The 55,087-nt window shown below is 64.0% G+C and carries 56 protein-coding genes and 1 tRNA gene (2 of these 57 cut by a window edge); 31 read left to right on the top strand and 26 right to left on the bottom strand.

Annotated features, from left to right (window positions below):
- The 5 genes from BB934_RS07190 to rarD all read left to right on the top strand — a co-directional run.
- Window positions 1-546, top strand: partial view of a tripartite tricarboxylate transporter TctB family protein gene (locus BB934_RS07190; RefSeq protein WP_099509026.1) — the 3' portion only. It extends 126 nt beyond the left edge of the window; 546 of the gene's 672 nt are visible here — the last part of the coding sequence; its start codon lies off the left edge, out of view; the stop codon is at window positions 544-546.
- Window positions 546-2,048 (top strand): tripartite tricarboxylate transporter permease, encoded by a 1,503-nt coding sequence (locus BB934_RS07185; protein ID WP_099509025.1) that lies wholly within the window; start codon window positions 546-548, stop codon window positions 2,046-2,048. Before BB934_RS07190 ends, BB934_RS07185 begins: the two co-directional genes overlap by 1 nt.
- 61 nt (window positions 2,049-2,109) lie before the next feature.
- Window positions 2,110-3,084, top strand: coding sequence for a tripartite tricarboxylate transporter substrate-binding protein (locus BB934_RS07180; protein WP_099509024.1), 975 nt, complete (start codon window positions 2,110-2,112; stop codon window positions 3,082-3,084).
- Between the two features lie 121 nt (window positions 3,085-3,205).
- A tRNA-His gene (locus BB934_RS07175) sits at window positions 3,206-3,282 on the top strand.
- A gap of 252 nt (window positions 3,283-3,534) precedes the next feature.
- Window positions 3,535-4,446, top strand: coding sequence for an EamA family transporter RarD (rarD, locus tag BB934_RS07170; RefSeq protein ID WP_418294732.1), 912 nt, complete (start codon window positions 3,535-3,537; stop codon window positions 4,444-4,446).
- Between the two features lie 84 nt (window positions 4,447-4,530).
- Here the strand turns inward: rarD and BB934_RS07165 are convergent, their stop codons facing one another.
- The 3 genes from BB934_RS07165 to BB934_RS07155 form a co-directional block, all read right to left on the bottom strand.
- On the bottom strand, window positions 4,531-5,463 hold the full coding sequence (locus tag BB934_RS07165; RefSeq protein WP_099512675.1) for a sugar-binding protein: 933 nt from the start codon (window positions 5,461-5,463) through the stop codon (window positions 4,531-4,533).
- A gap of 117 nt (window positions 5,464-5,580) precedes the next feature.
- Entirely contained in the window at window positions 5,581-6,630 is a 1,050-nt protein-coding gene (locus BB934_RS07160) for an ABC transporter permease (RefSeq protein ID WP_099509023.1), read from the bottom strand.
- Window positions 6,630-7,370 carry an ATP-binding cassette domain-containing protein gene (locus BB934_RS07155; RefSeq protein WP_099509022.1) on the bottom strand — a complete coding sequence of 247 codons (741 nt, stop codon included), beginning with the start codon at window positions 7,368-7,370 and terminating at the stop codon, window positions 6,630-6,632. The genes BB934_RS07160 and BB934_RS07155 overlap by 1 nt, the downstream gene beginning before the upstream one ends.
- 209 nt (window positions 7,371-7,579) lie before the next feature.
- On the opposite strand from BB934_RS07155, the gene BB934_RS07150 reads away from it, so the two are divergent.
- On the top strand, window positions 7,580-8,269 hold the full coding sequence (locus tag BB934_RS07150; protein WP_099509021.1) for a FadR/GntR family transcriptional regulator: 690 nt from the start codon (window positions 7,580-7,582) through the stop codon (window positions 8,267-8,269).
- A gap of 447 nt (window positions 8,270-8,716) precedes the next feature.
- Here BB934_RS07150 and BB934_RS07145 read toward each other — a convergent pair whose 3' ends face one another.
- From BB934_RS07145 to BB934_RS07130, 4 genes are all read right to left on the bottom strand, one after another.
- Window positions 8,717-8,956 (bottom strand): hypothetical protein, encoded by a 240-nt coding sequence (locus BB934_RS07145; RefSeq protein ID WP_099509020.1) that lies wholly within the window; start codon window positions 8,954-8,956, stop codon window positions 8,717-8,719.
- A 106-nt stretch (window positions 8,957-9,062) separates the two neighbouring features.
- Window positions 9,063-9,872: a phasin family protein gene (locus BB934_RS07140; protein ID WP_099509019.1), complete on the bottom strand. Its 810-nt coding sequence runs from the start codon at window positions 9,870-9,872 to the stop codon at window positions 9,063-9,065.
- Between the two features lie 238 nt (window positions 9,873-10,110).
- Window positions 10,111-11,049 (bottom strand): dihydrodipicolinate synthase family protein, encoded by a 939-nt coding sequence (locus tag BB934_RS07135; protein WP_099509018.1) that lies wholly within the window; start codon window positions 11,047-11,049, stop codon window positions 10,111-10,113.
- Between the two features lie 33 nt (window positions 11,050-11,082).
- Window positions 11,083-12,816 (bottom strand): IlvD/Edd family dehydratase, encoded by a 1,734-nt coding sequence (locus BB934_RS07130; RefSeq protein ID WP_099509017.1) that lies wholly within the window; start codon window positions 12,814-12,816, stop codon window positions 11,083-11,085.
- A gap of 151 nt (window positions 12,817-12,967) precedes the next feature.
- Here BB934_RS07130 and ytfQ point away from each other — a divergent pair, with 151 nt between their 5' ends.
- The 8 genes from ytfQ (at window position 12,968) to mmsB (ending at window position 22,413) form a co-directional block, all read left to right on the top strand.
- Window positions 12,968-13,930 carry a galactofuranose ABC transporter, galactofuranose-binding protein YtfQ gene (gene ytfQ / locus BB934_RS07125; protein ID WP_099509016.1) on the top strand — a complete coding sequence of 321 codons (963 nt, stop codon included), beginning with the start codon at window positions 12,968-12,970 and terminating at the stop codon, window positions 13,928-13,930.
- A gap of 69 nt (window positions 13,931-13,999) precedes the next feature.
- Window positions 14,000-15,508 (top strand): galactofuranose ABC transporter, ATP-binding protein YtfR, encoded by a 1,509-nt coding sequence (ytfR, locus tag BB934_RS07120; RefSeq protein ID WP_099509015.1) that lies wholly within the window; start codon window positions 14,000-14,002, stop codon window positions 15,506-15,508.
- A complete protein-coding gene (gene ytfT / locus BB934_RS07115; RefSeq protein WP_099509014.1) occupies window positions 15,509-16,513 on the top strand; it encodes a galactofuranose ABC transporter, ATP-binding protein YtfT in 1,005 nt (334 codons plus the stop codon).
- Complete coding sequence (gene yjfF, locus BB934_RS07110) at window positions 16,510-17,469, top strand: galactofuranose ABC transporter, permease protein YjfF (protein WP_099509013.1); 960 nt, start codon at window positions 16,510-16,512, stop codon at window positions 17,467-17,469. The genes ytfT and yjfF overlap by 4 nt, the downstream gene beginning before the upstream one ends.
- An 18-nt stretch (window positions 17,470-17,487) precedes the next feature.
- Window positions 17,488-18,264, top strand: coding sequence for a FadR/GntR family transcriptional regulator (locus BB934_RS07105; protein WP_099509012.1), 777 nt, complete (start codon window positions 17,488-17,490; stop codon window positions 18,262-18,264).
- A gap of 271 nt (window positions 18,265-18,535) precedes the next feature.
- Complete coding sequence (gene chvE / locus BB934_RS07100; RefSeq protein WP_099509011.1) at window positions 18,536-19,600, top strand: multiple monosaccharide ABC transporter substrate-binding protein; 1,065 nt, start codon at window positions 18,536-18,538, stop codon at window positions 19,598-19,600.
- Window positions 19,601-19,682: 82 nt separating this feature from the next.
- Window positions 19,683-21,212, top strand: coding sequence for a multiple monosaccharide ABC transporter ATP-binding protein (mmsA, locus tag BB934_RS07095; RefSeq protein WP_099509010.1), 1,530 nt, complete (start codon window positions 19,683-19,685; stop codon window positions 21,210-21,212).
- A gap of 55 nt (window positions 21,213-21,267) precedes the next feature.
- The gene (gene mmsB / locus BB934_RS07090; protein ID WP_099512674.1) at window positions 21,268-22,413 is read left to right on the top strand and encodes a multiple monosaccharide ABC transporter permease; all 1,146 of its coding nucleotides are present in this window, start codon (window positions 21,268-21,270) and stop codon (window positions 22,411-22,413) included.
- A 77-nt stretch (window positions 22,414-22,490) separates the two neighbouring features.
- Here the strand turns inward: mmsB and BB934_RS07085 are convergent, their stop codons facing one another.
- The gene (locus BB934_RS07085) at window positions 22,491-22,802 is read right to left on the bottom strand and encodes a hypothetical protein (protein WP_099509009.1); all 312 of its coding nucleotides are present in this window, start codon (window positions 22,800-22,802) and stop codon (window positions 22,491-22,493) included.
- A 361-nt stretch (window positions 22,803-23,163) separates the two neighbouring features.
- On the opposite strand from BB934_RS07085, the gene BB934_RS07080 reads away from it, so the two are divergent.
- A complete protein-coding gene (locus BB934_RS07080; RefSeq protein WP_157934071.1) occupies window positions 23,164-23,391 on the top strand; it encodes a hypothetical protein in 228 nt (75 codons plus the stop codon).
- A gap of 58 nt (window positions 23,392-23,449) precedes the next feature.
- On the opposite strand, the gene BB934_RS07075 is transcribed toward BB934_RS07080, so the two are convergent.
- From BB934_RS07075 to BB934_RS07060, 4 genes are all read right to left on the bottom strand, one after another.
- Window positions 23,450-24,157 (bottom strand): outer membrane protein, encoded by a 708-nt coding sequence (locus BB934_RS07075; protein WP_099509007.1) that lies wholly within the window; start codon window positions 24,155-24,157, stop codon window positions 23,450-23,452.
- Between the two features lie 280 nt (window positions 24,158-24,437).
- Window positions 24,438-24,896 carry an NUDIX hydrolase gene (locus tag BB934_RS07070; RefSeq protein ID WP_099509006.1) on the bottom strand — a complete coding sequence of 153 codons (459 nt, stop codon included), beginning with the start codon at window positions 24,894-24,896 and terminating at the stop codon, window positions 24,438-24,440.
- A gap of 61 nt (window positions 24,897-24,957) precedes the next feature.
- Complete coding sequence (locus BB934_RS07065; RefSeq protein WP_099509005.1) at window positions 24,958-25,449, bottom strand: phasin family protein; 492 nt, start codon at window positions 25,447-25,449, stop codon at window positions 24,958-24,960.
- A gap of 34 nt (window positions 25,450-25,483) precedes the next feature.
- Entirely contained in the window at window positions 25,484-25,864 is a 381-nt protein-coding gene (locus BB934_RS07060; protein WP_099509004.1) for a phasin, read from the bottom strand.
- 200 nt (window positions 25,865-26,064) lie between these two features.
- On the opposite strand from BB934_RS07060, the gene BB934_RS07055 reads away from it, so the two are divergent.
- From BB934_RS07055 to BB934_RS07045, 3 genes are all read left to right on the top strand, one after another.
- Entirely contained in the window at window positions 26,065-28,773 is a 2,709-nt protein-coding gene (locus tag BB934_RS07055) for a PAS domain-containing sensor histidine kinase (protein ID WP_162299146.1), read from the top strand.
- Window positions 28,773-29,231 (top strand): GNAT family N-acetyltransferase, encoded by a 459-nt coding sequence (locus BB934_RS07050; protein ID WP_237050209.1) that lies wholly within the window; start codon window positions 28,773-28,775, stop codon window positions 29,229-29,231. Before BB934_RS07055 ends, BB934_RS07050 begins: the two co-directional genes overlap by 1 nt.
- A 90-nt stretch (window positions 29,232-29,321) precedes the next feature.
- On the top strand, window positions 29,322-32,045 hold the full coding sequence (locus BB934_RS07045) for a bifunctional acetate--CoA ligase family protein/GNAT family N-acetyltransferase (RefSeq protein WP_099509002.1): 2,724 nt from the start codon (window positions 29,322-29,324) through the stop codon (window positions 32,043-32,045).
- Between the two features lie 208 nt (window positions 32,046-32,253).
- Here BB934_RS07045 and bfr read toward each other — a convergent pair whose 3' ends face one another.
- The 7 genes from bfr to BB934_RS07010 all read right to left on the bottom strand — a co-directional run bounded on the left by bfr (window position 32,254) and on the right by BB934_RS07010 (window position 37,301).
- Entirely contained in the window at window positions 32,254-32,742 is a 489-nt protein-coding gene (bfr, locus tag BB934_RS07040; RefSeq protein ID WP_099509001.1) for a bacterioferritin, read from the bottom strand.
- Window positions 32,743-32,824: 82 nt separating this feature from the next.
- On the bottom strand, window positions 32,825-33,082 hold the full coding sequence (locus tag BB934_RS07035; RefSeq protein WP_099509000.1) for a (2Fe-2S)-binding protein: 258 nt from the start codon (window positions 33,080-33,082) through the stop codon (window positions 32,825-32,827).
- A 117-nt stretch (window positions 33,083-33,199) separates the two neighbouring features.
- Window positions 33,200-33,769 carry a putative glycolipid-binding domain-containing protein gene (locus tag BB934_RS07030; RefSeq protein WP_157934070.1) on the bottom strand — a complete coding sequence of 190 codons (570 nt, stop codon included), beginning with the start codon at window positions 33,767-33,769 and terminating at the stop codon, window positions 33,200-33,202.
- Window positions 33,770-34,006: 237 nt separating this feature from the next.
- Window positions 34,007-34,678, bottom strand: a complete 672-nt coding sequence (locus BB934_RS07025) for a LutC/YkgG family protein (RefSeq protein WP_099508998.1) — start codon at window positions 34,676-34,678, stop codon at window positions 34,007-34,009.
- Window positions 34,675-36,108 (bottom strand): LutB/LldF family L-lactate oxidation iron-sulfur protein, encoded by a 1,434-nt coding sequence (locus BB934_RS07020; protein ID WP_099508997.1) that lies wholly within the window; start codon window positions 36,106-36,108, stop codon window positions 34,675-34,677. Before BB934_RS07020 ends, BB934_RS07025 begins: the two co-directional genes overlap by 4 nt.
- Before the next feature lie 9 nt (window positions 36,109-36,117).
- Window positions 36,118-36,915 carry a (Fe-S)-binding protein gene (locus BB934_RS07015; protein WP_099508996.1) on the bottom strand — a complete coding sequence of 266 codons (798 nt, stop codon included), beginning with the start codon at window positions 36,913-36,915 and terminating at the stop codon, window positions 36,118-36,120.
- Window positions 36,912-37,301 carry a c-type cytochrome gene (locus BB934_RS07010; RefSeq protein ID WP_099508995.1) on the bottom strand — a complete coding sequence of 130 codons (390 nt, stop codon included), beginning with the start codon at window positions 37,299-37,301 and terminating at the stop codon, window positions 36,912-36,914. The genes BB934_RS07015 and BB934_RS07010 overlap by 4 nt, the downstream gene beginning before the upstream one ends.
- A 135-nt stretch (window positions 37,302-37,436) precedes the next feature.
- Here BB934_RS07010 and BB934_RS07005 point away from each other — a divergent pair, with 135 nt between their 5' ends.
- The 5 genes from BB934_RS07005 (at window position 37,437) to BB934_RS06985 (ending at window position 43,643) form a co-directional block, all read left to right on the top strand.
- The gene (locus BB934_RS07005; RefSeq protein ID WP_099508994.1) at window positions 37,437-38,870 is read left to right on the top strand and encodes an FAD-linked oxidase C-terminal domain-containing protein; all 1,434 of its coding nucleotides are present in this window, start codon (window positions 37,437-37,439) and stop codon (window positions 38,868-38,870) included.
- Window positions 38,867-40,051 carry a glycolate oxidase subunit GlcE gene (gene glcE, locus BB934_RS07000; RefSeq protein ID WP_099508993.1) on the top strand — a complete coding sequence of 395 codons (1,185 nt, stop codon included), beginning with the start codon at window positions 38,867-38,869 and terminating at the stop codon, window positions 40,049-40,051. The genes BB934_RS07005 and glcE overlap by 4 nt, the downstream gene beginning before the upstream one ends.
- Window position 40,052: 1 nt before the next feature.
- Complete coding sequence (locus BB934_RS06995; RefSeq protein ID WP_099508992.1) at window positions 40,053-40,667, top strand: DUF2585 domain-containing protein; 615 nt, start codon at window positions 40,053-40,055, stop codon at window positions 40,665-40,667.
- Between the two features lie 9 nt (window positions 40,668-40,676).
- Entirely contained in the window at window positions 40,677-42,032 is a 1,356-nt protein-coding gene (gene glcF, locus BB934_RS06990) for a glycolate oxidase subunit GlcF (RefSeq protein WP_099508991.1), read from the top strand.
- Between the two features lie 99 nt (window positions 42,033-42,131).
- Complete coding sequence (locus BB934_RS06985; protein WP_099508990.1) at window positions 42,132-43,643, top strand: hypothetical protein; 1,512 nt, start codon at window positions 42,132-42,134, stop codon at window positions 43,641-43,643.
- Between the two features lie 429 nt (window positions 43,644-44,072).
- Here the strand turns inward: BB934_RS06985 and BB934_RS06980 are convergent, their stop codons facing one another.
- Window positions 44,073-44,483, bottom strand: a complete 411-nt coding sequence (locus tag BB934_RS06980) for a DoxX family protein (RefSeq protein WP_099508989.1) — start codon at window positions 44,481-44,483, stop codon at window positions 44,073-44,075.
- 85 nt (window positions 44,484-44,568) lie between these two features.
- Complete coding sequence (locus BB934_RS46925) at window positions 44,569-45,174, bottom strand: tetratricopeptide repeat protein (RefSeq protein ID WP_157934069.1); 606 nt, start codon at window positions 45,172-45,174, stop codon at window positions 44,569-44,571.
- Between the two features lie 351 nt (window positions 45,175-45,525).
- On the opposite strand from BB934_RS46925, the gene BB934_RS06970 reads away from it, so the two are divergent.
- Genes BB934_RS06970 through BB934_RS06960 form a run of 3 tightly spaced genes read left to right on the top strand, consistent with a single transcriptional unit; the run spans window position 45,526 to window position 47,742 of the window.
- Window positions 45,526-46,377: an SDR family NAD(P)-dependent oxidoreductase gene (locus BB934_RS06970; protein WP_099512672.1), complete on the top strand. Its 852-nt coding sequence runs from the start codon at window positions 45,526-45,528 to the stop codon at window positions 46,375-46,377.
- Window positions 46,378-46,382: 5 nt separating this feature from the next.
- Entirely contained in the window at window positions 46,383-46,979 is a 597-nt protein-coding gene (locus tag BB934_RS06965; protein ID WP_210422137.1) for an NUDIX hydrolase, read from the top strand.
- A 55-nt stretch (window positions 46,980-47,034) separates the two neighbouring features.
- Complete coding sequence (locus BB934_RS06960) at window positions 47,035-47,742, top strand: DUF2076 domain-containing protein (RefSeq protein WP_099508987.1); 708 nt, start codon at window positions 47,035-47,037, stop codon at window positions 47,740-47,742.
- A gap of 53 nt (window positions 47,743-47,795) precedes the next feature.
- Here BB934_RS06960 and BB934_RS06955 read toward each other — a convergent pair whose 3' ends face one another.
- Window positions 47,796-48,125 carry a DMT family transporter gene (locus BB934_RS06955; RefSeq protein WP_099508986.1) on the bottom strand — a complete coding sequence of 110 codons (330 nt, stop codon included), beginning with the start codon at window positions 48,123-48,125 and terminating at the stop codon, window positions 47,796-47,798.
- Window positions 48,126-48,241: 116 nt separating this feature from the next.
- A complete protein-coding gene (locus BB934_RS06950; RefSeq protein ID WP_099508985.1) occupies window positions 48,242-48,997 on the bottom strand; it encodes a L,D-transpeptidase in 756 nt (251 codons plus the stop codon).
- Between the two features lie 207 nt (window positions 48,998-49,204).
- Here BB934_RS06950 and BB934_RS06945 point away from each other — a divergent pair, with 207 nt between their 5' ends.
- Window positions 49,205-50,050, top strand: coding sequence for a DMT family transporter (locus BB934_RS06945; protein ID WP_099508984.1), 846 nt, complete (start codon window positions 49,205-49,207; stop codon window positions 50,048-50,050).
- Here the strand turns inward: BB934_RS06945 and BB934_RS06940 are convergent.
- Together BB934_RS06940 and BB934_RS06935 are read right to left on the bottom strand one after the other, a co-directional pair.
- Entirely contained in the window at window positions 50,047-50,535 is a 489-nt protein-coding gene (locus BB934_RS06940) for a PaaI family thioesterase (RefSeq protein ID WP_237050208.1), read from the bottom strand. The two genes, BB934_RS06945 and BB934_RS06940, sit on opposite strands and share 4 nt — an antisense overlap.
- Window positions 50,536-50,604: 69 nt before the next feature.
- On the bottom strand, window positions 50,605-50,883 hold the full coding sequence (locus tag BB934_RS06935) for a LexA family protein (protein WP_099508982.1): 279 nt from the start codon (window positions 50,881-50,883) through the stop codon (window positions 50,605-50,607).
- Between the two features lie 58 nt (window positions 50,884-50,941).
- Between BB934_RS06935 and BB934_RS06930 the strand changes: the two genes are divergently transcribed.
- Window positions 50,942-52,081 carry an IS630 family transposase gene (locus BB934_RS06930; protein WP_099508981.1) on the top strand — a complete coding sequence of 380 codons (1,140 nt, stop codon included), beginning with the start codon at window positions 50,942-50,944 and terminating at the stop codon, window positions 52,079-52,081.
- 47 nt (window positions 52,082-52,128) lie between these two features.
- On the opposite strand, the gene BB934_RS06925 is transcribed toward BB934_RS06930, so the two are convergent.
- Complete coding sequence (locus BB934_RS06925) at window positions 52,129-52,587, bottom strand: MarR family winged helix-turn-helix transcriptional regulator (RefSeq protein ID WP_099508980.1); 459 nt, start codon at window positions 52,585-52,587, stop codon at window positions 52,129-52,131.
- 195 nt (window positions 52,588-52,782) lie between these two features.
- On the opposite strand from BB934_RS06925, the gene groES reads away from it, so the two are divergent.
- The 3 genes from groES to BB934_RS06910 all read left to right on the top strand — a co-directional run.
- The gene (gene groES / locus BB934_RS06920) at window positions 52,783-53,073 is read left to right on the top strand and encodes a co-chaperone GroES (protein WP_036357429.1); all 291 of its coding nucleotides are present in this window, start codon (window positions 52,783-52,785) and stop codon (window positions 53,071-53,073) included.
- A 54-nt stretch (window positions 53,074-53,127) separates the two neighbouring features.
- The gene (groL, locus tag BB934_RS06915; RefSeq protein ID WP_099508979.1) at window positions 53,128-54,774 is read left to right on the top strand and encodes a chaperonin GroEL; all 1,647 of its coding nucleotides are present in this window, start codon (window positions 53,128-53,130) and stop codon (window positions 54,772-54,774) included.
- 238 nt (window positions 54,775-55,012) lie between these two features.
- On the top strand, window positions 55,013-55,087 hold the 5' portion of the coding sequence (locus tag BB934_RS06910) for a VOC family protein (protein ID WP_157934068.1). 468 nt of this gene lie beyond the right edge of the window; only the first 75 of its 543 coding nucleotides appear in the window; it begins with the start codon at window positions 55,013-55,015; its stop codon lies beyond the right edge, outside the window.

The raw sequence follows: 55,087 nt of genomic DNA, 5'->3' as shown, positions 1-55,087 counted from the left end.
CTCGATCAGGGCACGCTCAACGCCATGGGTCCGGCGATGCTGCCGCGCTGGCTCGCCATCGGCGTCGGCCTGTCCGGCCTCGCCCTTCTGGCCTTCGCCTTCATCAAGGAGGGCGATGCCCTGGAGCGCTGGGGCCTGCGCGGCCCGGTCTTCGTCATCGGCGCCATCGTTGCCTTCGCGCTGACCATCCGCCCCTTCTCCTTCGGCGGCGGGCTGGCCACGCCGGGCCTCGGCCTGCTCTTCGCCGGGCCACTCGCCATCATCCTCGGCGGCTATGCCACCCCCGAGGCGCGCTTGCGCGATCTCGTTCTCCTGGCGCTCAGCCTCACCCCCTTCTGCATGGTGCTGTTCGGCGACCTCCTCAACCTGCCGATCCCGGTCTTCCCGCAGGCGCTCACCAGCCTCTTCCCCTCCGACTGGTCGCAGAAGGCGGTGCTGCGCGCCACCGCCGGCATCATGGCCGCCGCCGCCATCATTCTGTTTCTCACCACCCGCAACCGCCGTCCGGCCCCGGTTGACGTGGCCGATCACAGCGGGAGGATCTGATGGGTGATTTCTTCTCCAACCTGAGCCTCGGCTTCGGCGTCGCGCTCAGCCTGCAGAATCTCGGCCTTGCCTTCCTCGGCTGCCTCGTCGGCACGCTGATCGGCGTGCTGCCCGGCGTCGGGCCCATCGCCACCATCGCCATGCTACTGCCGATCACCTTCGGGCTCGATCCCACCGGCGCGCTGATCATGCTCGCCGGCATCTATTACGGCGCACAATACGGCGGCTCGACCACGGCGATCCTGGTCAACATTCCCGGCGAGGCGACCTCCGTGGTCACCGCGCTCGACGGCCACCAGATGGCGCGCCAGGGCCGCGCCGGCGTGGCGCTCGGCATCGCGGCCATCGGCTCGTTCTTCGCCGGCACCGTGGCGACCCTCGTCATCGCGGCGCTCGGCGCTCCGCTCACCAAGCTGGCGCTGGTCTTCGGCCCGACCGAGTATTTCTCGCTCATGGTCATGGGCCTGGTCTTTGCCGTGGTGCTCGCGCGCGGTTCGATCCTGCGGGCGATCGCCATGATCCTGGTCGGCGTACTTCTCTCCACCGTCGGCACCGACCTCGAGACCGGCGAGGAGCGCATGACCTTCGGCCTGCCGTTCCTGGCGGACGGCATCGACTTCGCGGTGCTCGCCATGGGCATTTTCGGCATCGCCGAGATCATGCGCAACCTCGACCATACCGAACATCGCGACGTCGTGCGCCAGGCCATCGGCCGGCTTCTGCCGAACAAGGAGGACTTCAAGCAGTCCTACAAGCCCGTGCTGCGCGGTACCGTCATCGGCGCGATCCTCGGCATCCTGCCCGGCAACGGCGCGGTGCTCGGGCCGTTCGCCTCCTATACGCTCGAGAAGAAGCTCGCCAAGGATCCGCGCCGCTTCGGGCGCGGCGCGATCGAGGGCGTGGCCGGGCCCGAGAGCGCCAACAATGCCGGCGCGCAGACCTCGTTCATCCCGCTCCTGACGCTCGGCATTCCGCCGAATGCGGTGATGGCGCTGATGGTGGGTGCGATGACCATCCACGGCATCATTCCCGGACCCCAGGTGATGACCAAGAACCCGACCCTGTTCTGGGGCATGATCGCCTCGATGTGGGTCGGCAACCTGATGCTGCTCGTGATCAACCTGCCGCTGGTCGGCATGTGGGTGCGGCTCCTGAAGGTGCCGTACCGCCTGATGTTCCCGGCGATCCTGATGTTCTGCTGCATCGGCATCTACTCGATCAACTCGCTGCCGACCGATGTGATGTTCATCGGGCTGTTCGGGTTCGTGGGCTACGTGCTGATCAAGTTCGGCTTCGAGCCGGCGCCGCTGCTGCTCGGCTTCGTGCTCGGCAAGCTGATGGAAGAGAACCTGCGTCGTGCGCTCATCATCTCGCGCGGGTCGATGGAGACCTTCATCACCCATCCCGTCAGCGGGGGCCTGCTCGCCGTTGCCGCTATCCTACTTGTGATCGCTCTCCTGCCTTCCATCCGGAAGGGAAGGGACGAGGTGTTCACGGAGTAGCTTGCCTTCGACCCTGCCTTGCCCACATGTAAGGCCATAACCTTTTCTGGGAGGAAAACTGATGAAAAAAGTTGTACTGGCTCTTGCCGCAGTCGCCGGCTTGGCCGCAACGGGCGCTCAGGCTCAAAACTATCCGACCCGTCCGATCACCATGATCGTGCCCTTCGCAGCCGGCGGCCCGACCGACGTGATCGCCCGCATCGTCAGCGACCACATGAGCCGCACCCTCGGCCAGCAGATCGTGATCGAAAACGTCGCCGGCGCCGGCGGCACCACGGGCATCACTCGCGCCGCCCAATCGCAGCCGGACGGCTACACCATCATGATGGGCCACATGGGCACCCACGGCGCCGCGCCGGCTCTCTACCCGAACCTGAAATACGACCCGGCCAAGGACTTCGCGCCCATCGGCGTGGCCGCCGGCACGCCGATCGTGATCGTGGCCAAGAAGGACTTCCCGGCCAACGACCTGAAGGGCTTCCTCGCCTATCTGAAGGCCAATGGCGACAAGGTGAACATGGCCCATGCGGGCGTGGGCTCGGTCTCCCATTCCACGGGCATCTTCTTCAACTCCGTGGTCAAGGTGAAGCCGACCATGGTCGCCTATCGCGGCACGGGTCCGGCTCTCAACGACCTGATGGGCAACACGGTCGACTTCATGACCGACCAGATCGTCAACGTGGCCCCGCAGATCCAGGGCAACAACATCAAGGCCTTCGCCATCGCGACGCCCGAGCGTTCCCCGGTCCTGCCGAACGTGCCGACCACCAAGGAAGCCGGCCTCGACGGCTATGAGGTCAGCGCCTGGAACGCCGTCTTCGCGCCCAAGGGCACCCCGCCCGACGTGGTCAAGAAGCTCAGCGACGCGCTGATGAAGTCCCTCGACGACGAGAACACCAAGAAGCGTCTTCTCGACCTCGGCGGCGTCCTGCCGACCGCCGCGGAACGGACCCCTGACGGCTTGCAGAAGCTCGTCGAGAGCGAGGTCGCCCGCTGGACCCCGGTCCTCAAGGCTGCCGGCGCCACCGCCGAATAAGCTTCTCCAAGCTTGAGCATGAGACGCGGCGGGCCTTCGGGCCCGCCGCGTCATTTCGGGCCATCGGAGGCCAAAGAGGTCTTGAAATTGCCAGCCCAGGCGATTACACCCTGCCTCACGTGCAGCCGTAGCTCAGTTGGTTAGAGCACCAGATTGTGGATCTGGGGGTCCCCCGTTCGAGCCGGGGCGGCTGTACCATTCCCGGACAATTGGCTCTCGCAGGTTCGAGGTTTCCTGATTAAGGAGTGTCGGTCAGCTTGATTACGCCACGCTCCAGCCATCACGTCATATTCTGCCGCGCGTCCAGTCTTAGCGCCTTCGCAGCGTGGAGGTACTGACAGGATTCCCTCTTCCGCAGGGTATCTCTTGCCCGTCGATTGAACTAGGAAACGGGCGCGTCGGGACGCTCGGCGGCGGAGCGCCGGGATCGGGGATGCGGGGGCGGATATCGTGGTAGGATCGGAACAGGACGCTGTCGAGGCGCGTCGTGCGAGCAGCGGCGTCCTCTATGCTCTGGCGGCGTTCTTCATGTGGGGCTTGGCCGTGCCGCTCCACTTCAAGCTTCTCACATCCGTGCCCACCCTGCAGATCCTGGCGCATCGCATCGTCTGGGCGAGCGTCTTCGCGCTCGGCCTGATTGCCGCTTTCCGGCAGGGGGACAAGCTCGCCGAGGCCTTCGCCTCGCGCCAGCGGGTTCTGTTGCTGTCCGTCTCCGCCGGGCTGATCGCCATCAACTGGCTCATCTATATCTGGGCCGTGAACTCGGGCCATCTCGTCCAGACGAGCCTCGGCTATTTCATCAACCCGCTCATCAATGTCGTGCTGGGCGTGCTGTTTCTCCGCGAACGGCTGAATCCGATGCAGATCGCGGCCTGCCTGCTTGCGGGAATCGGGGTGCTCACCCTGGCCGTCGCGTCCGGCGAGATGCCCTGGGTGGCGCTGGCGCTCGCCTGCAGCTTCGGCTGCTATGGTCTCGTCAGGAAGATCGTGCCGGTCGCCCCTCTCATCGGCTTCTGCATCGAATCGCTGCTGCTCGCGCCCCTGGCGCTGGGATATCTGGTCCTCACTTTTGTGGATGGCACCTCCGTCATGTTCAGAGGCGATGTGGGCCTCGATCTGCTTCTCGTCCTGACGGGCTTGAGCACGGCAGCGCCGCTGATCTGGTTCGCCGCTGCGGCCCAGCGCCTTAAGCTTTCGACCGTCGGGCTGCTGCAATATCTCGCGCCGTCGGGTCAGCTCGCACTTGGCGTTCTGGTCTATGGCGAGGCCTTCGGATGGATCGATGCAATCGCCTTCGGTCTGATCTGGATCGCTCTTGCCATCTACACGTTCAGCGCATTGCGAACCGCGTCGGGCCGGTGAACGAAACAGCCGCTCCCATGCACGCAAAAGAAAACGTCCCGGAAGATGACTCTTTCCGGGACGTCGTCGTTGCGCGAGGGCAGCTTATTTCAGCATCGATCCGACATTGTCCTTCGTCACCCGGTCGATGCCGGCATAGATGATGTCCTGGACCTTCTCGCCCTTCTTGAGCTGCAGCAGGATGTCCATGGCCTTCTCGCCCATCTCGTAGGGGCGCTGGCCGACGAGCGCATTGGCATAGCCGTCGCGCAGGAGCTCGAGCTGCACCTTCAGGGTATCCGCTACCACGAGCGAGAACTTGCCCTGGTCCATGGCGCTCTTGTTCTTGTTCACGAAGCTCTTGTAGGCCTCGGGAACGAACATCGGCCAGCCGCCGACGGGAACGATGGCGGCGAGGTCCGGATTGGCGGTCTTCAGGTCCTGCATCTGCTGCACGGCGAGTGCGAGATCGTCGTTGCAATAGGTGGGAGAGCCGGACACTTCCGTCCACTTGGATCCCTTCAACGCATCGCGCACGCCCTCGACGCGGTCCTTCAGGTTGGCGGCGGCAGGACCGCCGGACACCATGGCGTATTTGCCACCCTCCGGCCGCAGCTTCAGGAGCTCCTCGCCGAGCGCGCGCCCCATGGCGCGGTTGTCGGTGCCTACATGCGCCTGGCGCGCGGAGGCGGGGGCATCGGCATCGAAGGTGATGACCGGAATGCCGGCATCGCGCGCAGCCTTGATCACGCGCACGGCTGCTGCTGCATCCGAGACGGAGATGGCGATGCCGTCGACCTTCTGGCTGATCAGATCCTGGATGATCTGCGCCTGGCTTGCCGGCTCATGCTCGACAGGGCCTTTGTAGATGCATTCGATGTTGCCGAGTTCCTTCGCGCGCTTGATGCAGCCGTCGCGGGAGAGGTCGAAATAGGGGTTGTTCATCGCCTTCGGAACGATGGCGAACTTGAGGGTCTGAGCCGCTGCGGGAGCGGTCAGCGCCGCAACGGCGACGGCGGCAAGGATCAGGCGTTTCATCATGTCGTCCTCCTGGGTGATTGCGGCCCCATGGCTGGGGTCTCGTGACCGGCTTCTGCCGACCGGTTTTCTGGATCCGCTGTCGAGGCGCGAGCGTTCCGCCTCCGATAACGGCGTTCAAGATGTCATGCGCAGCGTCCGCAGGCGGTCGACGAGGACCGCGAGGATGATGATCGCGCCGACCAGCACGATCTGCCAATACGCATTGATGCCCGCGAGCACGAGCCCGTTGCGGATGACCTCGATGAGAAGAGCGCCGATCACCGCGCCCGCCGGTCCGCCGATGCCGCCGTTGAGGTTGGCGCCGCCGATGACAGCCGCGGCGATGATCGTCAGTTCGTAACCCGTGGCCAGATTGGCCGGGGCCGAGCCGAGCCAGCCCACCATCAGGATGCCGGCAAAGCCCGCGGCGAGTGCGGAGATCGCATAGACGGCGATCTTCACCCGCTCCACGGCGATGCCGGTCAGCGCCGCAGCCTTTTCGTTGCCGCCGAGCGCGAAGACGTGGCGTCCGAACGCCGTGTGATGAAGGACCACGCCCATGATCGCGGCGAGCACGAGCAGATAGATGACGGCGACAGGAATGCCGGCGAGATTGCCGTCGGTGATACCGTAGAAGAGATCCACATCGGGACCGGTCGGCGCCTGTCCGCGCCCCTCGGTGACCGCATAGGCGAGGCCACGCACGATGGAGAGCATGCCGAGCGTCGTCACGAAGGGTGACAAGCCAACGCGTGCGATCAGCAGGCCGTTGGCAAGGCCGATCAGCAGCGCCACACCGAGACCGGCGCCGAGCGAGACGATCATGCCGGCGAGCGGAATGCCGTCGAAGACCGTGCCGCTCAATGCCTGCATGACGATGGCGCAGGTGATGGCCGAGAGCGCCATGGTCGAGCCGACGGACAGATCGATGCCGCCGGTGACGATCACCAGCGTAACGCCGAGCGTCACGATGCCGACGAAGGAGAAGTTCTTGGCGACGTTCGCCAGGTTGCCCGGGCTGAGAAAGGCCGAGCTCAGGAAGGACATCACGATCATGATCGCGATGAGAGCTGCCGCGACATAGGCGGTCTGGCTTGCGAAGAATCCGCGACGCCACCAGCGTGTGCGCCCCACATTCGAAAAGGTGTCCGTTTCGGTGCCGGTTGCCGGGGAGAGTTCGCTCATCACGCGGCTTCCTTGGCGCCCGTAATCAGCGCAGTGACTTCCTCGGGGCTCGATTGGGCGATCGGCTTGTCGGCGACCTTGGTGCCGCGCCGCATCACGATCACCCGCTCGCAGACCGAGAAGACGTCCGGCATGCGGTGCGAAATCAGGATGACGGCGATGCCGGCATCTTTGAGACGGCGGATAAGGTCGAGGACCTCGGCGACCTGACGGACCGAGATCGCCGCGGTCGGTTCGTCCATGAGAATGAGCTTGGCCTTGGCAAGCCGCGTCCGGGCGATCGCGACCGCCTGCCGCTGCCCGCCCGACATCGCCCTGACCACATCGTCGGGGCGCGTCTCGGACTTGAGCTCGCGAAAGAGTTCTGCAGTCCGCCGGTTCATGCCTGCATGATCGAGAAACGAGAACGGGCCGACCTTGCGCCGCAATTCGCGTCCGAGAAATACGTTGGCCGCTGCCGTCAGGTTGTCGGCGAGAGCCAGATCCTGATAGACCACCTCGATCCCGACGGAGCGGGCGTCGATCGGCCTGGTGAAGTGAACCTCCCGATCCTCGAACAGGACCCGGCCATGCGACGGCGGGAAGTTGCCCGCGATGATCTTCACCAGCGTCGACTTGCCGGCGCCGTTGTCGCCCATGAGGCCGACGACCTCGCCAGGCTTGATCGTGAGATTGACGTGGGACAAGGCGCGGATGGCGCCGAATTCCTTCCCGACATCCTGCAGGACGAGGAGCGACACGTTTCTTCCCTCCCGATTATTCAGAATGGCCCCGTTCTAAGCAGGGTTCTGACGATGTTGAAATTGGTCAGGCCAATTCAAGCGTCAATAGGAATAAGGCCCGAATGACCGTTCGGTCAAGGCACAGGAAAAGCGCTTATCGTTCATTGCAAGGTTCGAAGTGGAAGCCTATGGTCAGGCCAATTCTAGAGTGGTCGGATTGCCGTTCTATGTCGCAGGTCAAGCCAATGGAGCCCAGGCGTCTCTATCAGCATCTGGCTGACCGCATTCGAGGCCTGATCCACGAAGGGGCCTTTCCGCCCGGCAACCGCCTTCCCGCTGAGCGGGATCTCGCCCAGCAGCTTGGCGTCTCGCGTCCCTCCTTAAGGGAAGCGCTCATCGCGCTCGAGATCGACGGCAGCGTCGAGATCCGGTCCGGCTCCGGAATCTATGTCTGCATGCCGGAGGAGCGGCCGGAGAGCCTGACGCGGTCGATGGGGGAAAGTCCGTCGGAGCTGATGGATGCGCGGGCGGCCATCGAGGGAACGGTCGTCGCCTTGGCCTGCGCACGGATGACCCGCGAGGGCCTCGACGCCGTTCAGACGACGATCGTGGCGATGCGGGCCGATATCGCGAAGGGACGCGATCCGCTCGATCAGGATCGCCAGTTCCACCTGATTCTTGCGGGCCTGTCCGGCAATTCGGTGCTCCTGCGGATCGTTCGCGATCTCTTCGACGAGCGCCATAGCCCGATTTCGAGCCATCTCAGCGTCCGGTTCGACAGCCGCGAGAGCTGGCGCGCAGCGCTTGCGGAACATGAGGCGGTCTACGCCGCGCTGGAGGCATCGGACTCGCTTCTGGCGCAGGCGGCGATGCGGATCCATCTCGACGCCTCGAAAAGGCGATGGGTTGGGGGATGAGGGATTCGGCCGGAGGCTGGAGAGGTTTCGATGCGCTGCCCGGTGGAGCGGTCAAAGAAAGAGCGCCCCATCCGTTGGCGCTCTAGGTGGGCCGCGCTCGCGACCATCGAGGGAGGACCGTGCCAGTCAGGCACCTCACGAGCCTGCTCCCGAAACGTAAACGCTCCGTTACGGAAGCAGGGCTGAATTCCGATTTTCAGATTAATCTCCGACCTCGAGGGTCGTCATCGCCAGCCGGGCAGAAGGAGGCGTTCGCTGCCCCTGCATCTCAGTGCAGAACGAGCAGCCAGCTCACCAGGGCGACGGGAGCGATAATGCCGAGAACGAAGGAAATAGCACCGTGTGCCACGTGAACCTCCTGTTAATGTCCGAAGAGTACCCTCGGTTGACCAGGAAGACAGTGCGCTGCAGCACGTAAGGAAAAGTTGGAGCCGTTTCCGGCCCGGCTCAGGACGACTTGCTGCCGGGCTCCTCGGTAACTGTAGGAGCGTTCGTCTCGCCATCGGCGGGTCCGGCCTGTCCCGCCCGGCGCTTCCGGCCCAGCCATTTGTACAGCATGAAGCCGAGCCCCGAACTGAGGGCCGCGATGACCACGAGGCCGGAACTGGGATAGTCGCGGAAATTGACCTTTCCCGTGGCCTCGAAATCTTCCAGGTCGTCAGCCGGCTCTTCGTCTATCTCGGGCATGAAACGTGCCTCGGTGGGGGACAGGTCTGATATAGGCCCCCCACTGAGGCTGTCCATCGACGTTCAGGCGCAGCAGATCCGCTGCTGCGACGCTCCGGGATGCCGTTCAGGCGAAGTCCCGGGAATGCGGTGTTGTCTTCTGGGCTCCAGGCGCAGCTTTCCAGGCGGTTGTTTCGGTGAGCTGAACGGCAAGATCCGCGAGGCGCGCGCCGTTGCTGAGAGTCTGCTCAAGGTTATCCTGGAGGAGCGAGATCTGCACGGTTGCGAGATCCTGCAGGGATCGGCACTGCGAGAGTCTGGTCCAGCCATCGATGTTGGTCTGCAGGCGCCTATGCGACATGCGAAGGCATTCCCGGGAAATGTCGTGCACGCCGAAGGTCACGGCTTGGGCACTTTCCGTTCCCGCATGAATGATTTCGACCACGCCCTCGGGCACCGTCCGGAGATCGTGAGCCTGCCCGTCGAGCTCGGGCTCTCTCGCTTCGTCGAAGCTTGCCACCTCGTCCTCGACCTTATCCGCCACCGCCTGGGCTTCTTCCGCGCTGAGAACCTGAAGGATCGCCGGAAGAAGCTCCTTCCTGTCGTCGCGGATGTGCTTCTGGAAGGTGCGCCTCAACTCGTCGACTTTGCCGAGAAACTCGCTGCCGTTCTTCGGCATCGCGTCCAGTTCAGCAAGACGCGATCCGGTCTCCTTGTTGTCGCTTATGGCGCCGTCCAGCAGATCCTGCATCCCATGCTTCTGCAGGATCGGAAACAGGTGCTGCTCCTGCAGATTGGCAAGAAGTTCCAGCTCGTCTCTCAGATCCGTCAGCAGACGCTCGCGCGTCTTGGCTGCACCGTCTGAGGTCGCAAGGATTTTGTCGAACAGCTCGTTGGCTCGCTCGGGCGGAGTGTGGCCTAAATGTCTGGCGGGCATCGTCGTTCCTTGTAAGGCGGGGAGGGTGGGTTACGCAGGTACGCTGTGCGTCTGTGTCAGGGACGAAAGCATCCCACATGACATTCGGTTCCCGGGAGCCTCGGACGCTGAGGGCATCCCACTCTTCCGGAAAGCAGCACTCCACCAGCAAACCTTGACCCGAATGCGGCACGCCTTGAGACAAAAAGGCCGCGGGCCTTGCGAGCCCGCGGCAAAAGGACTCCGATTCGTCGCCGGCTTACCGCCCCCAGCGCAGCACCAGCGGGTCGACACGGCGCGCCACCTCGATCAGGCCCTTGCGCGTTTCCGGGTGCAGCGGCATCAGCGGATGACGGACCGCTTCCGACCGGATGACGCCGCCTTCCTTCATGAGCACCTTGGCGGCCAGAAGCCCGCACTGCCTGTTCTCGTAATTGATGAGCGGCAGCCAGCGCTCATAGGCCGCCGCAGCCTTTTCCTTGTCGCCGGCAAAATAGGGGTCGATGATCTGGCGGATGCCGTCCGGATAGGCTCCGCCTGTCATGGCGCCGGTGGCGCCGGCATCGAGATCGGCTATCAACGTGATCGCTTCCTCGCCGTCCCATGGCCCTTCGATGGCATCCTGCCCAAGCGCGATGAGATCACGCAGCTTCGCGGCCGTGCCGGCGATCTCGATCTTGAAGTAGGAGACGTTGGCGATCTCCTTCGCCATGCGTGCCAGGAAGGGCGCCGACAGGGGAGTGCCGGCCATGGGCGCATCCTGGATCATGATCGGAATGCCGATGGCATCGGAGACCTTGCGGAAGAAGTCGTAGATCCCGGCCTCGGAAACCCGCAGCGTCGCACCGAAGAAGGGCGGCATGATCATGACCATCGACGCACCGGCGGCTTCGGCGCGCCGGCTGCGCTCGGCGCAGATCTCGGTCGAGAAGTGGCTCGTCGTGACGATGACCGGAACCCGGCCCGCCACATGATCGAGCACGGTCGTCATCACGCTCTCGCGCTCGCCGTCGGTCAGAACGAACTGCTCGGAAAAATTCGCCAGGATGCAGATGCCGTCCGATCCCGCATCGATCATGAAGTCGATGGCGCGCTTCTGGCCTTCGAGATCGAGCTTTCCGCCGTCATCGAAAATCGTTGGGGCAACTGGAAACACGCCGCGATAGGGGCGCGTGGACGTCTTGCCGGATAAGGACATGGTTTCTCCCTTCAATATCGTTGAGTGTCGCGGTCAGTGGTTGTCTCGTGGAACGGGCGAGCCCGTGCGTCCGACGAGAAAGTCCAGATCGACACCTTTGTCGGCTTGCAGAACATGGTCGATATAGAGCTTGGCATAGCCTCGCGTCGCATGTGGCTCCGGCGGAACCCAGGCGGCGCGCCGGCGCTCCATTTCCTCGGCCTCCACATGAAGATGCAGGCTACGCGCTGCCACGTCGAGGGTGATCAGGTCACCGTTCTGCACCAGCGCCAGCGGCCCGCCGGCGGCGGCCTCGGGGGCGACATGCAGCACCACGGTGCCGTAGGCCGTTCCGGACATGCGTGCGTCCGAGATGCGGATCATGTCGCGGATCCCCTTCTTGAGCAGTTTCTGCGGCAGGGGCATGTTGCCCACTTCCGCCATGCCCGGATAGCCCTTGGGGCCGCAATTCTTGAGCACCATGATGCAGGTCTCGTCGATGTCGAGATCGTCGTCGTCGATGCTGTGGTGCAGATCTTCGATGGTCTCGAACACGACCGCGCGGCCGGTATGCTGCATCAGCTCGGGCGAAGCCGCCGACGGCTTGATGACCGCGCCGTTCGGCGCAAGGTTGCCCTTCAGGATCGCGATGCCGGCTTCCGGCTTGAACGGCTCCTCGAAGGTGGTGATCACCTCGCGGTTCCAGCAGGGCGCGTCCTTCACGTTCTCCCAGATCGGCTTGCCGTTTGCGGTGAGCGCATCTTTGTGGAGCAGGCCGCGTTCGCCCAGCGTGCGCAGCACGACGGGCAGGCCGCCGGCATAGTAGAAATCTTCCATGAGGAAGCGGCCGGAGGGCATGAGATCGACCAGGCAGTGGATGTCGCGTCCGAGCCTGTCGAAATCTTCGAGGGTCAGGTCGATCCCGCACCGCCCGGCCATGGCGAGAAGATGCACGACCGCGTTGGTCGAGCCGCCGATGGCGGCGAGCGTGCGGATCGCATTCTCGAAAGCCTGACGCGTCATAATCTTCGAGAGCACGAGATCCTCGTGCACCATGTCGACGATGCGACGCCCGGCCATGCGGGCGAGGTGGTTGCGCCGCGCGTCGCTTGCGGGGATCGCCGCGTTCTCCGGCAGGCCCACGCCCAGCGCTTCCACCATGGAGGCCATAGTCGAGCCGGTGCCCATGGTCATGCAGTGCCCGGCGGAACGGTTCATGCCGCCTTCCGCCTCGTGGAATTCCTGCAGCGTCACCTCGCCGGCGCGCAGCTGCTCGCTCATGGAGATGATGTTGGTGCCCGAGCCGATATACTTGCCGCGATAGACGCCGCGCAGCTGCGGTCCGCCCGACACGCCGACGGTCGGCAGATCGGCGGAGGCCGCGCCCATGAGCAGGGCAGGGGTGGTCTTGTCGCAGCCCATGAGGAGGACCACGCCGTCAAGCGGATGGGCGCGAATCGCCTCCTCCACGTCCATGGCGGCGAGATTGCGGAACAGCATGGCGGTCGGCCGCATCGTCACCTCGCCGAGGGACGAGACGGGAAACTCGAGCGGAAAGCCGCCGGCATCGAGCACGCCGTATTTCACATGCTCGGCAATGGTACGGAAATGGGCGTTGCAGGGGGTCAGCTCGGACCAGGTGTTGCAGATGCCGATGACGGGTTTGCCCTCGAACTGATCCTGGGGGAAGCCGCTGTTCTTCAGGAAGGAGCGGTAATAGAAGCCCATCTTGTCCTGGCGCCCGAACCAGGCTTGGCTGCGCAACTGGCGCTTTTCGTCATCGCTCATTGTCTTGTCCTTGAAACATTGTGGCGTTTCCAGCGGCCTCATCCACGACTTTGGTTGAATAGGCGCTCAATTTGATTCATATAATAGTACTAATAGGCAGCTGATAAGGCTGCTAAAGTCGAAGAGCAACGACAAATTTAGGGAGAATCTCATGAAGGCCCGTCATCTTCTGACGACTATCGGCATGGCCGCGCTGATGTTGTCCTCAGGCGCCGCTTACGCTCAGAACAAAATGACCATTGGATTCTCGCAGGTCGGATCGGAATCCGGCTGGCGCGCCGCCGAGACGAAGGTCTCGAAGATCGAGGCCGAGAAGCGTGGCGTGGATCTCAAGATCTCCGACGCACAGCAGAAGCAGGAAAACCAGATCCGCGCCGTGCGCTCTTTCATCGCCCAAGGCGTCGACGCCATCTTCATCGCGCCGGTCGTCTCGACGGGCTGGGACGCAGTTCTCAAAGAGGCCAAGGACGCCAAGATCCCGGTGGTCCTGCTCGACCGTTCCATCGATACGAAGGACGAGTCGCTCTACCTCACCGCCGTGACCTCCGACACCGTGTACGAGGGCAAGGTAGCCGGCGAATGGCTGGCGAAGGAGACCGGCGGCAAGTGCAACGTGGTCGAGCTTCAGGGCACCGTCGGCTCGAGCCCGGCGATCAACCGCAAGAAGGGCTTCGATCAGGTCGTCGCGGCCAACCCCGGCATGAAGATCGTCCGCACCCAGTCCGGTGACTTTACCCGCACCAAGGGCAAGGAAGTGATGGAAAGCTTCATCAAGGCCGAGGGCGGCGGCAAGAACATCTGCGCCGTCTACGCGCATAACGACGACATGGCGATCGGCGCCATCCAGGCGATCAAGGAAGCGGGCCTGAAGCCGGGCAAGGACATCAAGATCGTCTCCATCGATGCCGTGCCGGATATCTTCAAGGCGATGGCCGATGGCGAGGCCAACGTCACGGTCGAGCTGACGCCGAACATGGCGGGCCCGGCGCTCGATGCGCTCGCGGCCTTCAAGAAGGACGGCACGGCGCCCAAGAAGTGGATCCAGACGGAATCCAAGGTCTACACACCCGAGACGGCAAAGGCCGAATACGACAAGCGCAAGGACCTCTACTGAGATCTTCGAGCTTCAGGGCAGCAGGCGGGCGACCGCCTGCTGCTTCGCGTATAGGCCCGCGAGGACGTGATGCCATCGACGACGGAACAGCCTCAGCTGCTTGAGATCAGAGGCCTCACGAAGGGCTTTCCGGGGGTGCAGGCCCTCGACCATGTGGACTTCACCCTGCATGCCGGCCAAATCCACGGTCTCCTGGGTGAGAACGGCGCCGGCAAGTCGACGCTGATCAAGGTGCTTACGGGCGTGTTCAAGCGCGATGCCGGCACCATTCGCCTCGACGGGCAGGACATCAACGCGCGCGATCCGGCCGACGCGCTCTCGCTTGGCATCGGCACCGTCTATCAGGAGGTGAATCTGCTGCCGAACCTGTCGGTGGCGGAAAACCTCTTCATCGGCCGTCAGCCGCACCGCTTCGGCCTCGTGCGCACCGGCGAGATGCGCCGCCGCTCCGAGGAGCTTCTGGCAGGCTATGGCCTCGACATCGACGTCGCCAATCCCCTGAGCACCTACTCGGTGGCCGTCCAGCAGATCGTCGCCATCGCGCGCGCCGTCGATCTCTCGGCCAAGGTGCTCATCCTCGACGAGCCGACGGCGAGCCTCGACGCGCACGAGGTCGAGACGCTTTTCAAGATCCTGAGGGATCTCAAGAGCCGCGGCATCGGCATCGTCTTCGTCACCCACTTCCTCGACCAGGTCTATGCGGTCTGCGACCGGATCACCGTGCTGCGCAATGGGCGCCTCGTCGGATCGCGCCCGATTTCCGAACTGCCGCGCATCGAGCTCGTATCGATGATGCTCGGCCGCGAGCTCGCGGCGGAAGCGCTCCACCGCAACCAGCGCAAAGCCGTCACCGGCGAGCCGCTGGTCGCGTTCAAGGATTACGGCAAACGCCGCCTCCTGGAGCCGTTCGATCTGGCGGTCCGTCCCGGCGAGGTGGTGGGTCTCGCGGGCCTTCTCGGCTCCGGCCGTACGGAAACGGCGAAGCTCGTCTTCGGCATCGAGCGTGCCGACAGCGGCCAGGCCTTCGTCGACGGCAAGCCCGTGCGCATCGCGACGCCGCGAGATGCCGCGCGCCTGCGGTTCGGGTTCACGCCCGAGGATCGCAAGACGGAGGGCATCGTCGCGGAACTCTCGGTGCGGGAAAACATCATCCTGGCGCTCCAGGCGCAGCGCGGGTGGCTGCGCCTGCTCCCGAAGCGCAGGCAGGACGAGATCGCGGACCGCTTCATCAAGCTTCTCGACATCCGCACGCCGGATGCGGAAAAGCCCATCGGCCTTCTCTCCGGCGGCAATCAGCAGAAGGCGCTGCTTGCGCGCTGGCTTGCCACCGAGCCGCGCTTCCTCATTCTCGACGAGCCGACCCGCGGCATCGACGTCGGCGCCCATGCCGAGATCATCCGCCTGATCGAGCGCCTGTGCGAGGACGGGCTTGCCCTTCTCGTCATCTCGTCGGAGCTTGAGGAGATCGCCTCCTACAGCGACCGGGTCGTCGTTCTGCGCGACCGGAAGCACGTGCGTGAACTCTCCGGCGACGAGGTCAGTGCCGATACCATCATGACAACCATCGCAGGCCATTGAATGAGCGGCATGATCCAGGCCAATGTTCCGCGCACGCTTCCCAAGGGGCTTCCGCAGGTTGCTGCGCTCCTCATCGTCTTTCTCGTCAACTGGCTCGTCTTCCGCGACTTCTTCGCCCTGCGCCTGCAGGACGGGCGCCTCTTCGGCAGCCTCATCGACGTGCTGAACCGCGGCGCTCCGGTCGCCATCCTCGCTCTGGGGATGACGCTCGTCATCGCCACCCGCGGCATCGATCTGTCCGTCGGCGCCGTCATGGCGATTGCCGGCGCGATGGCGGCGACCTTGACGGCGCAGGGCTATCCGCTGCCCGTTGCGCTCGCCGCTGCCGTAGGGGTTGGCCTCGCCTGCGGCCTGTGGAACGGTTTTCTCGTTGCGGTTCTCGAAATCCAGCCCTTCGTGGCAACGCTGATCCTGATGGTGGCGGGCCGTGGCTTCGCGCAGCTGATCACGGAAGGGCAGATCATCACCTTCGTGAGCGAGGGCTTTGCCGCCATCGGTGGCGGCTCCTTCCTGATGCTGCCGATGGCGGTGGTGATCGCCATCGTGATGCTGATCATCACCCACTTCATCGTGCGATATACGGCATTGGGTCTCTTCATCGAATCCATCGGCGCCAATGTCCGCTCGAGCGCTTATGCCGGCATCGGCACCAAGGTCGTGACCATCGCCGTCTATATGTGGTGCGGCCTGTGCGCGGCCATTGCCGGTCTGATCGTGACGGCTGACATCCGCGGCGCCGATGCCAACAATGCCGGGCTCTGGCTCGAGCTCGATGCGATCCTCGCCGTGGTGATCGGCGGCACATCGCTCTTCGGCGGCCGCTTCAGCCTGGGCCTTTCGGTCGTCGGCGCCCTGATCATCCAGGCGATGAACACCGGCATCCTGCTGAGCGGCTACCCGCCGGAATACAACCTCATCGTGAAAGCCATCGTGGTGCTCGCCGTGCTTCTCGCCCAATCGCCCGTTCTGTCGGCCGTCCGTTCGGTCTGGAGGGCCAAGGCATGATCCGGCGTCATCTTCCGGTTCTCATCACGCTCGCCGTCTTCATCGTCGGCTACCTGATCTGCCTCGCGCAGTTTCCGAGCTTTGCCTCGACCCGGGTGATCGGCAATCTTTTGACCGACAATGCCTTCCTCGGCATCGTCGCCGTCGGCATGACCTTCGTGATCCTCTCGGGCGGCATCGATCTCTCGGTCGGCTCGGTGGTCGCCTTCACGGGGGTGTTCCTGGCCGTCACGATCGAGAAATACGGTCTCAATCCCTATCTGGCCTTCGTCCTCATCCTCGGGATCGCCGCGTTGTTCGGGGCGGGCATGGGATTCCTGATCCATACCTTCCAGATCCCGGCCTTCATCGTCACGCTGGCGGGCATGTTTTTCGCCCGCGGCCTGTGCTTCGTGCTCACCACGGATTCGATCCCGATCAATGCACCGGCCTATGGCCAGATCACTGACATCGCCTTTCGGCTGCCCGGCGGCGGCAGACTGACCTTCATCGCCATCGTCATGCTGATCACCTTCGCGATCGGCATCGTCCTGGCACATTTCACGCGCTTCGGTGCCAATGTCTACGCGCTCGGCGGCAACAGGACCTCGGCGGAACTGATGGGCGTGCCGGTAGGGAAGACGACGATCCGGATCTACATGCTGTCGAGTTTCCTTGCAGCCTTGGCCGGAATCGTCTTTTCTTTCTATACATCCGCGGGTTACTCCCTGGCTGCGACCGGCGTCGAGCTCGACACGATCGCGGCGGTCGTCATCGGCGGCACGCTTCTCACGGGGGGCTATGGAACGATCATCGGCACGCTCGTGGGCGTGCTCATCCAGGGGTTGATCCAGACCTATATCACCTTCGAGGGAACCCTGAGTTCCTGGTGGACAAAGATCGCTATCGGTGCCCTGCTGTTCGCATTCATCGTGCTGCAGCGCGGACTGTCGGCGGCGTCGCTTCGAACACGATAAGTTTCAAAGAGTAGGAAGATGGTTTTGGTACACGGCGTCCATAGGCCTTCGAGAGCGCGGTCGGCTCATGATCTCGTCGCCCATGGGATCGGCCAGAACATCATGCAGGGCCACTTCCCCATCGGCAGCACCCTGCCGGGCGACGCGGAGCTGATGGAGCTGTTCGGGGTTTCGCGCACGGCGTTGCGCGAAGCGTTGAAGACCCTGGCCGCGAAGGGTCTGATCGAGTCGAAGACCAAGGTCGGCACCAAGGTTCTGGATCGCAACAACTGGAACATGTTCGATGCCGATATTCTCGATTGGCATCTTCAGGTCGGCGTCGATGCTCGCTTCCTGGGATGGCTTTTCGAGATCCGGCAGATGCTGGAGCCGCTCGCCTGCGCCACAGCCGCTGTGAGGCGCACGCCGGAGCAACTCGCCACGATGCATCGCGGGCTTCGCGCGATGTACGAATGCGAGACCAGCCGACAGGGCTTCACCAAAGCCGATCTGATCTTCCATCAGGCCATCCTGGAGGCATCCGGAAATCCCTTCCTGCAGTCGATCGGGTCGGTCATCGGGGCGGCGCTTGCCACCTCCTTCACCATCAGCTCTCCCGTCTCCAGCGACGAGCGCTTCAAGGAGGTCATGCAGCAGCATCAGGCCGTGTTCGACGCCATCGAGCAGCGCGATCCGCCTGCTGCAAGCGATGCCATGTCGAACCTGATCCTGCAGGCCGCAGAGCGGGTGCAGATCAAGCATGCGGAGAGCGCCTTGGCGAACGTCCAGATCCACACGTTCTCCGGCGTGGATTAGCGGGCGAGTGGCCATTTTCAGCAGCGCCGAACACTTGTCCGAAATTAGTATTATAGTATGATTTATCGCCGCTCGGGATGGGTCTACCACTTTGGCGGTCTATTGGAGGGCGGAGCTTCCCTATGGCGAGCTCTGCCTTTGTAGTAGACTCGAGGGCGGCAGCGGCCTGTGTCCTCAGCCCCAAGCCGACCCGAGTCCTGGAACGAACAATACCGAATATGCGCTGGGCAACATGTCAGCGGCCCGGGCATGGACGAGAGGGAGAACGACCTTGAAGACACTCACTACCGCATTGGCGGCCGCGGCTCTTGGAGCCTTCGGCCTGCTCGGCGCCGCCCAGGCGCAGGACAAGGGCACGGTCGGCGTGGCCATGCCCACGAAGTCGTCCGCGCGCTGGATCGACGACGGCAACAACATGGTCAAGGTGCTCAAAGAGAAGGGCTACAACGTCGACCTGCAATATGCCGAAGACGACATCCCGAACCAGCTGGCCCAGATCGAGAACATGATCACCAAGGGCTCCAAGGTTCTCGTAATCGCGGCCATCGACGGCACGACCCTGTCCGATGCTCTTCAGCAGGCCGCCGACAAGGGCATCAAGGTCATCGCCTATGACCGCCTGATCCGCAATTCCAAGAATGTCGACTACTACGCCACCTTCGACAACTTCCAGGTCGGCGTGCTTCAGGGCGGCTACATCGAGAAGGCGCTCGGCCTCAAGGAGGGCAAGGGCCCGTTCAACATCGAGCTCTTCGGCGGCTCGCCCGACGACAACAACGCCTTCTTCTTCTACAACGGCGCCATGTCCGTTCTCGACCCCTACATCAAGAGCGGCAAGCTCAAGGTCGCGAGCGGCCAGACCGGCATGGACAAGGTCTCGACCCTGCGCTGGGACGGCGCGGTCGCCCAGGCCCGCATGGATAACCTGCTCTCCGCCTTCTACACCGACAAGCGCGTCGATGCGGTCCTCTCGCCCTATGACGGCCTGAGCATCGGCATCATCTCCTCGCTCAAGGGCGTGGGCTACGGCACGCCGAAGCAGCCGATGCCGGTCATCACCGGTCAGGATGCCGAGGTGCCCTCGATCAAGTCGATCCTCGCCAAGGAGCAGACCTCGACCGTGTTCAAGGACACCCGCGAGCTCGCCAAGGTCACGGTCAACATGGTCGATGCCGTGCTCTCCGGCAAGCAGCCGGAAGTCAACGACACCAAGACCTACGAGAACGGCGTGAAGACAGTTCCGTCCTACCTGCTGAAGCCTGTCAGCGTCGATGCCTCGAACTGGAAGGAAGTTCTGGTCGGCAGCGGCTACTACAAGGAAGACCAGTTCAAGTAATTGGTTCTTGCAAGGATTGGACCCTGCGCAGCCGCGCAGGGTCCATGCTCGTTCTGGAATACTCGGTGCCCGAGGTACTGCGATGAATGCGATCCTTGAGATGCGAGGGATCACCAAGACGTTCCCGGGCGTGAAGGCGCTCGACGACGTCAACATCACCGTCAAGGCCGGCGAGATTCATGCGCTGGTCGGTGAGAACGGCGCCGGCAAGTCGACGCTGATGAAGGTTCTGAGCGGCGTCTATCCGCACGGCTCCTATTCCGGCGAGATCCATTACGAGGGCGAGGAGCGCCGCTTCAAGGGCATCGCCGACAGCGAGAAGCTCGGCATCATCATCATCCATCAGGAACTGGCCCTGGTGCCGCTCCTGTCGATTGCGGAAAACATCTTTCTCGGCAACGAGCAGGCCGAATACGGCATCATCGACTGGTCGCTGGCCTTCTCGCGCACGAAGGATCTGCTCAAGGTGGTGGGCCTGAGCGAGTCGCCGGAGACGCTGGTCACCAATCTCGGCGTCGGCAAGCAGCAGCTCGTGGAGATCGCCAAGGCGCTCTCCAAGAAGGTGAAGCTCCTGATCCTCGACGAGCCGACCGCAAGCCTGAACGAAAAGGACAGCGACGCGCTTCTGAACCTGCTGCTCCAGTTCAAGGCGCAGGGCATCTCCTCGATCCTGATCTCCCATAAGCTCAACGAGATCTCGAAGGTCGCCGATTCCATCACCGTCCTGCGCGACGGCGGCACCGTCGAGACCCTCGATTGCCGGGCGGAGGAGGTGAGCGAGGACCGCATCATCCGCGGCATGGTCGGCCGCACCATGGAAGATCGCTACCCCAAGCGCGAGCCGAAGATCGGCGAGACGATCTTCCAGGTCGAGAACTGGTCGGCCTATCACCCGCTCCACAACCATGTGCAGGTGGTCAAGAACGTCAACCTGAACATCCGGCGCGGCGAGATCGTCGGCATCGCCGGGCTGATGGGGGCAGGGCGGACGGAATTCGCCATGAGCCTCTTCGGCCGCAGCTACGGCCAGAACATTTCCGGCCGGGTGAGCCTGCACGGCAAGGAGATCGACGTGAGCTCGGTGGAGAAGGCCGTCTCCAACGGGATCGCCTACGCCACCGAGGACCGCAAGACCTACGGCCTGGTTCTCGCCGAGGACATCCGCAAGAACGTCACGCTGGCGAACCTCGACGGCGTCTCGAAATACCTCGTCGTCGACGACATCCGGGAACTGGCGGTCGCCAACGACTACCGGGCCAAGATGCGCATCCGCAGCCCCAGCGTGTTCCAGGAGACGGTCAATCTCTCGGGTGGCAACCAACAGAAGGTGGTCTTGAGCAAATGGCTCTTCTCCGACCCGGAGATCCTCATTCTGGACGAGCCGACCCGGGGCATCGATGTCGGGGCCAAGTACGAAATCTATACGATCATCAACAGGCTGGCCGATGCCGGCAAGGGCGTTCTCATGATATCCTCGGAGATGCCGGAACTGCTCGGCATGTGCGACCGGATCTATGTGATGAACGAGGGCTCCCTGATCGCCGAGCTCGATATTGCCGAGGCATCTCAAGAAAAGATCATGCACGCCATCGTTAAGTCCGGGAGACGCTGAGATGGACACGAGAACCGCTGAAGAGCTTCACGTTCCCCAGCAGAAGACGTCGTGGATGGAATTCGTCAAAACCCATTTCCGCGATTACGGCATGCTGCTGTCGCTCCTGGTCATCATGCTGTTCTTCCAGGTGGTGACCGACGGCACGCTGCTGCGGCCGCTCAACCTCACCAACCTTGTGCTGCAGAACAGCTACATCGTCATCATGGCGCTCGGCATGCTGCTCGTGATCGTGGCCGGGCATATCGACCTGTCGGTCGGCTCCATCGTCGGTTTCGTCGGCGGGCTCGCGGCCATGATGATGGTCCGGTGGGGGATCGATCCTGTCACGACCACCATCGCCTGTCTGATCGTGGGCGGCATGATCGGCGCTGCGCAGGGCTATTGGGTGGCCTATTTCAAGGTCCCGTCCTTCATCGTCACGCTTGCCGGCATGCTCGTCTTCAAGGGGCTCACCCTGGCGCTTCTCGGCGGCATGTCGGTCGGACCGTTTCCGGTGGTGTTCCAGCGCCTGAGCTCGGGCTTCATTCCCGATGTCTTCGGCGGCGAGGGCTTCAACTACACCGCGCTGTTCCTCGGCGCCACAAGCGTCGCGGTGATCATCTATTTCAGCTTCCGCAGCCGCGCCAACCAGTTGAAGCACGCCGTCGAGACGGCGCCTTTCGGCCTGTTCGCCTTCAAGAACGCGCTGCTGGCCGTGCTCGTGATCGCTTTCTGCTATCTTCTGGCCACCTATCGCGGCCTGCCGAACGTCCTCGTCATCATGGCCGTGCTGATCGCGCTCTATGCGTTCGTGACCAATCGCACCACGATCGGCCGGCGCATCTATGCGCTGGGCGGGAACGAGAAGGCGGCCAAGCTGTCAGGCATCAAGACCGAGCGCCTGACCTTCCTGACTTTCGTGAACATGGGCGTGCTGGCGGGGCTTGCCGGCCTGATCTTCGCCGCGCGCCTCAACACGGCGACTCCGAAGGCTGGCCTCGGCTTCGAACTCGACGTGATTGCGGCCGTGTTCATCGGCGGCGCCTCGGCGACGGGCGGTGTCGGCAAGGTGACGGGCGCCGTCATCGGCGCCTTCGTCATGGGCGTCATGAACAACGGCATGTCGATCCTCGGCATCGGCATCGACTACCAGCAGGTCATCAAGGGCCTCGTGCTGCTCGCAGCGGTGTCCCTCGACGTCTACAACCGGAAGAAGTGAAAACCGGCTCCGCTCTCAGCGAAACGGTGGGCCTCGGCTCGCCGTTTTCCTTTATGCTCGGGCAAACCGCTTAAGCTTCAGCGCGAGGCCGTCATGCCGGCGGCGGCCGGAACCGGGCTCTTGGTGAGAGTCATCCGCTTGCTGCTGCGGTCGCAGGACACCGTGACGAAGCCATCCGATGCGCTCAGTCGGACGGTGACCATGTCGCTCGTGCTGACAAGCTTGACCGGCTCCTCATCCATCTCCTGCGCCGCCTCGTCGATGATCGCGAGGCATTCGTCGAAGGGCATGGACGCGATGCGGGTATCGGCCGACTGAGCCTGGGCGGCCGAGCCGAGAGCCAGGGCCATCATGATGCCCGACATCATTGCAATCGAAGAGGAGCGCATTGACCGATTCTCCCAACGCTCGGAGAACACCACGCCCGAGGCCATACAGATGTGTCCTATCGCACAGGAACGGAACGTGCCTCGACCGAAGGCCGTTCCCCGTTGTCGATGTCGCAGGGGAGAGAAGCCCTGCCGCCGATCATTCACGGCCGCGGTTAGAGAAGTCTGAAGATGCCTGGGCCGGAACGGCCACGGTTCCGTCTCAAAAGTGCCCAGCTTGAGCGCCAATAACCTCATCCTTAATTGTCGTTTATTGCCCCCTGTCGAGACTATGTTCCTGACGGACAGAGATGATAGGAATCGGGCTCTTTCATTTTTGCGTTCAAACATGATTCATCCCAAGATTGTCAGGGATGGTCCCATGACGGCGGGCGGACCAGACCCTTTGAAGGACGCGCGCGACCTGCAAGTGCGGGTCAGGGCTTTGCAGGCTCTGCTCGAACTGCAGCGCTGGCAGATCGAGGCGCTCAGCAAGAGGCTTTATTCCTCCGAGCCGGGCGGGATCGCAGCGCGGCGCCTGCTCGATCTCAAGCGGCGCGAGACGCAGACGCGCCATCTCAAGCCGCCCGTCGGCATGAACGATCCCTGATCAAGCAAAAGGCCCGGTGCTGCCACCGGGCCTTTTCTTCCTCGCGTCTTTGCGGCGATCAGTTGAACTTGTAGTTCACGCCGGCGCGCAGCACGCCGAATTCCGCATCCCGGTCCACGTTGACGCGGCCGCCGAGGTTGTAGTTGTCCTTCGTGTCGAGATCGACATAGAGGCCTTCGACCTTGGCGGTGAAATTGTTGGTAATGGCGTATTCCACGCCGCCGCCGAGGGTCCAGCCCCAATTGATCTCGTCGCCGCTGTGATAGCCGAGCACCGGATCGTAGCCGCGGTTGCCGCCGATGTCGCCGTAAGCGAAGCCGCCGGTTCCGTAGACGAGAGCGCGGTCGAAGGCGACGCCCGCGCGGGCGCGGATCGTGCCGAAGAAACCATCCGAATCGCCCGAGTAATAGGTGGTGCCGTAGGAGGCGCCCTTATTGCCGACGGCGGCATACTGAAGGTCGGTCTCGACGCCGGCCACGAACATGCCGAACTGATAATTGTAGCCAGCCTGGGCGCCGCCGACGAAGCCGCCGCCGCGGCGGCCTCGAACCGTGCCGAAGGCCGGATCGTAGAAGCGGCTGTCACCCACGTTCCAGCCGTAGCCGGCGTTCAGACCGGCGTAGAAGCCGGTCCAGGTGAAAAGCGGCATCGCGTTGTAGGCAGGAGCAGGAGCATAGCGGCCCGGCAGGTCAGCCGCGTGGGCCGTCGAAGCCGCGATGGCGATAGCCGCAGAAGCCGCGAGCAGTCCAAGAGCAGTGGTACGCATTACTGTAATCCGTGCTTAACGACAGAGGAGGGATAGGCATTTATTGCCTGTCACGGGTCTAATAAGGGATCGCGAGAGATTGTTGCAATATGAGCGGCCATCGGCATTGCAAACATGATTGATGCTTTATGAACGTTGAGCATTCATCAACCATGAAGCCGGCGTTCCCCTTGAGACCGCAGGTCGATTGTGCGCAGATCGCGCCGTGACGTTCGGCCGAGAGGCCTCAAAGCAAGAGACAAAAACTTGGCCTCGCCTCGAACGGGCGAGGCCTTTTTCTTCATCTCTCGTGCAGGCCGTCGGGATTCTCGCCCGGGTTCGAAGCCAGCGCCTGAGCGCGCCGCGCGATCGAGTCCACATCCGCACTCATGGCGATGCGATCGGGATCGAGCTCTGCGATCGGGAACCAGCGGGCCTCGAGCGCATCGTCTCCCGCGACAGGTTCGCCCGATATCCAGCGGCATTGCACGGCGATCAGGATGTAGTGCTGGCGCATCGCGCCCGATGGATCATGCACGAGGATGTCGAGCGTCGTGATGATGTCCTGCGCCTGCGCCACGACGCCGGTCTCCTCGAGAAGCTCGCGCATCGCCGCATCCTTCACCGTCTCTCCGAATTCGATCTTGCCGCCGGGAAAGCCCCACAGGCCCGCGTCGGGCGGGTTTGCGCGCCGCACGAGCAAGGTCCGGCCTTCGTGAACGATAACGGCGATGGCGGCGGGGACGGGTGACAGCGACATGAAAAAGGCCCGGTCGGAACGACCGAGCCTTAAAGCATGCGGGTTTCGCCGGATAGGGCGATCAGCGCCCGGGCCGGTGAAGCGCCGATTGCAGCGGCTCGAGACTGCGGGTGAACCACAGTGTCGTGGTCTCTGCGATGTCCTTCCACTGGGCGGAGGCGGCCTCATAGGCTTGCTTCGTCGCGTGGGTCTGCGCCTTGAACGCTTCGGGGAGAGGGGAGGGACTGATCGCCGAGCGCCACAGGTCGAGCGCGACATTGCGCTGGGTGTTCACGGCGTCGATGATCTTGTCATTGACCTCCAGGGCGCCCTTTGCCGAGGCGGTCACCGCCTCGCTCATGGCCTTGCGGAGGACATCACTCTGCTTCTTTGCGGAGGAGAAGAGAGCGCCGGCCTCGATCGGCTTTGGCGCGATTGCAGGCAGCGATGCAGGCTTCGCTTCCACGATAGCCTCCACAGTCTCGGCTGCCGACACGGCCGCCATCTCAACGAGATCGGCCTTATGCACGCTCTTGGCTGTACTCTTGGCTCTCGGCTTCTTCACTTCCGCCATCGTGACGTCCTCGCAAGTTTTCAGGGAGAAGAGACTACTTCTTGGTGCCCGGCTGCTTCATGGCCGACTGAGCCATGGAGCCGAATTCCTTCATCTGGGCCTGCATCGACTCGAACTGGGTCCGAACGAACTCGGCCTGGATCTGCATCGCTTCCTGCATGTCCTTCGCGCGCACCATCCTCTGGGCGAGGTCGAAGGCAGCCGACAGGTTCTGCTCGGTATAGGAGAAGGTCTTGCGGGCGGCATCCTTGGCGCTGGCCTGGACCGTAGTCGCCGAGCCTTCAAACGTATCGGCCGTCTTCTGGGCGGCGCTCATGAAGCCGTCGATGGCCTTGCGGGCCTGCTCGACGCTCTTCTCGGCAAAGTCGCGCATTTCCGGCGGAATTTCGTAGTTTTGGGTCTGGTTCGTTGCCATGGGCTGCTCCTCGTTGTCAGGCATTTGTGCACTGCAATATCACATTGTGCATTGCAAAATCAACTGTCTTATGCCTTCGCCTATTAAGGTTACCTCAAAGTAAAAGGATTCAAGTGCGCCGCCTTGCATGCTTGGCCGCGGATATTAGTCTAGAAGCTCAATCGGACATGACTCCGGGATACAGGCAGCAAGGACCGTTGATGACGGACGGTGGTCCCCATCCATTCAAAGCGTTGATTGCCCGGCTTGCCGCGGAAGCGGAATGGCGCTTTCTCGCCAATCCGGACGCCGGCGTGCTGGTCTGGGATAGGAGCGGGGAGAGGCTCCTCTGGGCCTCGCCGTCGGCCGCCGGGCTGCGGGAGGCCTTTGCCGATGAGGCGGGACATGTGCTCCCGGATTTCCGGGCCCGCGAGCGGATCAGGACGCTGGCCGGCGGGGAGGCTCCCTGGCAGGGTCTGCGGCAGGAACGGTTGCGGCTCGATCCGACGCGCCCCTGGCTGCCGGTTGCCTGCGCCTGCCGTCTAGCATCCCTCGACGATGGCGACACGGTTCTTGTGACAGCTCTGTCAGGCCCCATGCCCAAGGTCGGATCACGCGCTCGGACGTTGCGGCAGGCAGTCGAAGCCCCGAGCCTCGATAAGCCCAGGCGCGACGCCGCGGCAGAGCCCGCACCCCGGCAGGCAGGCCCGATCCGCTTCATATGGCACACGGACGCCCAGACTCGGTTCACGGATGTCTCGCCGGATCTCGCCCAGGCCGTCGGTGCCATGGCCGGCAACATCGTCGGGCTGACCTGGGATGAGCTGTCCCGATCGAGAGTGGAGGACCCGGACGGCGCCGTGGCGGCTTTGTTTGCTAACATGAAGACCGGAAGCGGGCGGACGGTTCTCTGGAGCATCGATCAATCGCGGATGCAGGTGCCCGTGGACTGGGCCGGAATGCCGGTTTTCGGCGCGAACCGAGAACTGGTCGGCTTCCGGGGCTTCGGTCTCCTGCGCATGGACGCCCTGCGGGAGCGGACATCGCCCGAGCAGCCTTCGAATGATTCCGAACCTTTGGACGATCCGGGGCATCCCACCGCGGACCTGATCGCGCAGAGCCTCGTCAACGACGACACGCTGCCGTTCCGGCCGCCCGAGGAGATGCAGCAGACCCAGGACGCGGAAAGCGAGCCGCGCGGGGAGGATACGTGGTTCAGCGACCTGCGCAACCAGGTCGCGGAAGCTCTGTCCAATACGGTCCCGTCCGAGCCGAAGCCTGTCGAACCGGCCCCGGTGGCAAAGCAGCCGACCTCGAGCCTTTCCAACGCGGAGCGCAGTGCCTTTCGCGAAATTGCGCGCGCGCTCGGTGCCCGCCTCGCGGAGGACACGCCATCCCCCATCACCGAACCGGATACCGCCCCTGCCGCCGATAGGACCGAGGCGGGACGGGAGGCGGAAACTCTCCCTCCCTTCGTGCCGGTCAGCGATAACCGAATTCTCGACCGGCTGCCGATCGGAATTCTGGTCCATCGCGGCGAGAAAATTCTATTCGCCAACCGCTTCCTGCTCGACCTGACCGGCTATGGCGATGTCGACCGGATCCGAGCCGAGGGCGGTCTCGTGCATCTTTTCCGCGGCTCTCCGGCACTCGGGGACAGGAGCGACGAGGATTCTTCCCTCGCGCTTACCACCCAGGCTGGCGAGAATATTTCCGTCGCCGTGCGCTCCTCGGTCGCCGAATGGGATGGCGCGGCAGGGGAGCTGATGGTCATCCGAAAGGCCTCCCGAGCCGAGATCCTGCCGCCGCCGCGCGACAGCCGCATCCAGGAGCTCGAGGCCATTCTCGACACGGCAACCGACGGCGTCATCGTGCTCAACGAGAGAGGGCGGATTCTCTCCCTCAATCGGTCGGCCGAGGCGCTCTTTGGCTATGACGAGCGGGCGGTTGCAGGCGATGCCATTACGGTGCTTCTGGCGCCGGAGAGCCATATGGTCGCTCTCGACTATCTCGAAAGCCTGCGCTCGCCCGGTGTCGCAAGCCTGCTCAACGACGGCCGCGAGGTTCTCGGGCGGGAGCGCCAGGGCGGATCGATCCCGCTCTTCATGACCATGGGCCGTCTGGGCGATGGGCCGGATCGCCGCTACTGCGCCGTCTTACGCGACATCACCGTCTTCAAAAAAGCCGAGGGTGAGCTGATCGGCGCCAAGCACGCGGCCGAAGAGGCGAGCGCCCAGAAATCCGATCTGCTGGCCAAGATCAGCCACGAGATCCGCACGCCTCTGAACGCCATCCTCGGTTTCGCCGAGGTTATGCTCGAGGAGCGGTTCGGGCCGATCGGCAACGACCGGTACAAGGAATATCTCAAGGACGTTCACGCCTCCGGCTCGCACGTGATCAGCCTCGTGAACGATCTTCTGGACCTTGCGAAGATCGAGGCTGGCCGGCTCGAACTGTCGTTTACCGGTGTGAGCCTCAACGAGCTCGTCTCGTCCTGCGTGACCCTGCTGCAGCCCCAGGCAGCGCGCGACCGGATCGTCATGCGCATGAGCTTTGCGCCCAAGCTGCCGCCGGTGGTCGCCGACGAGCGTTCCATGCGCCAGATCGTGCTCAACCTCGTGTCCAACGCGATCAAGTTCACCGATGCGGGCGGGCAGGTGATCGTTTCCACCGCCATGACGGACAGGGGCGAGGTGGCGTTCCGGGTGCGCGATACCGGCATCGGCATGACGCCGGAAGAGGTGGAGGCCGCCCTCGAGCCCTTCCGCCAGCTCGCCACGTCGCGCAAGCGGGGTGGCACGGGCCTGGGTCTTCCTCTCACCAAGGCTCTGGTCGAGGCGAACCGGGGGGCGCTGCAGATTGCGAGCCAGCCGAGCGAAGGCACCCTCGTGGAGGTGATCTTCCCGCCGACGCGGGTTCTGGCGGAATAGTGACGGGTTTCACCCTGCGCCGCGCCGATCTCGTGGACATGCCGGCTATCGCGCGGCTGCACCGCCATGTGCGGGAGACCTGCCTGCCGTATCTGCCCGACCTCCACACGCCGGCGGAGGATTTGGCGTTCTTTCAAGGGCACGTGTTCGCCTCATGCACGATTTGGCTGGCCGAAGCCGAAGGGCGGCCCACCGGCTTCGCTGCTTTTCGTCCGGGCTGGCTCGATCACCTCTACGTCGATCCCGCCCGGCATGGCCGGGGCGTGGGGCAGGCACTGCTGTCCGTCGCGAAGGAGGCGCAGTCCGAGCTGAATCTCTGGACCTTCCAGCGGAACGTACAGGCTCGCCGGTTCTACGAGCGGCAGGGCTTCGCGCTCGTCGCCCTGGCAGACGGCTCCGCCAACGAGGAGCGGGAGCCGGATGCCCATTACCGGTGGACGGGCGATCGATCACGTTAAAACGGCCCGATCCGGATGTTTGCGCCTATATAGGATCAGGACCCCTCCGGTCCGCCATGATATCGACGCCTCGCGAGACGAAGGATCGCCATGTCCACCTATCGCCTCGATAAGCTCTTCGCTCCGCGCTCGATCGCCGTGATCGGCGCGAGCCCGCGTCCGAACTCCCTCGGCCTGACCTTCCTGCGCAATCTGATTGCGGGCGGCTACGAGGGCGAGATCTTTTCCGTCAATCCTCACCATGTCGAAATCGAGGGAAGGCCCTGCTTTCCCTCTCTGTCCGCGCTTCCCGAGGTGCCCGATCTCATGATCGTCGCCGTGCCTCCGGCCAGGGTGCTCGGCGTCATCGAGGAGGCGTGCGAGGTCGGCGTGAGCGCCGCCATCGTCGCGACGGCGGGGATGGGGTACGGGGCGAACTCGCTCGGCGATCAGGTCCGGCTTGCGGCCCGCGCCCATGGGCTGCGCATCGTCGGTCCCAACTGCATCGGCGTGCTGGCGCCACGGGTCAAAATGAACGCGAGCTTCGCGGCCCACAGCGCGAAACCGGGCGATCTCGCGCTCGTGTCGCAATCGGGTGCGTTGGCTGCGGGCCTGGTGGAATGGGCGGCGCAGCGACATGTGGGGTTCTCGGCCATCGTGTCCCTGGGCGACAAGGTCGACGTCGATTTCAGCGATTGCCTGGACTTCTTCGCGGCCGATGCCGGCACCCGGGCGATCCTGCTTTACATCGAATCCATCGATAACGCGCAGAAGTTCATGTCGGCGGCCCGCGCTGCCGCCCGCGTGAAGCCGGTGGTGGTCATCAAGGCCGGGCGCCATGCCCAAGGGGCGAAGGCCGCTGCCACCCATACGGGCGCGCTGGCGGGTTCCGATGCGGTCTATGATGCCGCCTTCCGCCGCGCCGGCCTGCTGCGCGTGCTCGATCTCGACCAGCTCTTCTCCGCTGCGGAGACCCTCGGGCGTCAGAAGCCGTTTCCTGGGAGCCGGCTGGCAGTTCTTACCAATGGCGGTGGCATCGGGGTTCTCGCCGTCGACCGGTTGATCGATCTCGGTGGCACGCTCGCCGCCCTGTCGGAGAAGACGCGGGCCGCCCTCGACGCCTTCCTGCCGCCGACCTGGTCCCATGCGAACCCGATCGACATCGTCGGCGACGCGGATCCCGCCCGCTATGCCGGCGCTCTCGAGGCGCTGCTCGCCGATCCGGATAACGACGCTATCCTCATCCTCAACGTGCCCACGGCCATCGCCGGTGCCTCGGACGTCGCCGCCGCCATTGCCGATGTGGTCAGGAAGGACCGCTCGAAGGGTTATCGCCAGAAGCCGGTCTTCGCGGCCTGGATCGGCGAGGATCCGGATTCGGCCCGCGTCTTCGAGGAGGCACGGGTCCCGCATTACGCGACCGAGGCGGACGCGGTCCGGGGCTTCATTCAGCTCGTGCGCTACCGGGAGGCGCAGGAACAGCTGATGGAGACGCCGGACAACCTGCCCCACGATTTCGTGCCCGACACCGAGGCGGCCCGGGCCATCGTCGCCCATGTTCTCGAACAGAACCGCCGCTGGCTCGATCCGCTCGAGGTCAACGCGCTCCTCAAGGCTTACGACATCCCGACGGCTCCGGTCATCCTCGCGACGACGCCGGAGGAGGCGGCAGAGGCCGCCCGCCCCATCATCGCCGAGGGCGGGACGGTGGCGGTCAAGGTGCTCTCTCCCGACATCGTGCACAAATCCGATATCGGCGGCGTGAAGCTCGACCTGACGACGGAGGAAGCAGTCAGGAAGGCCGCCGCCGAGATCTTCGAGCGCGCCGCGCGCCTGAAGCCGCAGGCCCACGTGACCGGCGTCACCGTCCAGCCGATGGTGCGGCGGGCGAAGGCCCGCGAGCTGATCGTCGGCCTCGCGGACGATCCCTCCTTCGGCCCCGTGGTGCTCTTCGGGCGCGGCGGCACGGCGGTCGAGGTGATCAACGACAAGGCGCTGGCGCTGCCGCCCCTCGATCTCAAGCTTGCCAACGATCTCATCGCCCGCACCCGCGTGTCGCGCCGGCTCAAGGCCTATCGCGACGTCCCCGCCGCCGACGAGGGGGCGATTGCCCTGACGCTGGTGAAGCTGGCGCAGATGGCGGCCGACCTGCCCGAGATCCGCGAGCTCGACATCAACCCGCTGCTCGCCGACCATTCTGGCGTGATCGCGGTCGATGCGCGTGTGGCGGTCGCGCCCGAGACCCGGAAGGGCAGCGGCCATCCGCGCTTTGCGGTGCGGCCCTATCCCAAGGAATGGGAACGCCATATCAAGCTGCGCAACGGGAAGACAGCCTTCGTGCGGCCCGTCCGTCCGGAGGACGAGGAGAAGTTCAAGCGCTTCTTCGAGAAGATCACCCCGGAGGATTTACGCCTTCGCTTCTTCGCGCCGGTGCGCGATTTCAGCCATGCCTTCCTCGCCCGCCTGACGCAGCTCGATTATGCGCGTGCCATCGCCTTCGTCGCCTTCGACGACGAGAGTGGCGAGATGATGGGCGCGGTCCGTCTCCATGCGGATGCGAACCACGAGACGGGAGAATACGGCATCCTGCTCCGCTCCGACCTGAAAGGGCTCGGCCTCGGCTGGGAGCTGATGCGGCTGATGATCGAGTGGGCCAAGGTCGAAGGATTGCGCGAGATCGACGGGCAGGTGCTGCGCGAGAATTCCACCATGCTCGACATGTGCCGCAGCCTCGGCTTCTCGATCAAGATCGATCCGGACGATCCGGAACTGCGCCTCGTGACCCTGCCGATCGCTGCCATCGAGGAGCCGGGAAAGCTTGCGGCGCCGGCTTGAAACGAGAACGGCCCGCCTGAGAGGCGGGCCATCCAATCTGCTCGTAATCTCTACCCTCATCCTGAGGAGCAGCGCAGCTGCGTCTCGAAGGAGAATCCAGAGAGCACTGGAATCGCCCTGATCCTTCGAGACACCGCCTTCGGCGGCCCTCAGGATGAGGGCTCAGGGTTATGCCGTTTTCGAGCCGACCTTTCTGTAAAGCAGGATATCAATCGTGGTCGCTTTCGAGCCCGCCGATATGCTTCTGGGCATAGAGCTCGACGCCGACCTGCTCGACGAGGTTGAGCTGGGTCTCGAGGAAGTCGATATGGCCTTCCTCGTCCTTCATCAGCTCCTCGAACAGGTTCTTGGACACCCGGTCTCCGACGCTTTCGCAATAGGCGGCCGCCTCGCCGTACAGGTTGCGGGCATCGTATTCGGCCGCAAGGTCCGCCTCGAGGATTTCCTGGATGGTCTGGCCGATGCGCAGAGGGTCGAGCACCTGCAGGTTGGCGAAGCCTTCGAGGAAGATGATGCGCTCGATGAACTTGTCGGCGTGGTGCATCTCTTCGATGGATTCCTTGCGCCAGGTCTTCGCAAGTTCCTTGTATCCCCAATCGTCCAGGACTCGGTAATGGAGCCAGTACTGGTTGACCGCGGTCAGCTCGCTGCGCAGGCCGCGATTGAGATACTCGATAACTTTGGGATCGCCCTTCATCCTACCCTCTCGTCCATTCGGCCGCCGGATGCGCCGGCTCCTTCTTTAGAGGATTTATGAAGTAGTGCGGAAGCCCCTTTATTCAAAGAGTGGGTTCGGCCGCCGCCTTTTCGAGGACGGTCGGGCAGCAGCCGCGGTTGCAGGCCGCGATGGGCTCCACGCCCGCATCGCTCAGGGCCTGGTCCATGATGGCGCGGATCGTCCGTGCGCAGCGCCCGCAATTGGGGCTGCAGCCGAGACAGCGATAGACCTGCGCCGGTGTGCGGGGACATTCCGGTCCCGGCCTGAGGCACGCTTTGACATCACCGTCGGAGAGGATGTTGCAGGAGCAGACGATCATTGTTGTTCTAGTTTAGAATGACTAAAAACTACATGCGATTTCAAATACTTAGCTGAGAATACGGCCGGGCGCCAGCACAATTGCATGTGCCCAGATGTCACGGTTAAGCTGTTACGCTTAAGCCAGGCGCTTGAACAATCCTGGATAGTCGAGGACGAACCCGTCCTCATCCACGGGAAGCTCGGCGGTAAAGCCGCTTTCCAGGCTCTCGAAACGGTAGAGCAGGGTGGAATCGATGGCGGTGTAACGCTGATCGGAGGGGAAGACGGCCAGATCGGGCACGGTGATGTAGCAGAGGCGGATTTCCGTGCTCTCGCCGGTCTTCATGCCGAGCCGCCGGATCGGCAAGGTGTTGGTGAACGGAGTGGCCTGGATGTCGATATCGATGCAGCCCTGGAGATCCGGCCGCTCCTTGCCGTTCTCCTGCCAGGAGCCCTTGCCGTTGCTCTCCAGATGCAGCACGTGACCTGAGGTGGTCCTGACGACGACATCCTTCGTGTGCCAGAGGGCATCCAGCCTCAGGCGGTAGGACAGGCCGAACCGGGTTCCTTCCTCCTGGGCGATGATGACTCCTGAAACGGCGATCCCGCCATCGGCCGGGCGCACATCCACATGCTCCATCCCCGCCTCGCAGCCGTCCCAGGCCGACCAGCGGATGGTGCGGAAGATCAGTGTCGGGATGGACATGCCGAAGCTCCAGACGTGAGGGCTGCTCTTCCGGGCGATTATGGCCGGGCCGGGAAACTTGTCGAATCGAGACTGCTTAGAGTTCGGAATAATGGTGCGATTGCGTGAAACGTTCACGTCATGGCCGGGCTTGTCCCGGCCATCCCGATGATGAGAAGTGCCGCGCATTTATTAATCGAGATCACCGGCACGAGGCCGGTGATGACGTGGAGGGTGTTACGGACGGCTGTGCAGGTCCTAATCCCCCACCACCACAACATGCAGCCGCCGCGGGCCATGGGCGCCGAGCAGCAGGGTCTGCTCGATGTCGCCGGAGCGGGAGGGGCCGGTGATCCAGTTCACCGTGCGCGGCATGGTGCCCTTGCCGTAGGCGAAGCGGATGCGGTTCCAGACGGCCTCGTAATCGCTGGCGATGTCCTTGGCCGAGACCACGATGATGTGGTTGTCGGGCAGGAAGTTGAGGGTCGAGGGGTTCTCGTGGCCTGAGACCATCGCCAGCGTGCCGGATTCCGCGATGCCGCCGAAGGCGTGGCTCACGGCGTTGAGGTCGCGGCCTTCGCTCGGACCATGGGCAATATCGAGGGTGGTCTCCGCCCAGGGCATGGCCTTGAGGCGCGGATCGTCGCCCATGCGCAATGTGGCCGGCAGGTTGTGGTTGCGCAGGAAGAGCGCGATGGATTGCGGCACCTCGGCGGGAGACTTCACTTCCGTCACCGTGGCAAGCGAGGTCTCGACCATGGTCTTGAAGAGCGCGATCCGCTCCGCGCCCGAGACCTGACCGCGCTGGGGGATCACGCCCTTGGGCGCGCGCTCCAGGCGGTCAGCCACCATCTGCTGGCGGATCTTCTCGCTGCCATTGACGCCGAGCGAGCGGCGAATGTTGGCGTAGATATCGTCGCGGGCGCTCATGCGGAGGCTCCCTTGCGCTCGCGCTTCCAGCGGGCTTGGAAGGTCTCGCCCTGCGGAGCGGGGAAGTCGCGGTACTTGGTCCAGCCCTTCGCCATCGGCAGCCATGAGAAGCGTCCGCGCCGGTGTCCGGCAAAGCCGAGAGCGCCCATGGCGACGCGGGTCGCCAGCCGGTAGAGGGCAGGGCGCTTGGCGAAGAAGCCCCAGAGATGAAGGCCGGAGCGCACGGTCGCCGGCGTCAGGTGCCGCTCGAATTCGCGCTCGCGCCAATGGCGCATGAGCTTCGGCAGTGGGATGCGCACCGGACACACGCTCTCGCAGCGCCCGCAGAAGGTCGAGGCGTTGGGCAGGTGGCCCGCCTTGTCGACGCCGATCAGCGATGGGGTGAGCACCGCACCCATCGGGCCGGGATAGACCCAGCCATAGGCGTGCCCGCCGACCGCATGATAGACTGGGCAATGGTTCATGCAGGCGCCGCAGCGGATGCAGCGCAGCATTTCCTCGAAGCTCGTGCCGAGCATGGCGGAGCGGCCGTTGTCGATGAGTACCACGTGGTAGTTCTCCGGTCCGTCCGCATCCGTGCTGCGGCGCGGGCCGGTGGAGAAGGTGGTGTAGACCGAAAGCTCCTGGCCCGTGGCCGAACGGGCGAGCACGCGCAGAAGCTGGCTCGCGTCTTCCAGCGTCGGCACGAGCTTTTCCAGGGAAGCCAGCACGATATGCGTCTTCGGCAGGATCTGGGTGAGATCGCCGTTACCCTCGTTGGTGACGATGATCGAGGTGCCGGTCTCGGCCACCAAAAAGTTCGCGCCGGTGATGCCCACATCCGCCGCGAGGAAGCGCTCGCGCAGCACGGCCCGCGCTTCGGTCAGCAGCTGCACCGGCTCGGAGAGATCGCGCTTGGCGTCGAGATGGGTGTGAACGCGCCGGAAATCTTCTTCCACCTGCGTGGCGTTGAGGTGGACGGCCGGCGCGATGATGTGGCTCGGCAGCTCGCCCCGCAGCTGGATGATGTATTCGCCGAGGTCGGTCTCGATCGGCCGGATGCCGTTTTCTTCGAGGTGATGGTTGATCTCGATCTCCTCAGAGATCATGGATTTGCCCTTCGTCACCGTCTTCGCGCCGGCCTCGCGGCAGATGGTCAGGATGATGTCGCGGGCTTCCTGCGCATCCCGGGCGAAATGCACGTGCCCGCCTGAAGATCTCACCTTCTCCTCATAGGCTTCGAGATAGAGGTCGAGATGCTCCAGAGTATGGTTCTTGATGTCGCGCGCCGAGTCCCGCAGCGCCTCGAATTCCGGCAGCTTGTCGGCCGCCATCCGGCGCTTGTCGATGAAGCCCTGCTTCACGTTGCCAAGCGCCTTCTGCAGCTGGCTGTCGTTCAGCGCCCGCGCGGCGTTCTGCTTGAATTCGGGAGAAGTGGAGTGAACATTCATGGGAGAGTTTTACTTGACGGTTTCAGCTTTGGCGACACCGATCGGCGGATCGTCCGTCATTCCCGCCAGAACCTCCGCCACGTGGCGCACCTGAACGCGCGTGCCGTCCCGGCTGAGCTTGCCCGCCATGTTCAGGAGGCAGCCGAGATCGCCCGCGAGCAGGGTCGGGGCCTTGGCCGCCTCGACGTTCTTGGCCTTGGCGTCGACGATGGCGCCGGAGATATCGCTGTACTTGACGGCAAAGGTGCCGCCGAAGCCGCAGCACACGTCGCTGTCCTTCATCTCGACGAGGGTCAGGCCCTCCACGCTGGCGAGCAGCTTGCGCGGCTGGCTTCTGACCTTGAGCTCGCGAAGCCCCGAGCAGGAATCGTGATAGGTGACGGTGCCGTCGAAGGCGGCCTCCACCCTGGTGACCTTCATGACGTCGACCAGGAAGCTCGTGAGCTCATAGGTCTTGGCGGCCAGCACATCGGCCTTGGCGCGCCAGTTGGGATCTTCCTCGAAAAGCTCCGGGTAATGGGCCTTGATCATGCCGGCGCAGGAACCGGAAGGGGCGACCACGTAGTCGTAGCCGTGGAAGGTGTTGATCACCTGCATCGCCAGATCGCGTGTCGTGCCCCGGTCGCCCGAATTGTAGGCCGGTTGGCCGCAGCAGGTTTGGACGGGCGCATCGACGATGCAGCCGGCATCCTCCAGGAGCTTCACGGCCGCAAAGCCCACGGAGGGGCGCATCAGGTCGACGAGGCAGGTGACGAACAGGCCGACCCGGGGTTTCACCGGGCGGCCGTGCAACGGCAGATCGTTCATTGGGCCGCCTTCTTGCCCGAAGCGTCGAACTGCTTCAGATAGGCGACAAGGTCGTTGACCCTCTGCTCGTCCTTGACGCCGGCATAGATCATCTTGGTGCCCGGGATCTTGGCGCGCGGATCCTTGATGTATTCGCGGAACGTGGCCTCGTCCCAGGTGATGCCGGAATTCTTGTTGGCGGGGGAGTAGTTATAGCCCTCGATCGATCCCGAGTGGCGGCCGAAGAGGCCGTTGAGAACCGGACCGACGGCATTCTTCGCGGATTCTCCGATTTGGTGGCAGGCCCGGCATTGCGCAAACACCTTCTCGCCGGCGGCTGCGTCCTGCGCCTGGGCGGACCCGAGCCCGGCCAGGAGCAGGGCGGCGGAAAGAACGAAGGAACGCATGAAAAACTCCTTTGCTGGACCCCTGTCCCATCTTAGAGAGATTCTACATTATTGGAAAACGGCATCGGGGAAAGCTGCCTTATTGTTAAGGTACCTATACCCTCAGTGCAGCGTTGATTCCTCAAGGAGGATGCCATGACCATCGCATTTCCAAAACCGGATGAAGCGGTTCTGGCGCGCCGTAAGGAGATCGTCGAGGGTTTGGGACGCCTTGTCGCGTCGGAGGCCCTGATCGTGTCCGAGGACGAACGCCGGGCCTTCGAGACGGACGGGCTGACCTCCTACCGTCAGATCCCGCTCGCGGTGGTGCTGCCTTCGACGACCGAGGAGGTCTCGGCCATCCTGCGCTTCTGCCACGAGAACGGGGTGAAGGTGGTGCCGCGGGGCGCGGGAACCTCGCTGTGCGGCGGCGCGATCCCTCAGGCAGACGCCATCGTTCTCGGCGTCGCCAAGATGAACCGGGTGCTGGACGTCGATTTCGAGAACCGCACGGCGCGCGTGCAATCGGGCATCACCAATCTCGGCATCAGCCAGGCGGTCGCGCATGAGGGCTACTTCTATGCGCCCGACCCGTCGAGCCAGCTCGCATGCACGATTGCCGGCAACATCGCCATGAACTCGGGCGGGGCGCATTGCCTGAAATACGGCGTGACCACCAACAATCTTCTCGGCGTCACCATGGTTCTCCTCGACGGCACGGTGGTGGAGATCGGCGGCGAGCATCTGGATGCTGCGGGCTACGACATCCTCGGCCTCGTCTGCGGCTCGGAAGGGCAGCTCGGCGTGGTGACGGAGGCGGTGGTGCGGATCCTACGCGCGGCGGAGGGGGCGCGGCCGGCGCTCTTCGGCTTCGAGAAGGTCGAGGATGCCGGCGCCTGCGTGGCGGCGATCATCGGGGCGGGCATCATTCCGGTGGCGCTCGAATACATGGACAAGCCCGCGATCCAGATCTGCGAGGCGTTTGCCCATGCGGGCTATCCGCTCGACGTGGAGGCGATGCTGATCGTGGAGGTCGAGGGCTCCGATGCGGAGATCGACGACATGCTCCGCCGCATCGTCGCGATCGCCGAGCCGTTCAGGCCGAAGACCATCAAGGTCTCGCAATCGGAGGCCGAGAGCGCGGCGATCTGGAAGGGCCGCAAATCGGCCTTCGGCGCCACGGGCCGCGTTGCCGATTACATCTGCATGGACGGCACGATTCCGACAGGACAGCTTCCTTATGTGCTCAACCGCATCGACGAGATCGTGAAATCCTACGGGCTCGGCGTCGCCAACGTGTTCCATGCGGGCGACGGCAATCTGCATCCGCTCGTGATGTTCAACACCAACGTGCCGGGCGAGATGGAGAAGGCCGAGAAGGCGGGCGAGGACATTCTCAAGCTCTGCGTCGAAGTCGGCGGCTGCCTCACCGGCGAGCATGGGGTCGGGATCGAGAAGCGGGACCTGATGACCTATCAGTTCAATGCCGCTGATCTCGAGCAGCAGATGCGCGTGCGCGGCGTGTTCGATCCGCACTGGCTGCTCAACCCGGCCAAGGTGTTCCCGCTCGAAGGAAGGTTTGCCGCGTGACGACCCATACCCCCCGCGACGAGCAGGATGCGTCCATCGTCATCCGCGACGCCGCCGAAGCGGGCACGCTTCTGAACCTGTCCGGCAACGGCACCAAGGCGGCGATGGGGCGGCCGAACCAGACCGACGCCTCGATCTCGTCCGCTTCCATGACCGGCATCACGCTCTACGAGCCGGCGGAGCTCGTCATCTCCGCTCGCGCCGGCACGCCGGTGCTGGAGGTCATGCGGGTCCTTGCCGCGAAGGGGCAGGAGCTGCCCTTCGAGCCGATGGATTACCGCTCGCTCCTCGGCAGCAAGGGCGATCCCACCATCGGGGCAGTGGCGGCGATGAACATCTCCGGCCCGCGCCGGATCATGGCGGGCGCCGCCCGCGACAGCCTCATCGGCGTGCGCTTCGTCAACGGGCGCGGCGAAGTGGTGAAGTCCGGCGGGCGCGTGATGAAGAATGTGACGGGCCTCGATCTCGTGAAGCTGATGGCCGGCTCCTGGGGCACGCTGGGCTTTCTCACCGAAGTCACCTTCAAGGTACTCCCCAAGCAGGAGCGCATGGCGACCCTCGTCATCCGCGGCCTCGACGACAGGCAGGCCGTCGAGGCTTTGTCGATGGCGCTCGGATCGCCCTTCGACGTGACCGGCGCGGCCCATGTCCCGGACCGCGACCGGCGCGGCGGCAGCACGCTGATCCGGCTCGAAGGATTCAGGGTCTCCGTCGATTACCGGATGAACGAGCTCAAGCGGCTGCTGAAACGCTTCCGCTTCATGGATCTGCTCGAGGGCGTCGGGGCCGAGGCGCTCTGGCAGTCGGTGCGCGATGCGACGATCCTGACCGATCAGGGCAATCGCGCGATCTGGCGCGTCTCCACCGCGCCGACGAAAGGGCCCGATTTCGTGGCTCACGTCGCGCAGGCGCTCGACGCGCAATGGTTCTACGACTGGGGCGGCGGGCTCATCTGGATCTCGACCCCGCTCGACGGCGATGCCGGCGCGACGGTCATCCGCGAAGCCACCACAACTTATGGCGGCCACGCGACCCTCGTGCGCGCGCCGGCCGAGATTCGCTCGACCCTCGACGTGTTCGAGCCGCAATCCGAGGCGCTGATGACCCTGTCGCGCGGCATCAAGGCCTCCCTCGATCCGGCCGGCATTCTCAATCCGGGGCGGATGTATGCGGGAATCTGAGATGGCGGGCACGACTTCTCCTGCGAAGGCGGACATCTCAGGCGGCGCGCGCACCGCCCTCGTCGTCGGCCTTGCCCTCGGCCTCATCGCGCTCACCGCCGCCATCCTTCTGGCGATGGGCCGCACGCCGATCTGCACCTGCGGCACGATCGAGCTGTGGCACGGGACCGTGAAGGATTCCGGCAATTCGCAGCACCTGATTGACTGGTACACGCCCTCCCACATCATTCACGGCTTCCTGTTCTATGCGGGAACCTGGGCCATTGGGCGGCTGATCGGAAGGCCATTGCCGCTCGGCGTCGCCTTTCTCATCGCGCTTGGGCTCGAGTGCGCCTGGGAGATCGCCGAGAACACGAACACCGTGATCGACCGTTACCGCGCGACCAACATCGCGCTCGATTATTACGGCGACAGCGTCATCAATTCCGTGTCCGATATCCTCGCCATGACCGTGGGCTTCTGGCTCGCCAGAATATGGCCCGTCTGGCTGACGGTGCTGGTCGCGGTGATCATGGAGCTGTTCGTGGGGTTCTGGATCCGCGATAATCTCACCCTGAACGTCATCATGCTGATCCATCCCGTCGACGCCATCAACCGCTGGCAAGGGGCGCTGTGAGTTAACATCATGCAGACCAATTTCACGCCCGATCAGCTCAGAGATCCCGCCATGGCCAGTTCGGAGGGGATTCTCCGCACCTGCGTCCATTGCGGCTTCTGCACTGCCACCTGCCCGACCTATCTCCTGCTCGGCGACGAACTCGATTCGCCGCGCGGGCGCATCTACCTGATGAAGGACATGCTGGAGAGCGGGAAGCCGGCCTCGCAGGAAGTGGTCAAGCACATCGACCGCTGCCTCTCGTGCCTGTCCTGCATGACCACCTGTCCCTCCGGCGTGCATTACATGCACCTCGTCGACCATGCCCGCGCCTATATCGAGGCGACCTATACGCGGCCGTGGCACGACCGGCTCCTGCGCTGGGTTCTCGCCTCCGTGCTGCCCTATCCCGGCCGCTTCCGCTTCGCGCTCGGCGCGGCGATGCTGGCGAAGCCCTTGAAGGGGGCTGTCGGCGCCTTGCCGCTGCTGGGCAACCGTCTGCAGGCGATGATCGATCTGGCGCCCGTGAAGGTTCCCGCCCGCTCGCCTTTCGATCAGCCCGGCACCTTCAAGGCCCATGGCGAGCGCCGGGGCCGGGTCGCCATTCTGTCCGGCTGCGCCCAGCCTGTGCTCAAGCCCGGCTTCAACGAGGCGGCCATCCGTCTCCTCAACCGCCACGGCGTCGATGTGGTCCAGCCGAAGGGGGAGGGGTGCTGCGGCGCCCTCGTCCATCACATGGGCCGCGACGAGGAGGCTCATGGCTTCGCCAAGCGCAACATCGACGCCTGGATCGCCGAGATGGACGGGGAGGGGCTGGACGCCATCGTCATCACCGCGTCGGGCTGCGGCACCACGATCAAGGATTACGGCTTCATGTTCCGGGAGGATCCGGACTATGCCGAGAAGGCCGCCCGCGTCTCGACTATTGCCAAGGACATCACCGAATACGTCACCTCCCTGAAGCTCATGGAGCCGGTGCGCGAGACCGATTTCGTGGTGGCTTATCACTCCGCCTGCTCCATGCAGCACGGGCAGGCGATCCGCACCGAGCCGAAGACGCTTCTGAAGCAGGCGGGCTTTACCGTGAAGGATGTGCCGGAAGGGCATATCTGCTGCGGCTCGGCTGGAACCTACAACCTGCTCCAGCCCGAGATCGCCGCCCAGCTCAGGGCTCGAAAGGTCGCCAATATCGAGCGCACCAGGCCCGACCTCATCGCCACCGGCAATATCGGCTGCATGACCCAGATCGGGAAAGGCACCGACATCCCGATCGTCCATACAGTCGAGCTTCTCGACTGGGCGACCGGCGGGCCGATGCCGGAAACCCTGGAGGCTGCGGGCTTCGGAAAGCGGGTCCTCTCGTCGTTAACCATCGCAGCAGAGTGAGGCTGCTACACTCTTACGCAACGAAATTTTATTTCCAAAACCAATGCGTCTGCGCTAAAAGTTAGGAAAGGGTAAATTTCAGGGCGTAAGGGCCGGCACATGTCTTCGGGTTGGACGTCTTTCAGGAACCGCTTCGGCAAGAAGCAGGACGAGGCTGCTTCCGAGGGCCTCCCTCGTGTCAGCGAGGGCCCAGAGGCTTCGGTCATGCCGGCGGCCTCTCCTCCGGAGAAAGGCGAGACGATCATCGTACGCCCCAACGGTGCCCTCGATTCCGTCGGCCAGAAGAACGAGCTGATCCGCGTCCGCTTCGCCAACATGATCGACCGGCTCGAGGAGATCCGCAGCCTCAAGGAGGATTTCGCCCTCCTGAGCGAGCCGGTGAGCGACCTGATCCGCAGCTATCCCCAGCTCCATTCGCGCCTTCTCGAAACGGAAGCGGTGCTCCGGCAGGAAACCGAGATGACCCAGGCCCTGCGCCGGGAACTCGGCGACCTCGGCGGCCAGCATGCCCGTACGTCGGACGATCTCAACGCCGCCGTGTCGCAGCTGCGCAAGGCGGAATCCCGGGTCCGGGAACAGGAATCCTATATCGAGGACCTGCGCCTCAACGTGAAGGACAAGGAAGCGATCGTCGGCGACCTGGAGAACCAGCTCGCCATCGAGACCGAGCGCGCCCGCAACATCACGGAAGAGAATCAGGCGCTGCGCCTCGAAGCGCAGGAGGCCGACCAGACCGTCGCCCGCGCCGAGCGGGAACTCATCGAGACCCGCGAGAGGAACGGCCTCCTCGACCACGAGGTCAAGAGGCTGCAAAAGGTGGCGGAAGAGCAGAATTACCGCCTCTCCAGCCTGACCAATCGCTATGGCGAGGTCGAGACCCAGCTCGAGGCCACGCGCCAGCGCGCCTCCGAACTCGAGACCAAGCTCATGGCCGAGCAGGTGCTGCGCCAGCGCCTCGAGACGCAGATCGACTCCGAGCGCTCGGCGCACCAGACCGATCTCTCCTCGCTCGACATGAAGATCGAGGGCCTGAGCTCGCGTCTGTCGGCGACCGACAAGATCCTCGCCCATACCCGCGACCAGCTGCGCGACAAGAACGAGGCCCTGCGCGGCGTCGAGCGCAATCTGAAAGAGACGACCATCGAGAAGAACACTCTCGACCGTCGCCTCGAGGCGACCCAGCAGGAGGTCGAACGGCAGGTCGCCATGGTCAACGAGCTCCAGCGCTCGCGCATCGAGCTGCAGGAGCGCGTCGAGATGCTCAACAAGGCCATCGCGGCCAAGGACTTCCAGATCGAAAGCTCCGACAACAAGGTGGCGAGCCTCTCCGAGCGCATCGACCAGTTCACCAAACGCTTCGACCAGGAGCGCAGTACCCTGGAATCCGCCAACCGCCGCCTCACCGAGGAACTGCAGAACGAGAAGGCGGAGCGCTCCCTCATCCAGGGCGCCCTCGAGATCGCCCGCGAAAGCCGCACCAAGATCCAGAAGAAATACGTCGCCCTGCGCAAGAGGACTCGCCTCGACACGCAGGAGGACGATCCGATGCTCTTTGACGAGGAGGAGATCGAGACGAATGTCCGGCCGCTCAAATCGCCGGACGCAGAGTAAGGCGCTTACCTCCAAAGCCCCGCAGTCTCGCGGGGCTTTTTCTTTTGCGGATGGGTGCGCGTAAAGGCTGGCTCATAGAGTGATCAAGGCGCGGCCGAAGCCCTCCTCTCCTACAAGCCTCGGGTCGCCTGAGATGGGAACACCCATCTTGCGGTGGGGAGGAGTTGGAGGTGGGGGTCGAAAGGTTGGAGCGCTGCGCCTCATCAAGACAGCCCGAGGCAAAGACAGCGCATTCCCTCTCCCGAGTGGGAGAGGTGAGGGTGTGGCATTCGACCAGCCGGGCGACGTCACCTCCGCTGCAGCGCGTCATGTTCAACGCTTTATCCGGTACCGGCCTTCCCTCACCCCAACCCTCTCCCACACGGGAGAGGGAGAAGTGCCATGCCGGAATAATCGCTCATCCAGCCACACCCACCTCAATCCATCGCCTCATATGCGATGTGCGGGAGCCGCGCGCCGCAGCTGCATCGCATCCAGCGACCAGCCTCCTGCACCGAATGCCGCGAGAAGCAGGAAGCCGCCTGCAATGGCGAGATCCTTGTTGAAGTGAATGAACTCGCCGATATCCGCGATGTTGCGATGGAAGAGGATAGCGGTCAGAACGCAGAAGCCAGCCAGCGCCAGGGCAGCCAGACGCGTTTGGAAGCCGAAAGCGATCAGCAATCCGCCCCCCAACTCCGTCACGATGACGAGCGGCAGAAGCAGTCCCGGCACGCCATGGTTTTCCATGTATTGCAGCGTGCCCTCGTAAGACCCGATCTTGCCCCAGCCTTCGACGATGAAGATGAAGGCCAGCATGAGCCTTGCCGCAAACGCGAGCGGCGCCTGAAGCTTGATCATTGCCATCGTCCTCTACTGGAGCCGATTCCACGCAAGTGGAATCGGCGCGCGAGCGTCGTGCAGGAAGAGCACTCGGCCCGCTACTTCATCGCGGGGCCGCTTCAATCACTTCGGCGAGGTCGCGATATTCCTCGCATTCCGTTCCACACAGGGTCTGGATGACCTGAAGCTGCTCGCGTGCGAGATCGAGCTTGCCCTGAACGACATAGGCTTCACCGAGATATTCCCGCACCTGGGCATATTGCGGGTCCAGGGCGACGGACTTGAGATAATAGCCGATGCCCTCTTCGGTTCGTCCGAGCTTCCGCGTGATGTATCCGCGGTAGTTGAGGGCCTTCGGCGTGTCCGGATTCCGAACCATGTCGAGCACCTCGAGCGCCTCGTCGAAACGCTCGGCCTGCGCAAGGGTGTAGGCGTAATCCGTCACCGCCTCGTCCGTCAGAACCTCGCTGCGGACCTGCACGCATCGACGGGATCTCTGGCTGTAGATCTGACCTCTCGGGCAAGTGCTTGCCGCGTTGGCATTGCCTCCACCGCCGTCACTTCCACCACCAGCGCCGCCACCGCCACCCGAGCTTCCGCTCTCACCTGCCCCCATGGCAGGTGTGAGAAGACATGCGGTGCCGATCGAGAAAACGAAAGCGCCTGCCAACAAACCGAGACGGTGTCTTGCTTCGGTGCGATGTTTCATCGTGTCCTCCTGGAGGGGATGGTCCAATACCAAGAACATCGAAACCTCGGGCTTTATTCCACCCGATGGCCATTAATTGCTTTTTCCCTACGAGACCGCCTGCACCATAACCTTCGACGCATCGTAGATCGGTCGGGACTTCTCGCCCGATCCTGCCATTGGGATCGTGACCTGGGCTTTTGCTCATTTCAGGGCATTTGTGAGAAGCTACCCCCGACTTTGCCGAAATCGTGAGAATTCCCAATGGCCAAGCTGACCGTCACGGCACTTGGCGAAGGCATGGCAGCGCGCCACTTTGGCCTCATCGTCGAATCGCAGACATCTCCACAGCAGGAACGAAGGATCCAAGCGATGGCCCAGCATCCCGCAATCGCCCCGAACCGCGCTGCCGTCATCACCGGAGCCGCAAGCGGCATCGGGCTCGCTGCCGCCAAACGTTTCGCGGAGCTCGGCATGAAGGTCTGCCTTGCGGATTTTCCCGGCGACGCGCTCGAGCGGGCGGCGACGGAGGTGGGGCGCGTTGTCGGCAAGGCGGACGATGTGCTGGCCGTCGCGACCGATGTCGGCCGGACGGAGGATGTCGAGACCCTCAAGGAGAAGGTCTACGCCGCCTTCGGCGAGGTGGCCGTGCTGATGAACAATGCCGGCACCGAGGGCGGCGGGCAGATGTTCGGCGATCCGGCGCGCTGGCGCGCGATCCTCGAGACCAATCTCTGGGGCGTGATCAACGGCGTGAACGCTTTCGCGCCCGCCATGATCGACCAGAACACCCCTTGCGCCATCGTCAATACGGGCTCGAAGCAGGGCATCACCACCCCTCCCGGCAACACCGCCTACAACATCTCCAAGGCCGGCGTGAAGGTGTTCACGGAAGCCCTGGCCCATGATCTGCGCAACCGGCCCGATTGCCGGGCAAGCGCGCATCTGTTCATTCCCGGCTTCGTCTATACGGGTTTTGCCAAGGCGAGAGGCGTCACCGAGAGGCCGGCCGGTGCGTGGGAGCCGGAGCAGACGGTCGATTTCCTGCTGCAATCGCTGGGGCAGAACCATTTCTACATCCTGTGCCCGGACAACGAGACCACGCGCGAGATGGACGAGAAACGCATCCGCTGGGCGGCGGAGGACATCGTCGAAAACCGTCCGGCCCTGTCGCGCTGGCATCCCGATTACAAGGATGCCTTCGCCAAGGTGATGGAAGGCTGACGGCCTTGGACGTCTCGTCTTCCGGCTTCGACCCGGCCGCCTTCCGCCGCCATGTCGCAACGATCCTCGAGGGGCATGCGAAAACCTTCGGCGTGCCGGCAGGGCGGCACGCGCTTCTGCGCCGTCAGATCGCGGGCGGGGACGACATCCATTCCCGCCGCACCTTTCCCGGCCATGTGACGACGTCCGCGTTCATCCTCGACCGCGAAGGGCAGCGGATCCTGCTCATCCATCACCGCTCCCTCGGACGCTGGCTGCAGCCGGGCGGCCATTACGAGGCGCCTGAGGATCTGGCGGGCTCGGCCCTGCGCGAGGCGGTGGAGGAAACGGGGATGCAGGGGCTGGCGATCGACCCATGGCATGGCACGACCGGCCTGCCCATCGACATCGACAGCCACCGCATTCCGGCGCGGCCGGATCGGGACGAGCCCGAGCATTGGCATCACGATATCCGCTATGTGGTCAGGGCGGATGGGGACGATGTCCTCCGGCCGGACCTGCGGGAGGTGCATGGCGCCGAATGGCGCGCGCGTTTCGACCTTGAGAGCATCGCACCGCAGGCGCTCGCGAATATGCGTCAGGCGGGTCTTGTGCGCCCCTAACAAAAGCACGGCCCGTGCTTACATCTTCCTCCAATGAATCTTGAAGGAGGCAGGCATGAACGAGCAGGAACGCCAGGTCATCGACGATATCTTCCGACGCCTCGAGCAGGTGGCGAACCAGCCGCGCGATCCGGAGGCCGAGCGCTTCATCGCCGAGAAGCTGCGCCAGCAGCCCTATGCGCCCTATGCCATGGCGCAGGCGGTCTTCGTTCAGGAACAGGCGCTCACCAATCTCCAGGCCGAGAACGAGCAGCTGCGCGCCGAACTCGAACAGGCGAGCCGCCAGCCGCCATCCGGCGGCTTCCTCTCCAGCATCTTCGGCGGCGGCGCCTCCCGTCCGCCTGGCCCCGCCTATAACGCGCCGCCCGCCCGGCAGGCCTCGCCGTGGGGCCAGCCGCACCCGTCGCAAGCCCCATATCCTCCGCAGGACGGCAGGATGGGTGGCGCGCCCGGCGGCCCCTGGGGCGGCGGCATGATGCAGCGCGGCGGCGGGGGCGGGTTCCTCGGCACCGCGCTCTCGACGGCGGCCGGCGTTGCGGGCGGCGTGATGCTCGCCAACGCCCTGAGCCACGCTTTCGATGGAAAAGACGATCCGGCAGGCGACAAAACGGCCCTGGCCGATACCGGCGGTGCAGATCAGGCGGCCGATGCCGACAACGCCGGCATCACGGATTCCCTCTATGGGAACCAGGATCAGCAGGAAGACAATCAAGATTTTGACGACTTTGCTGGGGATGGCGGAGACGAGGGCGACTGGGCCTGACGATCCTTCGTCCGCTCACGGAAACGCCCGCCGTTCGGCGGGCGTTCTTGCGTTCAATGGCCGGCGGTCTTCGAGAACAGGTTGATCACCAGCACACCGGCCAGGATGAGCGCCAGGCCGATCAGGGCAGGCAGGTCCAGCGGCTGGCGGTAGAGCACGAAGCCGGCGGCCGCGATCAGCACGATGCCGACGCCCGACCAGATCGCATAGGCGATGCCGATAGGAATGCTGCGCATGGTCAGCGAGAGGCAGAAGAAGGCGAGCCCATAGCCGACGATCACGATCACCGACGGCCAGAAGCGGGAAAAGCCCTCGGCCGCCTTGAGCGCCGAGGTGGCGACGACCTCGCAGAGGATGGCGGTGAAGAGATAAACGTAATTCATGGCTGCACTCACCTGAGAGGCTGCTGCCTTACACCGGACCGAATGCGATTCTCAAAAGCCGATGGCCGGGACGAGCCCGGCCATCGCAGACGCTGATGACTTTTCGTGTGCTTCGATCAGATCACGAGCACGGTCGTTCCGACCCGCACGCGGCTGTAGAGATCGGTCACGTCATCGTTGAGCATGCGGATGCAGCCGGAGGAGACGGCCTGTCCGATGGTGTGCGGCTCGTTGGTGCCGTGGATGCGGTAGAGCGAGGAGCCGAGATAGAGAGCGCGGGCGCCGAGCGGATTGTCCGGGCCGCCTTCCATGAACCGGGGAAGGTCAGGACGGCGGCGGATCATCTCGGCCGGCGGACGCCAGGACGGCCATTCGCGCTTCATGGATACGGTCTGGCGGCCGCTCCATTCGAAGCCTTCGCGGCCGACGCCGATGCCGTAGCGGATCGCGCGGCCGCCGTCCTGCACGAGATAGAGGAACTTGTTGCTGGTATCGACGACGATCGTGCCGGGCCGTTCAGTGCCGCGATAGGCCACGATCTGGCGCTGGAACTCCGGCGAGATCGCATAATCGATGCTGTGGTCGTAGCCCGTGCCGTAATCCTGCGGCAACGTCGCAACGCTGCCCGTGGTGCTCACGTCGTAGGGATAGCCGGCGACGCGCTGGCCCCGATATGCCGGCGCGGCCGGGCGGGTCACGAGCGGATAGCTCTCCCTATAGCCGTCTTCGGTCCGGGCATAGGGATAGTCGTAGCCCGGAGAAATATAGGTATTGCCGTAGAAGCCGCCGTTCCTGGCGACCGGCTGTGCGGACGCAGCGGCAGGCAGGAGAATGGCCAGAAGCAGTGCGGAGCAAGAGGTCCAAGCGCGCATCGAAGTGTCCTGTCTAGGTGTTTTGCAGAATAAACGACAAGCGCGGCTTTTGTTTCCGCCAAGCTCTGGAATTTATGCTTGAACGCGAAGGAGCGCTTTCCTGTCGATCCTTCGAAAAGAGGGATGAAGCCTTGAAGAAAGTGCGGTAAGAGCCGTGACCTCGACGGCGCCCATCCCGGGACGCCGCCCTCATATCGTCGTGACATCATGAAATTCGGTCCCGCCCTGCGGGCGGCCGCGGGCATCGCGGTTCTGTCCATCATGGATGCGTTCATCAAGGGGATGTCCGCCTATTACCCGACCCTCCAGGTCGCGCTCCTGCGCTTCGCCTGCGGTTCTCTTGTCGTCACCTGCGTCGTTGCGGTGCTGAGGCCGGGATGGCCGAGCCGCGAGACAGTGGCCGCCAACTCGCTCCGCTCCGTGATCGCGGTCGTGACGGCGGTAAGCTTCTTCTATGCCCTGGGCCAGCTTCCTTTGGCCGAGACTCTCGTCCTCTCCTTCCTGTCGCCAATGTTCATCGCCCTGTTCGGGATGCTGCTGTTGCGCGAGAGGGTCGATGCCCGGATCGTCGGCGCTATCGCCATCGGGTTCGCCGGAACTCTGGTCGTGGTGCTCGGCCAGACGGAGAATGCCGGCGCGGCCCGCTCATGGATGGGCGTCGGCGCGGCTTTGCTCTCCGCGATCACCTATGCGTTGAGCCTCGTCCTGCTGCGTCAGCGCGCCCAGCGCGACAAGTTCCTGCACATCGTCATCTTCCAGAATTTCGGGCCTTTCATCCTGGTCGCGCCCTTCGGATTCTGGGTCTGGCAGCCTCTGGACTACGCCCATCTGACCTGGTTCCTGCTCATGGGTGTCCTCGGGGTGATCGGCCATATGCTCATGGCGACCGCCTATGCCAAGTCCGAGGCGGCGCGGCTCGCCCCGCTCGAATACACCGCCCTGATCTGGGCGGTCCTGATCGGCTATGGGGTGTTCAGCGAGATCCCGACCTGGGCGACGCTCGGCGGCGGCATCCTCATCGTCGCCGCTGCCATGCTGACGTCCAGGCGTTAAGCCGCTTTGCGGGCGGCCGCGTCGAAGATCATGCAGGTCTCGGTGCCATGGGCCAGAAGCCTGCCCTTGGCGTCGAAGAGCTTGCCCTCCGACGTGGCCAGCGTCCCGCCGCGATGGATGAGGGTGCCTTCGCAGGTCACCTTGCCCATGTTGGGCAGGATCGGCCGGACGAAGTTGAGCTTCATCTCCACCGTCGTATAGCCCTGGCCGGCAAGGAGGGTGGTGTGGACCGCGCAGGCCATGGCGCTGTCGAGGATGGCGGAGGTCCAGCCGCCATGGATGGTGCCGAGCGGGTTGAAGAAAGCCTCCGTCGGCTCGCCTTCGAAGATCACCCGGCCTTCCTCCACATGGGTCATGTAGACATGGGTCGCACGCGAGAAGGGTGGGGCCGGATGGCGGCCCTCGAGCATGCTGCTCAGGAAGGCCAGCCCCGGCTCGGCCGTCAGAACGTCCCGCGATACGATTCCGTGCACCCGCTCGAGCATTGCGATCTCCATCTGTGCATATACACAGTATGCCGGGTTGAGACGTAGTGCAATGGTTCTTACCCCCTCCTAGATCCTCGGCCCAGAGGATTTGACGGGTTGGGGATGGCGGAGGAGGGGCAGGCATTCGGGGGCGACCAACACCTCGATACTTCGCGCCACTCCGGGCTGACGGCGGATCAAGCCGGCGCGTTCCAAGGTCAGGATCATCTGGTGCACGGAAGGCGGAGTGACCTGGAAATGGCTCTGCATGTCGGTTTCGGCCGGGGGACGGCCATGGACGCGGGTGTAGGCATCAATGAAGGCCAGGTACTGGCCCTGCCTGTCAGTGAAGCTTTTCTCAGACATTCGCCACACGCTCGATTCATCGGCTGATTCAGCTGGGTCTCTCATGCGGGAGGCCGAGATGAACATATGCTACCGGGTTGAGCTGAGCGAGGCCGAGCGTGCCAACCTCCAGGCGATGCTCAGCGGCGGCAAGCAGGCCGCTCGCACGCTCAAGCGCGCGCAGATCCTGCTGGCGGCCGATGCTGGCGTGCCAGACGAGACGATTGCCCAAAGTATCGCGGTCGGCGGCGCGACCGTGTATCGGACCAAGCGCCGCTTCGTGGAGGGCAACCTGGAGCGGGCCCTCAGCGAGGAGCCCCGTCCCGGCGCCGCCCGCAAGCTCTCAGGCCCGGAGGAGGCGCTGCTGGTGGCAACCGCCTGCGCAAAGCCGCCCGCGGGCCGGGCCCGCTGGACGCTGGAACTCTTGGCCGGCGAGATCGTGCGGCTCACCCAACATGAGAGCCTGTCGCGGGAGACGCTGCGCCGGCGACTCTGCGAGAACGCGCTCAAGCCCTGGCGGCAGAAGATGTGGTGCGTTCCGAAGATTGATGGCGAATACGTCGCCCGCATGGAGGACGTGCTTGATCTCTACGCCGAGCCGTCCGATCCGCAGCACCCGGTGGTTTGCTTTGATGAGAGCCCAGTCCAGCTCATCGGCGAGACGCGTCAGCCGCTCCCGGCCACGCCCAGGCAGATCGAGCGGGTCGATTATGAGTATCGCCGCTGTGGTACGGTGAACCTGTTCGTAGTCCTTGACGCGCATCGGCCCTGGCGCCGGGTCAAGGTCAGCGAGCAACGCACGGCATGCGACTTCGCCCGGTGCATGCGCGAACTTGTAGATGTCGACTTTCCGCAGGCCGAGCGGATCCGGGTCGTGATGGACAACCTGTCGACGCACACGCCCGGTTCGCTCTACCAGGCTTTCCCGCCTGACGAGGCGCATCGCCTCCTGCAGCATCTGGAGTTCCACTACACCCCCAAGCATGCGAGTTGGTTGAACATGGTCGAGATCGAGATTGGGGTGCTCAAGGGCCAGTGCCTGGATCGGCGTATTGACACGCGCGAGGAGCTCGAGCGGGAAATCGCTGCCTGGGAGCGCGAGCGTAACGCCGCCGGCGCACGCATCACCTGGATGTTCACGACCGAAAAGGCCCGGGCCAAAATGGGCCGCGCCTATCCCAAACCCGGCCCTCTCGAGCCACTCGCCAAAAGGTCATGATCACTGTGCCGAGGATCTAGTCGGGAGATGGAGAAGCGTTCCCTGGTTTAGGCTTTCACGGATGAAGGATAAGTCGCCTTCCGCAGGGCGCGCATCGCCCGACGCGCCTCCTCGGCATCCGTGCCGTTGAGCCTCGCCTCGAGCCGGTCCTGCGCCTGCTGCCAGAGCGGAATGGCGGCTTCCAGAATGGCTTGCCCGGATGGGGTCAGCCTGTGCCGCTGACTGCGACCATTGCCCGCAATAGGCTCGATCCAGCCGTTCTGGGCGAGGATTTTCAGGTTCCGAACGAGGGTCGTCCGCTCCAGGCCGAGCCTCTCCGCGAGGACTGTCTCGGAGGCTGTCGCCCCCATCGTCGCTCCATGGCCGATAGCCCCGAGAATGCCGAATTGCGGCAGTTTCAACCCGAGCGGGCGTAAGGCCGCCTCGTAGGTCCGGCTCAGAAGCCTGGCCGTCATGCGGGCATGGAGGGCAAAGCAGGTTCTGCCGATGGCTTCCAGGTCGGTCATGAAACGATCATGACCCGCCTTTAGGAGGCGTCAAGGCTGTCCGATCGCGCCGATGATGAGTCGGATGTCTTGACTCCCCGCGCGCCTATGACTATCTCGCGGCGAGCGTTAGCACTCGTCAACGGACAGTGCTAACAGCCGTCAAGACCTGGATACGGCCAGAGGGGCCGTACCAACAGTCAAAGGGGAAGTTCCATGAAGTTCCGTCCGCTGCACGACCGCGTCGTCGTCCGCCGCATCGAAGCCGAAGAGAAGACGGCCGGCGGCATCATCATCCCGGACACCGCCAAGGAGAAGCCGCAAGAGGGCGAGATCGTCGCCGTCGGCCCCGGCGCCCGTGACGAGAGCGGCAAGGTCGTCGCCCTCGACGTGAAGGCCGGCGACCGCGTGCTCTTCGGCAAGTGGTCCGGCACCGAGGTGCGTATCGATGGCCAGGATCTCCTGATCATGAAGGAATCCGACATCATGGGCGTCGTCGCGAAGTAAGTTCGCCAAAAAGCCCTTTCCTGAATTTTTTGAACATACCTGGAGGCAAAGCCCATGGCTGCCAAAGACGTTAAGTTCTCCTCCGATGCTCGCGACAAGATGCTGCGCGGCGTCGATATCCTCGCCGATGCCGTGAAGGTCACGCTGGGTCCCAAGGGCCGCAACGTGGTGATCGAGAAGTCCTTCGGCGCTCCGCGCATCACCAAGGACGGCGTCACCGTGGCCAAGGAGATCGAGCTCGCCGACAAGTTCGAGAACATGGGCGCCCAGATGGTGCGCGAAGTGGCCTCGAAGACCAACGACATCGCCGGTGACGGCACCACCACCGCGACGGTTCTGGCTCAGGCCATCGTCCGCGAGGGCGCCAAGGCGGTTGCCGCCGGCATGAACCCGATGGACCTCAAGCGCGGCATCGATCTTGCCACCGCCGAGGCGGTGAAGGACATCCAGTCCCGCGCCAAGAAGGTGAAGTCCTCCGACGAGGTTGCCCAGGTCGGCACGATTTCCGCCAACGGCGACAAGGACATCGGCGAGATGATCGCCCATGCCATGCAGAAGGTCGGCAACGAGGGTGTCATCACCGTCGAGGAAGCCAAGACCGCCGAGACCGAGCTCGACGTGGTCGAGGGCATGCAGTTCGACCGCGGCTACCTCTCGCCGTACTTCATCACCAATGCCGAGAAGATGGTGGCCGAGCTCGAGGATCCCTACATCCTCATCCACGAGAAGAAGCTCTCCTCGCTCCAGCCCATGCTGCCGATCCTCGAGGCTGTCGTTCAGACCGGCAAGCCGCTCCTCATCATTGCTGAGGACGTGGAAGGCGAGGCTCTCGCCACCCTCGTGGTCAACAAGCTGCGTGGCGGCTTGAAGATCGCTGCCGTGAAGGCTCCGGGCTTCGGCGACCGCCGCAAGGCCATGCTCGAGGACATCGCCGTCCTCACCGCCGGCCAGACGATCTCCGAAGACCTCGGCATCAAGCTCGAGACCGTGTCCCTGCCGATGCTCGGCCGCGCCAAGCGCGTCCGCATCGAGAAGGAAAACACCACGATCATCGACGGCGCCGGCCAGAAGGCCGACATCGAGGCCCGCGTGTCGCAGATCAAGGCGCAGATCGAGGAGACCACCTCGGACTACGACCGTGAGAAGCTCCAGGAGCGCCTGGCCAAGCTCGCAGGCGGCGTCGCGGTGATCCGCGTCGGCGGCGCGACCGAGATCGAGGTGAAGGAGAAGAAGGACCGCGTTGACGACGCTCTGAACGCCACCCGCGCTGCGGTGGAAGAGGGCATCGTTCCCGGCGGCGGCACGGCTCTGCTGCGCGCCAAGGCTGCGGTTGCGAAGCTCACGACCGACAACCCGGACGTCCAGGCCGGCATCAAGATCGTCCTGCGCGCTCTGGAGGCTCCGCTCCGTCAGATCGCCGAGAACGCCGGCGTCGAAGGCTCGATCGTTGTCGGCAAGATCAACGACAACACGAAGTCCGACACCTACGGCTTCAACGCCCAGACGGAAGAGTTCGTGGACATGCTCCAGGCCGGCATCGTCGATCCGGCCAAGGTCGTCCGCACGGCTCTGCAGGACGCGGCGTCTGTGGCTGGCCTGCTGGTCACCACCGAGGCCATGGTTGCCGAGGCTCCGAAGCGCGAGAGCGCTCCGGCGATGCCAGGCGGCGGCATGGGCGGCATGGGCGGCATGGACTTCTAAGAAGTCCAAGAAAGGCCGCCCATCACTTGGAAAGCTCAAGTCCGGCAAGCCGGGCTTGAGTGGCGGCATGGACTTCTAAGTCCACGCACGACAGCCTGAAAATTAAAGAAGCCCCGGAGAAATCCGGGGCTTTTTCGTTGCGGTAGCGGGAAGGCTCCCCTGCACAGAAAACAAACCGCCCCGATAGGCGTTCATGTGTATACGGCTAAGAATCATGCCGCTAAGCGAGGATTGGACCGTGACAGCAGGGCGATCATTCTTGTCGATGGGGCGGCGGATCCTGCCGCGCGCTTTCCTGGTGGCGCAGCTTGCC

This window comes from Microvirga ossetica, assembly GCF_002741015.1.
Lineage (GTDB): Bacteria > Pseudomonadota > Alphaproteobacteria > Rhizobiales > Beijerinckiaceae > Microvirga > Microvirga ossetica.
The sequence above is the reverse complement of the archived record's forward strand: the minus strand, read 5'-3'. Positions and strand labels throughout refer to the sequence as shown.

What these genes read in the sequence shown, in the direction of transcription:
- BB934_RS07060 (WP_099509004.1), bottom strand. Translation starts at nt 25,864, where the DNA reads ATGGCAACGAACCAGACCCAAAACTACGAAATTCCGCCGGAAATGCGC.
- BB934_RS06930 (WP_099508981.1), top strand. Translation starts at nt 50,942, where the DNA reads ATGAACATATGCTACCGGGTTGAGCTGAGCGAGGCCGAGCGTGCCAAC.
- BB934_RS06940 (WP_237050208.1), bottom strand. Translation starts at nt 50,535, where the DNA reads ATGCTCGAGCGGGTGCACGGAATCGTATCGCGGGACGTTCTGACGGCC.
- BB934_RS07185 (WP_099509025.1), top strand. Translation starts at nt 546, where the DNA reads ATGGGTGATTTCTTCTCCAACCTGAGCCTCGGCTTCGGCGTCGCGCTC.
- BB934_RS06955 (WP_099508986.1), bottom strand. Translation starts at nt 48,125, where the DNA reads ATGAATTACGTTTATCTCTTCACCGCCATCCTCTGCGAGGTCGTCGCC.
- BB934_RS06935 (WP_099508982.1), bottom strand. Translation starts at nt 50,883, where the DNA reads ATGTCTGAGAAAAGCTTCACTGACAGGCAGGGCCAGTACCTGGCCTTC.
- BB934_RS07080 (WP_157934071.1), top strand. Translation starts at nt 23,164, where the DNA reads ATGACGGCGGGCGGACCAGACCCTTTGAAGGACGCGCGCGACCTGCAA.
- BB934_RS06980 (WP_099508989.1), bottom strand. Translation starts at nt 44,483, where the DNA reads ATGATCAAGCTTCAGGCGCCGCTCGCGTTTGCGGCAAGGCTCATGCTG.
- BB934_RS07030 (WP_157934070.1), bottom strand. Translation starts at nt 33,769, where the DNA reads ATGTCCATCCCGACACTGATCTTCCGCACCATCCGCTGGTCGGCCTGG.
- BB934_RS06950 (WP_099508985.1), bottom strand. Translation starts at nt 48,997, where the DNA reads ATGCGCGCTTGGACCTCTTGCTCCGCACTGCTTCTGGCCATTCTCCTG.
- BB934_RS07045 (WP_099509002.1), top strand. Translation starts at nt 29,322, where the DNA reads ATGTCCACCTATCGCCTCGATAAGCTCTTCGCTCCGCGCTCGATCGCC.
- BB934_RS07130 (WP_099509017.1), bottom strand. Translation starts at nt 12,816, where the DNA reads ATGAGCGATGACGAAAAGCGCCAGTTGCGCAGCCAAGCCTGGTTCGGG.
- BB934_RS46925 (WP_157934069.1), bottom strand. Translation starts at nt 45,174, where the DNA reads ATGAAACATCGCACCGAAGCAAGACACCGTCTCGGTTTGTTGGCAGGC.
- BB934_RS07005 (WP_099508994.1), top strand. Translation starts at nt 37,437, where the DNA reads ATGACCATCGCATTTCCAAAACCGGATGAAGCGGTTCTGGCGCGCCGT.
- BB934_RS07020 (WP_099508997.1), bottom strand. Translation starts at nt 36,108, where the DNA reads ATGAATGTTCACTCCACTTCTCCCGAATTCAAGCAGAACGCCGCGCGG.
- BB934_RS07035 (WP_099509000.1), bottom strand. Translation starts at nt 33,082, where the DNA reads ATGATCGTCTGCTCCTGCAACATCCTCTCCGACGGTGATGTCAAAGCG.
- groL (WP_099508979.1), top strand. Translation starts at nt 53,128, where the DNA reads ATGGCTGCCAAAGACGTTAAGTTCTCCTCCGATGCTCGCGACAAGATG.
- BB934_RS07135 (WP_099509018.1), bottom strand. Translation starts at nt 11,049, where the DNA reads ATGTCCTTATCCGGCAAGACGTCCACGCGCCCCTATCGCGGCGTGTTT.
- BB934_RS07180 (WP_099509024.1), top strand. Translation starts at nt 2,110, where the DNA reads ATGAAAAAAGTTGTACTGGCTCTTGCCGCAGTCGCCGGCTTGGCCGCA.
- BB934_RS07145 (WP_099509020.1), bottom strand. Translation starts at nt 8,956, where the DNA reads ATGCCCGAGATAGACGAAGAGCCGGCTGACGACCTGGAAGATTTCGAG.
- BB934_RS06995 (WP_099508992.1), top strand. Translation starts at nt 40,053, where the DNA reads ATGGCGGGCACGACTTCTCCTGCGAAGGCGGACATCTCAGGCGGCGCG.
- bfr (WP_099509001.1), bottom strand. Translation starts at nt 32,742, where the DNA reads ATGAAGGGCGATCCCAAAGTTATCGAGTATCTCAATCGCGGCCTGCGC.
- BB934_RS06960 (WP_099508987.1), top strand. Translation starts at nt 47,035, where the DNA reads ATGAACGAGCAGGAACGCCAGGTCATCGACGATATCTTCCGACGCCTC.
- BB934_RS07075 (WP_099509007.1), bottom strand. Translation starts at nt 24,157, where the DNA reads ATGCGTACCACTGCTCTTGGACTGCTCGCGGCTTCTGCGGCTATCGCC.
- groES (WP_036357429.1), top strand. Translation starts at nt 52,783, where the DNA reads ATGAAGTTCCGTCCGCTGCACGACCGCGTCGTCGTCCGCCGCATCGAA.
- BB934_RS06925 (WP_099508980.1), bottom strand. Translation starts at nt 52,587, where the DNA reads ATGACCGACCTGGAAGCCATCGGCAGAACCTGCTTTGCCCTCCATGCC.
- BB934_RS07025 (WP_099508998.1), bottom strand. Translation starts at nt 34,678, where the DNA reads ATGAGCGCCCGCGACGATATCTACGCCAACATTCGCCGCTCGCTCGGC.
- ytfQ (WP_099509016.1), top strand. Translation starts at nt 12,968, where the DNA reads ATGAAGGCCCGTCATCTTCTGACGACTATCGGCATGGCCGCGCTGATG.
- BB934_RS07070 (WP_099509006.1), bottom strand. Translation starts at nt 24,896, where the DNA reads ATGTCGCTGTCACCCGTCCCCGCCGCCATCGCCGTTATCGTTCACGAA.
- ytfR (WP_099509015.1), top strand. Translation starts at nt 14,000, where the DNA reads ATGCCATCGACGACGGAACAGCCTCAGCTGCTTGAGATCAGAGGCCTC.
- BB934_RS06985 (WP_099508990.1), top strand. Translation starts at nt 42,132, where the DNA reads ATGTCTTCGGGTTGGACGTCTTTCAGGAACCGCTTCGGCAAGAAGCAG.
- BB934_RS06945 (WP_099508984.1), top strand. Translation starts at nt 49,205, where the DNA reads ATGAAATTCGGTCCCGCCCTGCGGGCGGCCGCGGGCATCGCGGTTCTG.
- mmsA (WP_099509010.1), top strand. Translation starts at nt 19,683, where the DNA reads ATGAATGCGATCCTTGAGATGCGAGGGATCACCAAGACGTTCCCGGGC.
- BB934_RS07105 (WP_099509012.1), top strand. Translation starts at nt 17,488, where the DNA reads ATGGTTTTGGTACACGGCGTCCATAGGCCTTCGAGAGCGCGGTCGGCT.
- BB934_RS07150 (WP_099509021.1), top strand. Translation starts at nt 7,580, where the DNA reads ATGTCGCAGGTCAAGCCAATGGAGCCCAGGCGTCTCTATCAGCATCTG.
- BB934_RS06970 (WP_099512672.1), top strand. Translation starts at nt 45,526, where the DNA reads ATGGCCCAGCATCCCGCAATCGCCCCGAACCGCGCTGCCGTCATCACC.
- BB934_RS07015 (WP_099508996.1), bottom strand. Translation starts at nt 36,915, where the DNA reads ATGAACGATCTGCCGTTGCACGGCCGCCCGGTGAAACCCCGGGTCGGC.
- BB934_RS07160 (WP_099509023.1), bottom strand. Translation starts at nt 6,630, where the DNA reads ATGAGCGAACTCTCCCCGGCAACCGGCACCGAAACGGACACCTTTTCG.
- mmsB (WP_099512674.1), top strand. Translation starts at nt 21,268, where the DNA reads ATGGAATTCGTCAAAACCCATTTCCGCGATTACGGCATGCTGCTGTCG.
- BB934_RS07140 (WP_099509019.1), bottom strand. Translation starts at nt 9,872, where the DNA reads ATGCCCGCCAGACATTTAGGCCACACTCCGCCCGAGCGAGCCAACGAG.
- BB934_RS07010 (WP_099508995.1), bottom strand. Translation starts at nt 37,301, where the DNA reads ATGCGTTCCTTCGTTCTTTCCGCCGCCCTGCTCCTGGCCGGGCTCGGG.
- BB934_RS07085 (WP_099509009.1), bottom strand. Translation starts at nt 22,802, where the DNA reads ATGCGCTCCTCTTCGATTGCAATGATGTCGGGCATCATGATGGCCCTG.
- ytfT (WP_099509014.1), top strand. Translation starts at nt 15,509, where the DNA reads ATGAGCGGCATGATCCAGGCCAATGTTCCGCGCACGCTTCCCAAGGGG.
- BB934_RS07165 (WP_099512675.1), bottom strand. Translation starts at nt 5,463, where the DNA reads ATGAAACGCCTGATCCTTGCCGCCGTCGCCGTTGCGGCGCTGACCGCT.
- glcF (WP_099508991.1), top strand. Translation starts at nt 40,677, where the DNA reads ATGCAGACCAATTTCACGCCCGATCAGCTCAGAGATCCCGCCATGGCC.
- BB934_RS07055 (WP_162299146.1), top strand. Translation starts at nt 26,065, where the DNA reads ATGACGGACGGTGGTCCCCATCCATTCAAAGCGTTGATTGCCCGGCTT.
- yjfF (WP_099509013.1), top strand. Translation starts at nt 16,510, where the DNA reads ATGATCCGGCGTCATCTTCCGGTTCTCATCACGCTCGCCGTCTTCATC.
- BB934_RS07065 (WP_099509005.1), bottom strand. Translation starts at nt 25,449, where the DNA reads ATGGCGGAAGTGAAGAAGCCGAGAGCCAAGAGTACAGCCAAGAGCGTG.